Here is a 42,213-nt window from a genome sequence, read left to right on the forward strand (position 1 = left end):
CGACAACCGGCCGCTGACCTGGGAGGAGTTCGCCGACCGGATCGGGCAGACGGTGTACCTGTCGGCGACCCCCGGGCCGTACGAGCTGAGCCAGTCCGGCGGCGAGTTCGTCGAGCAGGTGATCCGTCCGACGGGGCTGGTGGATCCCAAGGTTCTGGTCAAGCCGACCAAGGGCCAGATCGACGACCTGATCGGGGAGATCCGCAAGCGCGCCGCCGCCGACGAGCGGGTGCTGGTGACGACGCTGACCAAGAAGATGGCCGAGGACCTCACCGACTACCTGCTGGAGATGGGCATCCGGGTGCGCTACCTGCACTCCGAGGTGGACACGCTGCGCCGGGTGGAGCTGCTGCGCCAGCTGCGCCTGGGCGACTACGACGTGCTGGTCGGCATCAACCTGTTGCGCGAGGGCCTCGACCTGCCGGAGGTGTCGCTGGTGGCGATCCTCGACGCCGACAAGGAAGGCTTCCTGCGCTCGACGCGCAGCCTGATCCAGACCATCGGCCGGGCCGCCCGCAACGTGTCCGGCGAGGTGCACCTGTACGCCGACACCATGACCGACTCCATGAAGGAGGCCATCGACGAGACCGAACGGCGACGCGCCAAGCAGACCGCCTACAACGAGGCCAACGGCATCGATCCGCAGCCGCTGCGCAAGAAGATCGCCGACATCCTCGACCGCGTCTACGCCGAAGCCGCGGATACTGACGCCAGCGAGTCGGTCCCGCTAGGCGGTTCCGGGCGCAGCATGTCACGCGGCCGGCGCGCCCAGGGCGAGCCCGGCCGCGCGGTCAGCGCCGGTGTCTTCGAGGGCCGCGACACGTCGAACATGCCGCGCGCCGAACTGGCCGACCTGATCAAGGACCTCACCGCACAGATGATGGCCGCCGCCCGTGACTTGCAATTCGAGCTGGCGGCCCGGTTCCGCGACGAGATCGCCGACCTCAAAAAGGAACTGCGCGGGATGGACGCCGCCGGCCTGAAGTGACGCACACCGGCACCATCGCCGGCAGCTGGCGCGAGCTGCTGGGCGCCAAGTACCTGGGAATATCGGTCGTGCTGGCCGGTGGCGTGGCGTTGTATGCCACCAACGAGTTCCTGACCATCAGCCTGCTGCCGAACACCGTCGCCGAGATCGGCGGCAGCCGCCTCTACGCGTGGGTGACCACCCTGTATCTGGTCGGGTCGGTGATCGCGGCGACCATGGTCAATCCGATGCTGGTGCGCGTCGGGGCCCGCCCGTCGTACCTGATGGGGCTGACCGTCTTCGGTGTCTCCAGCCTGGCGTGCGGTGCGGCCCCCAACATGGAGATCCTGATCGCGGCGCGTGCCCTGCAAGGCGTGGCCGGCGGCCTGCTGGCCGGCCTGGGCTATGCGGTCATCAACGCGGCGCTGCCCCGCTCGCTGTGGACTCGGGCGTCGGCGCTGGTGTCGGCGATGTGGGGGGTCGCGACAGTGGTCGGGCCCGCGACAGGCGGCCTGTTCGCACAGTTCGGGTTGTGGCGGTGGGCGTTCGTCGCGATGGCGGTTCTGACGGCGCTGATGGCCATGCTGGTGCCGATCGCGCTGCCCGCGGGCCGGGGCGGCCCGAGCGCCGAGACACCGGCGCTGCGGGTCCCGGTGTGGTCGCTGCTGCTGATCGGTGCGGCGGCCCTGGCGGTCAGCGTCGCCCAGATCCCGCACAACATCGTCGCGACCGCAGGGCTGCTCGCCGCCGCCGTCGCGCTGGTCGGGTTGTTCGCGATCGTCGACTGGCGGATGCATGCGGCGGTGTTGCCGCCCAGCGTGTTTGGGCCGGGACCCTTGAAATGGATCTACCTGGCCATGGGCCTGCTGATGGTCGGGGCGATGGTGGACACCTACGTGCCACTGTTCGGTCAGCGGTTGGCCCACCTGACGCCGCTGGCGGCCGGATTCCTGGGTGCGGCGCTGGCGGTCGGCTGGACGTTCTCCGAGATCGTCAGCGCCTCGCTGGAGAGCCCGAGGGCCATCGGGCGGGTGATCGCGGTGGCGCCGGTGGTGGTGGCGTCGGGCCTGGCGTTGGGTGCGCTCACCCAGCGCGACAACGCGTCCGCCGGGACCGTCGCCGCCTGGACGCTCGCGTTGCTCATCGCGGGGATCGGGATCGGGATGGCCTGGCCCCATTTGTCCGTGCGCGCAATGGATTCCGTCGACGACCCGGCCGAGGGCGTCGCGGCGGCCGCGGCGATCAACACGGTGCAGCTCATCTCGGGGGCGTTCGGCGCCGGGGTGGCCGGTGTCGTGGTCAACACGACCCAGGGCGGCGACGTGATGGCGGCCCGCTGGTTGTTCGCCGTGTTCGCCGCGTTGACCGGGGCCGGTGTCCTAGCTTCGTACCGCGCGGTCCGCGGCGATCGCTGAGCTGAGTCCGGTTCGTCGTCGGCGCTTTCACGCCCGCATCATCGCGTCGACTTGACGACCTGCGAGTAATGGAATTGCCAACGCTCGACGATGCGGAACCCGAGGTAGCTCGGGAATCGATACGCGGGGGCGCGCCCGAAGGCGGTTCCGGGCGGCAACGACTGTCCGGCTTGGTGATCGGGCAGTGACTTGTCCCGGTCGGTGATGGTCCAGATGGCCGGGCACTTGTTGATCTTGGCGGTCGTAAGCCACACGGCGACGTGGCCGTCCCACAGCCAGCCCACCCTGGGCCCGTAGGCGCCGCGTTCCACGTCGATCAGGGAGCGGAAGGCCGCCGGCCGGGTGGCCAACAGGGCCCGGATGGGCCCGGGCCGCCAGGGCACGGTGTTGTCGACCAGCACGCAGTCCCGGGGCGCGGCATGGGAGCTGATCAGGTCGGCCACCTGGCTGTAATCCCAGCCCTCCTTGGCGTACGGCCAGCGTTGGATGAACAGGTAATTCGGCAGCCCGGCCGCGACCAACGCCAGCACCACCGCCGCGATCGGCCACGGTTTGCGGGCGATCGTGACGATGCAGACCGCCATGACGACGGCCGCCGCCGGAGCGGTGAAGATCAGGTAGCGCGGGTAGTAGATCGGTTCGCCGATGGCCGAGTAGACGACCACGAGCGCGGTGGGGAGGACGACCCACGCCGCGCAGATGATCAACAGGCTGCGGGTGTCGCCCGCCGGGCCCCGCGCGCCCCTGAGCCGGGCCGCCACCGCCGCGACGACGAGGACGCCCGTAAGAACGGCGAACGGAACGCTGTGGTCGAAGTACTGCCGCAGGACGATGTCGAAGGCGTAATGCCAGCTGACCGGGTAAATCCAGTTGACCTGAAACACCTGGCCGCGGGCGAACACGAGGAACGGCGTCATGATCGCGACGGCGACGGCCGAGCTGACGGCCCACCGGATGACCGGAGACTTGCGGGAGCCTTTCGGCGCCAGCAGCGGCAGCATCGCGGCGTACACCAGCACCAGCAGGACGAGATTGAGATTCAGCAGAATCGAGAGCATCAACGCCAGCGCGTAGCACACCCACAAGCGCGGCCGGTTGCGCCGAACCGCTGCGACCAGCAACACCGTCAGCCAGATGGCCGCGGCGGCCGCGAAGGCGTACGAGCGCGCTTCCATCCCCGCCCAGGTGGTGCGCGGCAAGATGGCGAAGACGGCACCTGCGCACACCGCGGTGGCACGCCCCGGGACGAACCGCTTGGTGAACACCGTGACGCCGGCGGCGGCGGCCCCGATAGCCAGGGCGCTGGGCGCCCGCGACCAGAACTCCGTCGGCGGAAAGATCGCGAACCAACCGTGCATGAGCAGGTAATACAGCCCGTGAACGGCGTCGATGTGGCCCAGCAGCTTCCACAGCTCGGGCAAGGTCCGGCTGGCCGAAGCCGAAATCGTGGCGCCCTCGTCGAACCACAACGACGGCCTGCAGGCCCAGGCGCCGCTGATGACGGCGGCGAACGCCGCGATCGCCCACGGATCGAGCAACCTGCCGCGCGGGCGCGCGGACTCCGGCTGGTCAGCGACGTCGGAGGCGCGCCGCTCAACAGTGGACATGGCCATGATGCTTGTCACTGTAGGGGTCGTCATGTGAACCGGCTCGCCATTACTCCTGGTGACGCGCGCGGTTCAGGGCCGCATTTCCCCAAAATATTGGAAATGCAAGGCTTTTCGCGTTAGCCGTGGTCATTCGGTCGTTTCGGCATCGCGCAAATTGTTCGTTGGTGCAGCATGACCCCGCAATTGCAGGTCGCGCCACGCCGCGCTGAGCCGCTAATCTGATCCCTCTTTTTCCGGCAAACACGATACTGTCTTGGGTTGGCGTACAACCGAAACTGGGAGGGTAAATGAGTGCCTATCGGACCGTGGTTGTCGGGACGGACGGCTCGGATTCATCGTTTCGTGCGGTGGACAAGGCAGCGCAGATCGCCGGGGACGGCGCCAAGTTGATCATCGCGTCGGCCTACCTGCCGCAGCCTGAGGACACCCGGGCCGCCGACGCTCTGAGGGACGAAAGCTACAAAGTGTCGGGCACCGCCCCGATTTACGCGATTCTGCAGGACGCCAAGGAGCGGGCACACAAGGCGGGGGCCAAGAACGTGGAGGAGCGGTCGATCGTCGGGGCCCCGGTCGACGCGCTGGTCAAGCTGGCCGAGGACGAAAAGGCCGACCTGCTGGTGGTCGGCAACGTCGGCCTGAGCACGATCGCGGGACGGCTGCTGGGATCGGTGCCGGCCAACGTCTCACGTCGGGCCAAGGTCGACGTCTTGATCGTGCACACCACGAGCTAACCAGCCGGACGCGTCGCTTCCGGGGCCCAGAGGGCCATGGAGCGCATGAGCAAATCGCGCTCCATCGCCATCTCGGCGATCTGCCTGCGCAAATCGTTGATCTCCTCGCGCAGATTCTGGCTCAACCGGCCGTCGGCGGCTTGGGCACGCTGATCCGGCCACGTCGCCTGGCCACGGGCGCGCTGCGGCTGGCCCGCGTCGCAAGCAACCTGGGGTATCACGCTGGGAGGCGGGCCGTATCGGCTCCTTGCCCCGTCTGCGGGTTGCGCGGCCCCGGTGCCGGTGCCGTGGCCTTCTCCGAACGCGAGGCCATCGGAGCGCGCCGGCCACTCCGCGCGGCCTACCAGCCGCGCTCGCGCCATTCGCCCAGGTGCGGGCGTTCTTCGCCCAACACGGTGTCGTCGCCGTGGCCGGGGTAGATGACCGTGGAGTCGTCGTACACGTCGAACACCCGGGTGGTGACGTCGTCGAGCAGCTGGCCGAAATCGCCGGGCTGCCAGGTCTTCCCGACACCGCCCGGGAACAGGCAGTCGCCGGTGAACAGCTGCGTGACCCCGCTGGTCGCGGGCCCGTCGAGGGCCAGCGCGATCGAGCCGGGAGTGTGCCCCCGTAGGTGGATGACGTCGAAGCTCAGCTCGCCGACCTGGACGGTGTCGCCGCCCGCCAGCAAACGGTCCGGTTTGACCGGCAGCGGCTCGGAGTCGATCTCGTTGGCGGCGGTCGGGGCACCGGTGGCCTTCGCCACGGCCTCGAGCGCCTGCCAGTGATCGAAGTGCTGATGGCTGGTGACGATCAGCGACACCTTCGGCGCGTACCGGTGGACCAGGTCTATCAGGACGTCGGCGTCGTTGGCGGCGTCGATCAGCAGTGTTTCCCCGGTCGCGGAACACGTCACTAGATACGCGTTGTTGTCCATCGGTCCCACCGACGCCTTTAGAATCGTGGCGCCGGGTAGGGTCCGGCGGGCCGCGGTACCAGGTTCGACGTGTCCGGTGTAGTTGTCGCTTGGCTCTTCCACGACGGTCATAGCGGCCACGTTACTGGTCAAACGTTGCTTGTCGGTATGGGCACATAGCATGGAATGCGGCGTGCGCAATATCCGCTGCGGCACGCAGAAGTTGCCACATAGTTTGCGAGAGAGGGCAGCGTGGCTGACCGCCTGATCGTCAAGGGCGCCCGCGAGCACAACCTGCGCGGCGTCGACCTCGACCTGCCGCGCGATTCGTTGATCGTGTTCACGGGACTGTCCGGATCGGGCAAGTCGTCGCTGGCGTTCGACACGATTTTCGCCGAGGGCCAGCGCCGCTACGTGGAGTCGCTGTCGGCCTACGCCCGCCAGTTCCTGGGGCAGATGGACAAGCCGGACGTCGACTTCATCGAGGGGCTTTCCCCGGCAGTGTCGATCGACCAGAAATCGACCAACCGCAACCCGCGATCGACCGTCGGAACCATCACCGAGGTCTACGACTACCTGCGGCTGCTCTACGCTCGCGCCGGCGCGCCGCACTGCCCGGTTTGCGGTGAGCGGATCGCCCGGCAGACGCCCCAGCAAATCGTCGACCAGGTGCTGGTGATGCCGGAGGGCACCCGGTTCCAGGTGCTCGCTCCCGTGGTACGCACCCGCAAGGGCGAGTTCGCCGACCTGTTCGAGAAGCTCAACGCGCAGGGCTACAGCCGGGTGCGCGTCGACGGCGTCGTGCACTCGCTGACGGATCCGCCAAAGCTGAAGAAACAGGAAAAGCACGACATCGAGGTGGTGGTGGACCGCCTCACCGTCAAGGCCAGCGCCAAGCAGCGGCTCACCGATTCGGTGGAGACCGCGCTGAACCTGGCCGACGGCATCGTGGTGCTTGAATTCATCGACCACGAGCACGACGCCCACAACCGTGAGCAGCGCTTCTCGGAGAAGCTGGCCTGCCCCAACGGGCACGCGCTGGCGGTCGACGACCTGGAACCGCGGTCGTTCTCGTTCAACTCGCCCTACGGCGCCTGCCCCGAGTGCACCGGCCTGGGCATCCGCAAGGAGGTCGACCCCGACCTGGTGGTGCCCGATCCCGACCGCACGCTGGCCGAGGGCGCGGTGGCGCCCTGGTCCACGGGCCACACCGCGGAGTACTTCACCCGGATGATGGCAGGGCTCGGTGACGAGCTGGGATTCAATGTCGACACGCCATGGCGCAAGCTGCCCGCCAAGGCCCGCAAGGCCATCCTGGAGGGATCCGACCACCAGGTGCACGTGCGATACCGCAACCGGTACGGTCGCACCCGGTCCTACTACGCCGATTTCGAGGGCGTGCTGGCGTTCCTGCAGCGCAAGATGGCGCAGACCGAATCCGAGCAGATGAAGGAACGCTACGAAGGCTTCATGCGTGACGTGCCCTGCCCGGTGTGTGGGGGCACCCGGCTCAAGCCGGAAATCCTGGCCGTCACGCTGGCCGCGGGGCGGCACGGCAAAAAGTCCATCGCCGAAGTGTCCGAGCTGTCGATCTCGGATTGCTCAGATTTTCTGAACGGGCTCACCCTCGGGCCGCGCGAACAGGCGATCGCCGGGCAGGTGCTGAAGGAAATCCAGTCGCGGCTCGGGTTTTTGCTCGACGTCGGGCTGGACTATCTGTCGCTGTCGCGCGCGGCGGCCACGCTGTCCGGCGGTGAGGCCCAACGCATCCGGCTGGCGACCCAGATCGGGTCCGGGCTGGTGGGCGTGCTCTACGTGCTCGACGAACCATCCATCGGGCTGCACCAGCGCGACAACCGTCGGCTCATCGAGACCCTCACGCGCCTAAGGGATTTGGGTAACACGCTGATCGTCGTCGAACACGACCAGGACACCATCGCGCACGCCGACTGGATCGTCGACATCGGTCCGAGGGCCGGCGAGCACGGCGGCCAGATCGTGCACAGCGGAACCTACCGCGAGCTACTCGCCAACAAGGAATCGATCACCGGCGCTTACCTGTCGGGCAAGGAAAGCATCGAGATTCCTGCGATCCGGCGGCCCGTCGACCGGCGGCGTCGACTGACCGTCGTCGGCGCGCGCGAGCACAACCTGCGGGGCATCGACGTGTCCTTCCCGCTCGGTGTGCTCACCTCGGTGACCGGGGTATCCGGATCCGGCAAGTCGACGCTGGTCAACGACATTCTGGCCGCGGTGCTGGCCAACCGGCTCAACGGCGCGCGGCAAGTCCCGGGCCGCCATACCCGGGTCACCGGGCTGGACCACCTGGACAAGCTGGTGCGTGTCGACCAGTCGCCGATCGGCCGCACGCCGCGGTCCAACCCGGCGACCTACACCGGGGTGTTCGACAAGATCCGCACCCTGTTCGCGGCCACCACCGAGGCCAAAGTCCGTGGCTATCAACCGGGTCGATTCTCGTTCAACGTCAAGGGCGGTCGCTGCGAGGCGTGCACCGGCGACGGCACCATCAAGATCGAGATGAACTTCCTGCCCGACGTGTACGTGCCGTGCGAGGTCTGCCATGGCGCCCGGTACAACCGGGAAACCCTGGAAGTGCATTACAAGGGCAAGACCATCTCCGAAGTGCTGGACATGTCGATCGAGGAAGCGGCCGAGTTCTTCGAGCCGATCACCGGCATCCACCGGTATCTGCGCACGCTCGTCGACGTCGGGCTGGGCTATGTCCGGCTCGGCCAGCCCGCCCCGACGCTGTCCGGTGGTGAGGCGCAGCGCGTCAAGCTGGCCGCGGAATTGCAGAAGCGATCGACCGGTCGGACCATCTACATCCTCGACGAGCCCACCACCGGCCTGCATTTCGACGACATTCGCAAGCTGCTCAAGGTCATCAACGGCCTTGTCGACAAAGGCAATACGGTCATCGTCATCGAACACAACCTGGACGTGATCAAGACGTCCGACTGGGTCGTCGACATGGGGCCGGAGGGTGGCGCCGAGGGCGGAACCGTTGTCGCCGAAGGCACTCCGGAGGACATCGCCGCGGTGCCGGAAAGCTACACGGGCAAGTTCCTCGCCGACGTCGTCGACCCGTCGGGTGGTGCGCCGCGGCGGTCGAGCGGGCGCCGCAAGGCCACCGCCTGAGAGGCTTCCGTCGCGACACTGAAACGTCGCACACGACACGCCGGAAAACGCTGCCACCGTTTCAGTTTCGCGGCCAGATCAGCCCGACCTGACACCGGCTTTCGACAGCGGCGACGGGAACCGCGGGCTGATCCGCACGCCGTCCAGCCACGAGGTCAGCTCGTCGGCGCGTCGCTGCAGAGCACGCCGTCCGTCGGGACCCGGGTCTTCGAGGAGCTGCAGCCGGACGCGGGCGCCGCAGTCCTGATACCAGCCGCCCACCACGCGCCCGTTCCACCAGGCCGTGGGGCCGGCGTTGCCGTTGCCGTCGAAAACCTGGGCGCGATGCTCGCCGAGGTACCAATCGCGCTGAAACCAGCCCATTGTGGTGACGTCCAGGCCCGGCAGCAGCGCGCACCACGGCGGCACATCGGGTTCGGGATCGAGGTCGTCGGGCAGCGCCCAGCCGGGGCTGCCGTGCAGGTCGACTTCCACCGCGCCGACGTCGGCCAGGGCATGTCGGGCCGCCGTCAGCGTGGTGCCGAACCACCACTTGATATCGGCGACGGTCGCGGGCCCGAAGGCCGCCAGCCAGCGGCGGGTCAGGTCGGCCCGGGCTGGCCGGTCCGGTAGGGGGGCGCCCAGGTCGCCGAGCCAGTCCGCGGTGCTGGCCCAGCGCGGCCGCGACGTGGTCCAGCCGCCGTCGTTTGGGCCGCGCACGATCTCGCCTCGCGCCGACAGCACCGTCAGCACCCGCGGGCCCAGCGGAACCTGGCCGCCCCAACGCTTTCCGGGTGCCGGATCGTAGGTTCCGGCAAGCTCGGGCAGCGCGGCCCGCAGTTCGGTGCTGCTGGCGGGGCCGTTGTCAGCGAGGTGGCGCAACACCGCGGCACTGGCCAGGTCGAGCCAGCGGTCGCCGTCGGCGGCCACACCTGCCTTGCGTACATCGGCGGCCAGGCGGCGACGTTCGTTGTTGGCGACCCGGTCGCTGGCGGCCGCCTGAATGGTCGTCAGGTTCTCGCTCGTCACCACCCATAGTGTTCGTCGCATCGCCAGATGCCTGACCGCGGAGCGTTTCCGGTACAGCTGCAGCTCGAGGTCGGCGGTCGCGAAACCCGGCCACCGCGCCCACAGCGACAGGTAGGGCGTGGCGGGATCGGTCGCGTGCAGTCCGAGCAGCCCGGCGATGACCCGCGTTATCGGCGGTGAGTCGCCCGACGAAAGGAAATGTCTGCGCGCCAGGCGGTTACGCCGCTCGGCGATGGTGAACGAGCGCACCTCAACGCTCGTCGGAGCGCATCGACTCCCGGATCTGCGCCAGCCGCTCGGCCGCCGCGCGCTGGCGCTCGTCGTACTGCTCCTCGACGGAGCGGCCCTCGGCCGTGTCGGCGTCGAGTTCCGCCCCGCCGTCTGCCGTCGCGTACCGGGACTCGATTTTTTCGCGGACGGATTCGAAAGTCGGCACGCCGGCGCTGTCGTACCCTGGGTCGGGTTCGGGGGCGGAGGTGGTCGGTTCGTCGGGCATGCCGTCACGCTACTGCGGCTGGCGGTCCAAATAGCGCACCATCTGCTCCCAATACACCAGGGTCAGGGCCATCTGCATCGCGGTGGCGATCGCCGCCGGCCTCGCTCGATGGCGGCGGGCGGCGGCGACGGCGCCCAGCGCGGACACGGACGTCAGGGCGCTGACGAGCATGGCCGCGTCCCGGGGTCGACGGCTGATCCACAATTCCTCGCCCAGCATCGCCCGCGTTGACCAGGCACGTTCATGCGCCGGCTTGCCGAAGACGAACGGATTGACGGCGAACCACAGCGCGATCCACGCGGCGTGGCTCCATCGCCGCGTCCACGCGGGCACGAGCGTCAGCGGCGCGCTCGCCCAGCGCGTCCAGGCGCTCCACGGGTTGCAGTGCCGCGCAAATATCGCACGCCGGACGCGGGCACCGGTCGAGCCTGCATTCACGACGTCGAGTCTGGCTCATGGCCGGGGTTTTCGCGAAGAGTCAGCAACCACCGTTTGCCTCAAAGTGACCAGTTATCGAACATCGGCCGCAGAATTGCCTCGGCTCGGGAATTCGGAGTCTTCGCCGCCGCTATGCGTGCACCCCAAATCCCGGAACCCACGAAAGCCGGCGGAAAACGCACTCGATTCCCCGGGATGGCGGCAGCAAACCTTGGGCGCCCCGCGCGCCGCTGCGTGGGGAATCCAGAGGTAGAAGCCATCACGGCCGTCCGGTTGAATCATCTCCGTGACGAGGTGCCTGGTTGGGTTGAGCGAGGGTCATCGCAGCTCGCGGACTGACCCAGGTCGACCCGTAAAGCCATCGGCGACCGGGGCGGGGCTGGCGCCGCGGCTCCCGGGTCGGCCACCAAGGCTGCGCTACTTCCTCCGCGAGCGCAAACTTTCGGCTCGTTGCGGATTACTGATCGGTAACGCTAACGGTTTGGCCACGACAAACGACACTCAAGAGAAATAAATACTCCGGGTTATTTGTCGTGCGCGCATTATAGGAAATAATTCAAGACGCGTTACACAAATAGACCGGTCGGGACGGTTTAGAAGCGAAGGGATACCCATGGAAGCGGCTCAGCTCACCAGGGAGGCGATTGGCGGCCCGTGGTTGGAAGGCGGAGGGGGCTGGCGCGATCAGGCGACAGGATGTTGGATTGCCGCGTCTACGCCCGAGGCGGAACCCGTTCTATGGGATCAATACCTGGAAGGTGCCCTTCGCAGCTATCGCCGGCACGGGCTGGAATGGGTGCTCGACCTCGACGCGGTTCGGGACGGCGCCGACACGGCGATGTTCTTCGCCGCGGTCGATCCGGAGGGCCGGGTGGTTGGAGGGACCCGTGTCGTGGGGTCCCTGCGCACGCCGGAGGAGTCCCACGCGCTCGAGGAGTGGAACGGCAGCCCGGGGCGTGCCGTGCTGCGCCATATGATCGCCAACCGGCTCCCCTTCGGCGTCGTAGAGGTCAAAAGCGCGTGGACGGACTCCCGCGATTACGGCAGCCGGGCGCTGTCCCGGGTGCTGGCGCGCACCGCGCTGCCGATGATGACGCTGCTGGGTGTCCAGTTCGTGATGGCCACCGCGGCGGCTCACGTGTTGGAGCAGTGGCGATCCTCCGGCGGTATCGTGGCCTCCCGGATACCGGCGGCCGCGTTTCCCAACGAGGACTACCGCACCAAGGTGATGTGGTGGGACCGCCGCACCATCGCGACGCATGCCGAACCCGAACAATTCAAGCTGATGTGCGCCGAGAACTCCGAAATCCTCAGTCGTATTTCGGCTTAGGGCAATTGGGTGATGCGGAGAAGTACACCAACCGTCACCGCTGAGTGCGATCTCACTTGCGGCCTTTACCTTTTGGACAACGTCGGCGCGCGCGGTCGCCGTACCAGTCTTCTTGGCACTGAGCGGAATTCGACGCTTGCGCGAGCTCACCCGTCGAGTCTTGGCGACGCTTTGCACGCTGCCCTGTAGGGAAGGTCACAGTCCCGTTCGGCGCCTGTCAGCGGTCTAGGGTCGAGCCGTGTCCATCACCGAGCAGCCCATGCGTGACGTTGCCGTGTTGCCGTTAGCCCCGAAAAACCCGCTTCCGTATCGCGAATGCCTAAAAGCCATCAGGGAATTTCACACCGGCACGAACAAACACCAAGGAGCACCCATAAGTTCACGAAGGTGTTGAGCCAGAACGCGGAGGCCGCGGCGGCCATGTTGGGCTCCTTGAGCCAGCCGCAGCACCGCTATGGTGGCGACCACGACGGCTACGGCGCCGTTGAAGGCCAACAAATTTGGGGCTGTGGAAAAACGCTATGTAGCCGCCGGTGGACGGCCAGCGCGGTACACGCCAGGGTGGCACCGGCCGCGATGGTCTGCACCAGACCCCACGCGCCGACAAGTGACGCGCCCATCAGCAGGCCGGTCTACGACTGTCGACGCATGGGCCAGCGCGTCAGCCACAACACGGTCACGCCTACGATGAACGTGGCGCCGCCTGTGCCGGTGATCACCTCGAGGGCGCTCGGCTGACGTTGGCTCGGCAACACGGTCAGCGGCACTAGCGCCGACGATCCGGCGAGGATGGCCATAGTCATCCGTGCCGAACGCAGCATTCCGCGTACGCGCAGGAACGTACTGGCCCAGTCGTACTGGTTGGGCTGGCTCCACCACGCCTTCAGCCGTGACATCAGGCAGGGAACCTTTCTTCACGCGCTTTCCCGAGCCAGCCGCGGCGCCAATACTGTGACTGCGAACGCTACTCCCATGCAGGGGTTGCGATTACGGGGTCGGGGAGCGGCTCGTCGCCGCGAATGCCATCATTGCGGGTATGGCCTCTCGACACACCCGCTTTCGGATCTTCTACCGCATCGGCTTCACCCCGTGGGAGGGCCATCCGATCGGGCAGGGTTTACGAGATCTGGTCGAGGGAACCTCCGACACGCCCGTGCTGCCTATGGGATCGGCCCTAGATGTCGGATGCGGTACCGGAGACTGCGCGGTCTACCTCGCTCAACACGGCTGGAACGTCACCGGCGTCGACTACGTGGCTAAGCCGCTCGACAAGGCCCGTGCCAAGGCCGGCGCCGCTGATGTTTCGGTCAACTTTGTGCGTGCCGACGTCACGCAGTTGAGTCAGGCCGGGATCGGTACGGGCTTCCAGTTGATCGTCGACAACGCCTGCATCCACAACATGAGCGGCGGCGATCGTGAAGCCTACGTCCGGGAAGTCACTGCCGTGGCGGCGCCCGATGCGCGGCTCTACATTGCAGCGTTTCCTCCCGGCGGGAGGCTAGGCGTGCCGGGCATCGACCACGCCGAAATGACACGACGATTCACCCCGGTCTGGACGCTGGTTTCCACCGGCGACGAACGGGAGCTCGACGACAAGACCCCTACGTACTACTACCTGTTTCAACGCCGCCCGTAAGCGGGATCACAAGCTCGGCTTCACGCGGATCTGAACCACCTTCTCTCCAGCGGGCTCTTTATCCGGTGGCGGGGCCGGCCCGTCGGAGAAGTCCATCGGTATGACGCGTTGGGCGAGCAGCGTCTCCATTGCCGCGCTGTCTAGGGGGCGTGACAGCAGAAAACCTTGCGCCCGATGGCAACCCAGGTCGAGCAGCGTCTTGGCCGCCGCCACCGTTTCGACACCTTCCGCGACGGCGTTCAGCCCGAAGGCGTCGGCTAGTGCCATTATCGACCGCACGATAGCCAGATCACCGGCGTTGGTGTCGAGATTGCGGACAAACCCCTGGTCGATCTTGAGTGTGTCGACGGGAAGAGATTTCAGATATGTCAGCACACTGTAACCGGTGCCGAAGTCGTCGATGGCAATCTGTACTCCGATGTCCTTCAGTCCGAACAGCGTTTTGCGGGTGGCCTCGATATCTTGGACCACGACGCTTTCGGTGATCTCCAGACATACCGTGTTGGGGTCGAGGCCGAACTCGTCGAGAGTTGTCGCGACCGTGTCGACGATGCCATCGGTGACGAGCTGCACGGGCGATACATTGACCCGCAGCACGGCACCGTGTCCGATGTCGCGTGACTGCCAAAGCCCGAACTGCGCACACGCCGCACGCATTACGAGACGACCGAGTTTGGCGCCCAGGTTAATCGATTCGACCACTTGGATGAACGAATTGGGCATCAACAGTCCGAGAGTGGGGTGTTGCCAACGGATTAGCGCCTCGGTGCCGAGGATCTCACCGGTTCGCATGTCGAACTCCGGAAGGTAATGGAGCACCATGGCGCCGCTACCGCTGTCGATCATCCCTTCCAGGTGCAATTCGATGTCGTTGCGGATCATGTTGGTTCTCGACATCTCCGGGCTGAAAGTTGCGACCTTGTCGCCGCCGGAACTTTTCGCCGACCGGAGGGCCTGGTCGACCCGGCGCAGTAGGTCCGACGTGCTGTGCTGCCCCGGTAAACCCGATGCCACGCCGATACTGACCGTGCGAGTGAGCATCTCACCGTCGACCACAACCTGCTTGTGGACTCGATCCTGCAGCGACTGAGCGAACACTTCGGCGGCCTCGACGTCCATTGCTGCCGCGGGTACGACGACGAACTCATCACCGCCGAAGCGGGCGATGGCCGAGGGAATGTCCGTGGCCTCGCGCACCAGCCCGGCGAAGGCGTCGATGAACCGGTCGCCGGCGTTTTGACCAAGGTGATCGTTGATGACCTTGAAGCGGTCCAGGGCAAGGAACACTACCGACACCGGGCCGGGCTGGCCCTCGGCCAGCCGCTGGTCCAGGTACTCGATCAGCGCCCTGCGGTTGAGCAGGCCGGTGAGGTCATCGTGTTCGGCGAGATAGTGGAGTTGCTCTTCGGCGACGGTGCGGCCCTGCAGCTGAGCGAACAGCGCGGCGATCGCCTGCAGCGCGTTGAGTTCTTCTGGTAGCCATTCACGGTCTCCGAGCTTGCCGAAGGCCAGCGTGCCGGTGGTGACGTCGCCGGACAGCAGCGGAACGGCGGCCAGGGAGACGGCGGGAGCCCCGGTGCCCTCTTCGATATGCTGCTGATAGTCGGCGTTCTCCGGCTCGGGGCGCACCACATCGGGCACCTTGAGGTGTTCCGTCCGTGCGAAGATGGAGTCGGCGTCGGCGAAATACACCAAACCGATCGGGTCGGGGTCGGCGTTGCGTGGCGGGAATTCGGCGATGAGGACCGTCGCGCGGATGCTGTGATCGTTGTGGCGCAGGAAGCTGAAGTCCACACCCAGGTCGCGAACCAGGTTGCCGAGCACGCGTTGGCTGATCGCGGCAGAGTCAGCCGCGGTGGCCGCCATCAACTCGGCGGCGGCCGCGGTGACCAGATAGTCCAAGGTGCCCGACATTTGCCCTTACCGTAACTGTTACTGGTGCGCGGCGGCGGTATTGTCTACCGCGTCACGCGTCTGTGCGCGTAAATCGGACTGGAAATCGATCCCTGGCGCGTCGGGATCGATCCCGCTCAGCACGGCAGCCGGGCCCGGTCAAAGCTGCGGCGGTTCGGTACCGATGCTGGTGGCCCGACGGCGAACCGTAATACCAGCACGACGGATTCGTCGGCGGGTATCCCGGCCAGACTGCAGAATCGCGCTGCAATTTGGGCGGCACCGCAGCCAAGCTTGAGGCTGTGCTCGCAGGCAGCCAGGTGCCACATGACGTCAAGGAATACCCCCACGTCGGCCGCAGCTTCATGAACGACCACGCTGTGCCCGCCCCGATTCGTCTCGTCGCCGGGAAAGCCGGCTCCGAGCCCGAGGCCGAAGACGCGTGGCGACTCATCATCACATTCATCGAGGAATACCTCGCCGGGACTTCGAGGAATACCTCGCCGGAACCAACAGCGATCTCGACGCCGCCGGCCAAGCCTGATCTGACCGTCAACGGCCACACCGCAGCGTGACCTCGGGGACGGTCGAAGAATTCTGTGACCTCGCTTCGCTTCACCGTCTTTGGGTTCGACGCGGTCGAACGCGGGCATGGATCGGACCACCGGCAATCATGGTGAAGTGCAATGCAAGCGGAAATTCGTCATCGAGAGAGCGGATTTCGGCTCGGCGGATGAGCGTCGCTAAGGCGAGTGTGACTTCGAGCATGGCGAAATGGTCGCCAATGCACGAGCGCGGGCCGCCGCCGAATGGCACATATTGCCACCGATCGAGAGCCTTGAAGTTCTCCGGGCTGAACCGCTCGGGGTCGAATCGAAGTGGATCGTCCCAAAGTTGCGGGTCGCGTTGTACGGCCATTCTCCCGACAATGAGCATGGTGCCTTTCGGCACCAGGTAGCCGCCCACCTCAACGTCCCGACACGCCATACGTGTCCCCGTGGGCGCCGGGGGGCACAGGCGAAGCGATTCCCGTATCACCTGCACCGTATAGCCCAGCCGTGGCATGTCGTCGGACGTCAGCGGCCGATCCGGCAGGGCTGCCACTTCTGCAGCGACGCGGTCCTGGCAATCGGCGTGGTGTCCCAGAGACCACAGTGCATACGTCAACGCCGTCGCCGTGGTGTCGTGGCCAGCGAAGAGGAACATGACCAGCTCGTCGCAAATCTCCTCATCAGTTAACCGTTTTCCGGTCTCTGGGTCCTCGGCGGCGATGAGGGCGTGGACCAGTGGTGCGACCCGTGTCGGATCGGCGCGACAGTCCCGCAAAATCTCCTGCGTCAGAGCATGAAGTTTGGCGCTTGCCGTTCGCGCGCGCTGACGCCCCGGTGTGGGCAACCAGCGAGGGGCGCGTAGCGGGCTCGTCGCGCGCCTGACCGCGTAGGCCAACGCGACCCGCAGTGGCTCGACAACCTCGTCGGCCCGCTGTTCCAGGTCGAGCCCGAGCACCGATCGGCCAAGCGCGCGCAACGTGATCGTGCGGCATTCGGCGTCCAAATCGATCACCGCATCCTCACGCCACCCTTCGCTCACCGACTGTGCCGCCTGCTCCATGTGACCGCCGAACTCGCTCACACGCTGTTTGGTGAACACCGGCTGTAGGGTGCGCCGACGTGACTTCCACGGCTCGAAGGGAAGATCAGTAAGGCTGGCGCCGATGATGCGGCGCACCTGCTCGAAGACCGGGGTTGTCTTGTCCACGGAATCATCTTTGGTACTGAGGATGTCGCGAATAGCATCCGGAGACGTTGCCAACACCATCGGAGGCATCAGCCATCGCGGCCCTAACCTGAAAGAGGTCACCCGCCCGCCGGCATCACGCAGCCTCTCCGTCCCCGTGCTGAATTCCCTCACCGCCGCCAGGCGCTGACGAAAAGGCATCGGGTTCACCGGCGGCAGGGGTAAGGACTTGAGTCCGTCACTCGCAAGGGTCTCAACCACGCTTACCTCCCGCGGATAGCGCTGCCTACGCCGATCAAAGGACCGCGCAGGCCAAAGCTTACCGATCCTCGCTGACCGGGCAAGTCTTCCAACATCTATTTCGGGACGTCGAAAGTCAACGGGCGGCGACGGAAACTACTGAGTCAGGTTAATAATCATGTATGACAGTTTGGCTTGGTACCTAACTACCGCCAGAACCTAACTCGAAATCGATGACGCGGAGTCCATGAGAGGTTGAGGGTGAAGAGAATTCGGCCGCTATGGCGGGTACCTGGGATCGTTTTGCGCGAGCGGTCGCATCCAGCAGGGCGTGAGCGCATTCCTGAGCCGATGGTGGTGGACGATCCGGAGTCTGTTGCACAGTTTCACACCGGCGGCGCATCCAACCCAGGGATACGCGCGGTGTACGACTTGTGTGCTCGCGCGCTCGATGCGCTGCTGCCGCCCCGCGCTCACCTGCTGGATCTCGGCGTCGGCTCAGGCCGTGCGCTCAGCGCCGTCCTGCGCCGACGGCCCGATGTTCGGGCAACCGCTGTCGATCTGGCCCCCAACATGCTGTCCACGGCGCGAGAGCTATTCGACGCCGAAGGCCTGGGCGAACGCGTCGAACTGCTGCGGGCTGACATCACCGCGCTGCCAGAGCGGATTTCAACGGGTCCGTGGGACGCGATCTCCTGCATGTGGACCCTGCATCAGCTACCGGATTTCGACTCCTTGCGCGGCGCCCTCAGCCAGATCGCTGCCGTCCAACGCCGCAGCACGGCCGCGGTATGGATCTCCGATTTTCAGCGCCTGCGCGACCCGACAGCCGCCCCCAACATGCTGGTGATCGCCGACCCCGCCTCGCCAGCTGTCCTGCGCCAAGATGCAATTGCAAGCGAGGCGGCGGCGTTCACCATCGCGGAGCTATCGAAAGAGCTTGCCACAGCTGGACTGCAAGGAATGCACTCCGGTCATTCGGCACCCTTACCCTACCTGCAGGCGTACTGGATGTTCGGTGCGCGCGGCAAACCGAACGCTTTAAGCGGCACGCGTGACGCTCAGTTGCGCGGCCCGGCTCGCCGCGAGTCGGCTTTGTTGCGCTGGGGATTCACGGCAAAACCGTTCTGAGGTGGCTGCCCTAACGGCCTTCGCCGACGCGGCAGCGTCGCGTTAGAGGCGCTGGGAACGGACTCGGCTCAGACTGCGGCGACTCGGTACCGACGCTGGCGGTGCGATGGTGAACCGCATGACCAGCACGATAGATTCCTCGGGATCCGTCGCGGTGAGGCGCACGAAATCGCTTTGCAATTGTTCTAACTCGCCGACAAAGCCAGCCGATAACTCATTGAGATCGGCAGTATTTCGAGCATGCAAAAAGACCGGTGACAACGGCCGGACGGCGAGGCCTTCGCGCTGGGCGAGGATCCATACCGCCTCAACGGCTGACCCGCCACTGGCGTAGTCGCTAAGACGCTCTCCGGTCACGGTGATCACCGCCAGCGCGGAGCTGGCGAGGACTTGGTCGCGCATGCCGTCGCCCAGCGCACTGCCGGCGTTCCATTCCGCAAGGCAACCCATGACGTCGGGCCGGCGCACGATATCAAATAGTGCCAAGTCGCTGGCGTCGAGTTCGAGGCTGTGCACGTCGATACCGGTGTCGGGGTCGGGATCTCCGGGCCACCGCATTTCCGAGACCATCTCTTTGTGTAGCTGCGGTGTCAAGTACCGGATGCGGTCGGCCGCACCGAAAATCGTTGCGGCCCGCGAAAGGTCGTCTCGCTCGGTGAGTAGGCGCAGACGCGCGCCCTCGCGCTCGGCTGTGGCGGTGAGTAACTTGATCGTCTGGTCGTCGAGTGGTTGAAGCGTTCCGCGATGGCGGTTGGTCTCGCGCGCGAGCATCGGTTCATAGAGATCGGCGAGGGCGGGGTCGTTACCGTTTTCGAATTGCATCGTGGCCCGTAGCGGAAATCCGTCTACGTTTTCGGAGACGCTCACCGGCCCGAGTATTCCACGGGCGGCGGTGGCGATTCTGACGTTATACAGGGCTGCACCCAGTGCGACAGCGCTGCCGCGGAAGCCTACGTCCATCGTTGAAGTATGTTCTGTGGCAACGCTTATGGTGAGTTTGGTCGGTTCAGCGTCGATATACCATGGCTGGCTGTTTCCGCCCGAGGGGGCGCGCATAGCGGCAGCGACAATATTGTCGTTGAGTGTGGCACGGGCTGGGTTGCTTAAATGCTCGTTTTCGGGCGCAGGGCGATGCTGGGCCGTCTCGACTTCGTCGAGTTGATCGAGTGCCCAGCCAATGTCGATGCGGCAGCGACCGGATCTCAGGTTTTCGCCCAGTCCGATTCTGCGTACAGCTTCGGCCAATGCTGAAGCGCCCACGATGACATCGGATGCCAACTGAGGCCAGGTCGACAGCGATCGGTCGATCTCGATGAGTGATGCAGCAGTGCGGGGCGATACACGTTCGGCTTCGTCGTAACGCAGCATGTGAGGGATCTTTTCCCGGCTACTCATGCCCGGCAGCAGCTCGATGTCTAGCTCGCCAAGCAGTCCGTGCAGGATCGGACGTTCAGGTTCTTGATCGAAGCGTTCAACATCGACTCTTCCGCGGTCGCTGGTTGCCATCAACACTGGGATACGCCGGTCACGGGCTGCTATGCGCAGGGCAACCTTCATGTCGAGCGAATCACACTCTTCGACGACGATGTCAAGTTCATCCAGGAATGCGTCAACGGTGTCCGCAGTGATTCCGGCATCGAACACATCCACTGCCAGGTAGGGATCGAGCTCAGCGATCCTGCGGGCCGCCACATGCGCTTTGTTTAACCCAAGGTCGAGCACAGTGGCCGGCACCCGATTCAGATTCGATAGTTCCAAATGATCGAAATCCGCCAGCCGAAGACGGCCACACAATCCCTGTACCGCCAGGGTGTGAGCGATGACGTGGCCGACGCTAAGACCAGCGACGCCGATGGTCAGCGAGCTGAGCCGGGCCTGTTCTTGAGTGGTGATGTTGTTTCTGTTGCGATCAAGTCGTAGCGCCCGAAACCCACGCGGGCCCAACACCGCCACAACCGCCCGCCGCCATGGATAGTAGGCCCACCGGGTCCCTTCGCCGAGGAGCTCCGAATCCGGTGCCGGCCGAAGGCCGCGCAGATTGGCCAATTGCGCGTCGAGCCGGTCGAGGACCTCCACGGTGGGATCGGCTCGCAGCCGCTGCAATACGAGATCGTCGCCGGGCTCGTCGGGGTCGAGAATTTGTGCGGTGTACGCGGTAACCTCGAGCTCGTCCATGGTGTTTCGTGTATAGCACCTGACCGGCGAGCGGGCTGCTCAACCGCTGCGCTTGGCCGCTCACCAAGCGATGACGTGCCCGTCCGGGGGTTCGGTTTCCTCGAGGAATTGGCCTCGCCGTATCAGGCTGGTGACGGCGGCGTCCCAGCGTCGCAGCTGCGGCTCGGTGAAGAACGACTTGCCTAGGTAGAGCTCGATGTACGGGTGCAGAATGATGGCGCCGATGCGCAGGATGAGCGGGTTGAGTACCGCCCAATCGGGATCGAGGTCGGGTCGGAGGTTGCCCTGTTGCACGAACTGGTCGCGCTGGCCTGCACTGATACCCACCAGCCCCGTGAAGATGACCGAACCCAATGCGCCGCCCTCGGCGAGCGCGCGACCGAGATAGGTCATGAGGTCGGGACGTTCGACCATCAGTGCGGTCAGCCGACGCCCGGCTTCGTTGAGCAAGTCGGAGGGCGGCTCGGGCAGCGTTGTGGGTTCCAATGCCTCACCGACCACTTGCAGCACGTACTGATCGACGGCGGCGGTTAGCGCGGCCTTGGTGCGGAAGTGGTGCTGCACCAGCCCAATCGAAACCTCCGCGGTCTCGGCGACCGTGCGCAGCGACGTGGCAGCGACGCCGCGAACAGCAAAGCAGATCAGCGCGGCGTCGCGAATCCGCTCCTTGGCCGATGGCTCGGCCGGAGGGGGCGGGTCGTACGGAAACAGCCGGGTGGGTCCCACGGCCGGACAATACACCTGCATCGCGTATCACCATATGGGTGTATCGGATTACCATATTTGCGTATCGTCCCCGGCGTTTGCGTTCCGCCAGAGCGGGTGGTGGCCGAAACGATATCTGGGGGATACTGCGCAATGGCTGATATCACTTACCCGGGCGCCGAGGGTCACATGCCCGGCTACCTCGCCGTCCCCGAGGGGCAGGGCCCGTGGCCTGCTGTGGTGGTCGTCCAGGACGTTCTCGGCATGACTACGAACTTGCGGCATGTCTCGGAGCGCTTGGCTCACACCGGCTATCTGGCGCTGGCCCCGGCGCTCTACGGCGGCCGCGGTCCCAAGATCAGGTGCATGATGCGCACTCTGCGTGCGCATGCCGCCGGGCACGGCACCGCCTACGACGATCTGGTGGCTGCCCGCGATCACCTCGTTGCCGACGAGCGCTGCTCCGGCAAGGTCGGGCTGGTCGGGTTTTGCATGGGTGCGGGGTTCGTTCTTCAGCTGGCCCCCCGCGGCCTGTTCGACGCGACGGCGCCGAACTACGGCCTACTACCCAAGGACGGAGCGTTGCGCGAGTCGTGCCCTGTGGTGGCAAGTTTCGGCGCGAACGACCGCATCGTGCCTCGCGGCACCGCAGCCAGGCTTGAGGATGTATTGGCGGAGGGGGACGTACCACGTGACATCAAGGAATACCCCAACGTCGGCCACAGCTTCATGAACGACTACGGCGTGCCTACTCCCATTCGCATCATCGCGGGGCTCGCCGGGATGGCCTATTCCGAACCCGAGGCGGAGGACGCCTGGCGGCGGATCATCGCCTTCTTCAATGAGCACCTCAGGTAGCGGCAGCAGGGATTCAAGTGCGCCTCGCGGCTACCTGGAGGGGTTGGAACGCTGCGCCGGAACCACCACCTGAGCGGGCAGCGCGGACGGCGGGGAAACAGTGGGCACCGCGGGCAGGGCCGTCCGTGGAATCCCCGGGGTGCCCAGCCGGCCGGCCAGCCACGGCAGCGCGGCCGCGAAAGCCCGGTCCGCGAACGGCCAGTCGTGCTTGCCCGGTTGGGGGAGGACCGCGCAGTCGATGCCGTTGGCGCGGCCCAGTGCGCACAGCGAGTAGGCGGCCGCGGTCTGGTTACCCGGATTGGCCGCGGCGTCGCGACTCACGAGACGCATTGCGCCGGCATCGGTTACGGCCATGTCGCGGCGTGGTGCCGGCGGGCCATCCGACGAGATCGCGAACCAGCCGGCCACGTCGCGGTAGCGGCCGTGGCGGCTGATCACGGTGGTCGGGTCGAAAGCCGCCCAGGCGTCGGCGTTTCCGCCGAACAGCCGGGCGATGGTCTGGGCCTTGTTGCCGGCATTCGGGAAGAAGTCACCCGCCACGTCGACGAACGCGCTGAACATCTCGGGATGCATGACGGTCAGATCCACGGCGCAAGTCCCGCCCATCGACCAACCGGCGATGCCCCAGTTGGACCGGTCGGGGCTCACGCCGAACTTCGAAATCATATAGGGCACGACGTCTTTGGTCAGATGGTCGGCGGCGTTACCGCGAACCCCGTTGACGCATTCGGTGTCGTTGTTGAAGGCCCCTCCCGAGTCGACGAACACCAATACCGGTGCCTTGCCGTCGTGGCCGGCCGCGAAGTCGTCGATCGTCCTGACCGCGTTGCCCGCCCGCGTCCAGTCCGCGGGCGTGTTGAACTGTCCGCCGATCATCATCACCGTCGGCAGTGCCGGCGGCGGGCCGTCCCCCGCAAGCGGGTGGTGCCCCCAGGTAAACCATTCGGGCGGCAGGTAAACGAGTTCCCCGCGGTGCTTGAAATGCGATGCGTCCGTGGGGATCACCACCGGCACCACGCTGCCGTGCGGTGGTCGGGCCCGTTTGGCGGCCATCGCGGCGACGGTGGCGGGGTCGGTCTGGTCGGGCAGGGGGCCGAAGGTGAGCTGGTTCCACGCGGCCTGCACGGTCGGGAAGTAGCCAACCCACACGTTGAGCACCAGCGCCGCGCTGAGCAAGCACAAGGGCACCGCGAGCAGCGCCGCGCCGCGCCGCCACGGCCGCGCGCTGCGCCAGCCGACGATCAGCACCGCCGCGGCCGCGCCGGTCAACGCGATCCACAGCCACAGCGACGGCGGGGCCGGCTCGTCTCGGACAGGCCGCGGTCGACGACGTACCAGCGCGTCAGATAGGCCGCGGCGCCGCCGACCAGGCCGGCCAGCGGCAACCAGATCGTCCGCCACCGTCGCGAGCGCCAGCCGATGGCCAGCGTCAGCACGATCGCGGCGACGACCTGGATCGTGGTGGGCACCCAGCCGTGCATCAGCGAGGTGTGACTGCTTGCCAGCAGGTGCGCCGCGGCGAGAGGCGTAGGGGCGCTCACGTGAGTCATTGTGATCCATTGTTAACCGGCCCGGAACACAATCACCGGATGTTCGCTGTGCGTTCGCTGGGAGTGTCGGGCCGGTCTAATGCGGCTTGGCCAGCGGGAATGGCAGGGTTTCGCGGATGCTTCGGCCGGTTATGAGCATGACGAGCCGATCGATACCCATGCCGAGTCCGCCGGTTGGCGGCATCGCATACTCCATGGCTTGCAGGAAGTCTTCGTCGAGCTCCATCGCTTCGGGGTCTCCGCCGGCGGCCAACAGCGACTGCTCCTGCAGGCGGCGCCGCTGCTCCACCGGATCGGTCAGCTCGCTGTAGGCGGTCCCCAGCTCCACACCCCACGCCACCAGGTCCCACCGCTCGGCGACGCCGCGCCGGCTGCGGTGCGGGCGGGTCAGCGGCGACACCGAGGTGGGGAAGTCGATGTAGAACGTCGGTTGCTCGGTCTTGGCCTCCACCAGGTGCTCATAGAGCTCCAGCACCACCGCGCCGGAGTCCCAATGCGCCCGGTACGGAATGTGCGCGGCGTCGGACATCCTGCGCAGGGCGGCCAGGGAGGTATCGGGGTCGATGTGCTCGCCCAGTGCTTCCGATACCGCGTCGTACACGGTCTTCACGGCCCAGACGCCGGAGATGTCGACCGGTTCCAGGCGCCCGTCCGTGCCAGAGCCGGCGCGGGGGCGCAGCACGGTCTGCTCGCCGTTGGCGGCCTGCGCGGCGTTCTGGATGAGCTCGCGGCAGCCGTCGATCCACGTTTTGTAGTCGGCGTGCGCCTGATAGGCCTCGAGCAGGGTGAACTCCGGGTTGTGGCTGAAGTCGACGCCCTCGTTGCGGAAGGCCCGGCCCAGCTCGAACACCCGCTCCACGCCGCCGACGCACAGCCGCTTCAGGTAGAGCTCCGGCGCGATGCGCAGGAACAGGTCCATGTCATAGGTGTTGATGTGGGTGAGGAACGGCCGGGCGGTGGCTCCGCCGTGGATCTGCTGCAGGATCGGCGTCTCGACCTCGATGAACCCCTTGGCGAACAGCGTTTCCCGAACGGAGCGCAACACACTGCTGCGGGCCGTGATCAGCTCGCGGGACTCCGGATTGACCGCCAGGTCGACGTAGCGGGTCCGCACTCGCGCCTCCGGGTCGGTCAGCCCCTTCCACTTATTTGGCAACGGCCGCAGGCACTTACCGATCATCCGCCAGTCGCGCACGATCAACGAGCGGGTCCCGTTTTTGGAAAAGCCCATGTGCCCGGTCATCTCGACCAGGTCACCGAGATCGATGGCCGCGGTGAAATCGGCGGTGCGGCCCTGCCCCAGATGCGAATTGTCCAGCAGCACTTGCATTTCGCCCGACCAGTCACGCACCTGGGCAAACAGCACGCCGCCGAAATCGCGTATCCGCAGTATGCGACCCGACACCGATACATTTTCCTGGTCGTCGGCATCCAACGCGCCGGCGATCGAGTGGCTGGGCGGGGATCCCACCGGGTAGGCGTCAACACCGTTGCGCTGCAAGATCTTCAGCTTGGCCAAGCGCACCCGCACCTGCTCGGGAAGGCGCGATCTCGACTCCTCCGCCTCGGCGGCCCTGACCCCGCGCTGCAGGTCGCTCACGTCGGGCGTCGACCCGTCGGGGTGCAACAGCCCGGATTCCGCCAGCCTGGGCGGCACGGCGGGGTGGTGCCCGGTGTGCGTTTTGCGCCGGCTGAACGGGAACGCGAGGAACCCCTCGGCGAGGGCCGAGGCGACGCCGACGCGGGGAATCAGCCGGGCGTCCTCGTAGCAGGCGTAGCGGGGAACCCACTCGGGCTGGTACTTCACGTTCGAGCGGTACAACGTCTCCAGCTGCCACCACCGCGAGAAGAACAGCAGGAATCCGCGCCACAACCGGGCAACCGGGCCGGCGCCGAGCTGGGCGCCCTGCTCGAACGCGGACCGGAACATCGCAAAGTTCAGTGAAATACGAATGATGCCAAGGGTTTCGGCGGTAAGGGCGAGCTCGCTGACCATGAGTTCGATAGTGCCGTTGGGCGATTGCGGGGAACGACGCATGAGGTCCAGGGAGACGCCGGTGCTTCCCCACGGGACCAGCGACAGCATCGCGACCACGTGGCCTTCGCGGTCGATGGATTCGACCAGCAGGCAGTCGCCGTCGGCCGGATCGCCGAGCCGGCCCAGCGCCATCGAAAAACCGCGCTCGGTTTGGCTGTCGCGCCAGGCGTCGGCGCGCGAAACGGTGTCGGCCATCTCATCGGCGGAGATGTCGCGGTGTCGTCGGATGCGCACCGTCAGCCCGGCCCGGCGGGCTCGCGTCACCGCCTGGCGCACCCCGCGCATGTCGGGCCCGGACAGCTTGAAATCGGAGGCCCGCAGGATCGCCTCGTCGCCCAGCTCGAGGGCGTTGAGCCCGGCCTCCCGAAATGCCTGGGCCCCTTGCGAACTAGCGCCCATGACGCCGGGCGCCCAACCGTAGGTCTGGCACAAGCCCAACCACGCGTCGATCGCCTGCGGCCATGCCCTCGGGTCGCCGATCGGGTCGCCGCTGGCCAGGCAGACGCCCACCTCGACCCGGTAGGTGATGGCGGCGCGGCCGCTCGGGGCGAACACCACCGACTTGTCGCGGCGGGTGGCGAAGTAACCCAGGGAGTCCTGCTTGCCGTACAGCTCGAGCAGCCCGCGAATGGCGGACTCGTCCTCACCCGTGAGCGCGTTGTCGGCGCGCTGGGACTGGAAAAGCACGATCGTCGCCGCGATGAGCGCGAGCGCGCCGAACAGCCCGAAGATCGCGTTGAGCAGGACGTGCGGCCGGCCGGTGAACGCGTCGGGATCGACGATGGAGAATCCCACCACCCGGTTGACCACGTACCAAAAGCGGGAATCCGGCGCCAGGGTGCCCGGCCACATCTCGACCAGACCCCAGGACGCCAGGATTCCGATCACGAGCCCGGCCACCAGCACCGCGGCCGCTTTGAACAGCGCGGCCTTGCGCACCTTGGCCCAGAACTGCCGATAGGCCAGGACCAGGAGCACGATCGCGACGATGTGCACGGCGAAGCCCAGGTTCTCACCGAACGACTCGGCCGCGGTGTTGTCGCCCGCGGCGATATCGGCGGCGTTCAACGCGGCGGCGAGGACCATGTTGCCGAGCAGCAACACCCAGGCGATGCGTTTGCGCGCGGTGAGCGCCGCGGCCAGCAGAGCCAGCACGAACGACCACGCGATGCTGGTGTCAGGGAAGTTGAACAGGTAGTCGTTGATGAATTCCCGCGGGACCTTGATCAGCCACCGGATCAGCGGCGACACGCTGGCGATCAGGGACACGGTGGCGATGACGCCAACGGTCCAGCCGGCCGTTGCCGGTACCCAGCGATACCGGGAGTTCGGCCGGCTGCCCGAACGAGGGCCCGAGCGTGGCCCCGAAGCTGGAGAAGCGAGTGTCACAGACCGCGAGGATATGCCGTCAAGCCGTGAAAATCCTGGCGAAGCGCCAGGAGACGCGGGGAGCAGTTGGCCGGGTCTGTCGAACGGGAGTGACGCACGCCCGGCGCCGGTCCGGCCGCGGACGTGCTGGAAGACGCGTCATGGCTGCTAAACTATCGACTGCGACCATCCCGGTGAACGCCGGGGACAGTAAGTGGAGTCCCACTCCCACCGCTGGCCACGAAAATTTTTCAAGGTTGAGCGGTCCGGTCACGGGCATCGTGGATGCCTGTTCCGCGGGCAGCGCGGGCGGCTGGCATAGTTCCAAGCCGCGATCGGTCGGCATTGGGCCCTGCTTGTGCAGGGCTTTTTTGCTGTTGGTGTGGTTTTCCACCGCTGAGGCCGCGATTCGAGAACCACAGAAGCCCAACAAGGGAGGCCCCATCAGCACTGAGACCCGCGTCAACGAGCGCATCCGCGTACCTGAAGTCCGATTGATCGGCCCCGGGGGAGAGCAGGTAGGCATAGTGCGCATCGAGGACGCACTGCGCGTCGCCGCGGACGCCGATCTCGACCTCGTCGAAGTTGCCCCTAACGCCAGACCGCCGGTCTGCAAAATCATGGACTACGGCAAGTTCAAATACGAGGCGGCGCAAAAGGCGCGCGAATCCCGCCGGAACCAGCAGCAGACCGTCGTCAAAGAACAAAAGTTGCGACCAAAAATCGACGATCACGATTACGAGACCAAGAAGGGCCACGTAATCCGCTTCCTGGAGGCGGGATCGAAGGTCAAGGTCACCATCATGTTTCGCGGACGTGAGCAGTCGCGGCCCGAACTGGGCTACCGATTGCTGCAGCGCCTGGGTGCGGACGTCGCCGACTACGGATTCGTCGAAACGTCCGCCAAGCAGGACGGCCGCAACATGACGATGGTGCTGGCACCGCACCGCGGCGCGAAGACCCGCGCCAGGGCGCGCCACCCGGAAGGACCGGGGGGCGGCGCGGCGCCGGATTCCGATGCGGCCGCCGACACCAACCCTTCGCCCAACTGACCTGACACCAACGAGAACGAGCCAGTACCAGCCAGTACGCGAAAGTACTAGAAGTAGAGGAAACATGCCCAAGGCCAAGACCCACAGCGGGGCTTCGAAGCGGTTCCGGCGCACCGGTACCGGGAAGATCCTGCGCCAGAAAGCCAACCGCCGGCACCTGCTCGAGCACAAACCGTCCACGCGGACCCGGCGGCTGGAGGGCCGCACCACGGTGTCGGCCAACGACACCAAGCGCGTCAAGAAGCTGCTCAACGGCTGATCAGCCGGCACTAGACCTTTAGAACCATTTACTGCCTGAACGAGAGTAGGAACATCCATGGCACGCGTGAAGCGGGCGGTCAACGCCCACAAGAAGAGGCGCAGCGTCTTAAAGGCCTCGAAGGGCTATCGCGGCCAGCGGTCCCGGCTCTATCGCAAGGCCAAAGAGCAGCAGCTGCATTCGCTGAACTACGCCTACCGCGACCGCCGTGCGCGTAAGGGCGAGTTCCGCAAGTTGTGGATCTCGAGGATCAACGCGGCCGCGCGCGCCAACGACATCACCTACAACCGCCTGATCCAGGGCCTGAAGGCCGCCGGTGTCGAGGTGGACCGCAAGAATCTCGCCGACATCGCGATCACCGATCCGGCGGCGTTCACCGCGTTGGTCGACGTCGCCCGGGCGGCACTGCCCGAGGACGTCAACGCCCCCTCGGATTCCGGAGAGGCCGCTTAGCCCGCCGGCGATGCTCACCGAACGCTCGGCCAGCGTGGCCGCGGCGGTCAAACTGCATCGGCATGTCGGGCGCCGGCGGGCGGGACGATTCCTGGCCGAGGGTCCCAACCTGGTCGGTGCGGCATCCGCCCGCGGGTTGGTCCGCGAGGTGTTCGTCACCGAACTCGCCGCGCAGCGGCACGCGTCGTTGCTGGCCACCCTGCAGAGCCCGGTCCATCTGGTAACCGAGCGGGCCGCAAAAGCGCTCTCCGACACGGTCACCCCGACGGGGTTGGTGGCGGTTTGCGACATGCCGGCGACCAGCCTCGAGGAGGCGTTGGCCGGCCCGCCACGGCTGGTTGCGGTTCCCGTCGAGATCGGCGAGCCGGGAAACGCGGGCACGCTGATTCGCATCGCCGACGCCATGGGCGCGGGGGCGGTGGTCCTCGGCGGACATAGCGTAGACCCGTACAACGGCAAGTGTCTGCGCGCGTCGGCCGGCAGCATGTTCTCGATTCCCGTCGTCGCCGCGCCCGACGCCGCCGTCCCCGCGTTGCGCGCCGCGGGGCTGCAGGTGCTGGCCACCACGCTGGACGGCGAAATGCGCCTTGACGAGGCGGACCTGGCCGCGCCGACGGCCTGGCTGTTCGGGGCCGAATCACGCGGCCTGTCGGCCGAAGTCGCGGCGGCGGCGGACCACCGCGTGCGCATTCCGATGTCCGGCGGCGCCGAAAGCCTTAACGTGGCCGCCGCCGCGGCGATCTGCCTGTACCAGAGCGCTCGGGCGCTCGGCAGCTTGCGCTGACTAGCCTTCGGGGATTGGTCGTCTCATCTGCTACAGGACTATCTCCTCGGGAAGCGCTGCATTTCTGCCGCCTGCGAGCGACAACGTCCCCAGCAAACTGCACCTGACGCTATGTGGGTGTTGGTCGCAAAAGGTTTGAGAATACGGGCTCTCAGATGGGTTGCCGGCTGTTACGCTTTGCGTCTCGCCGCTGTTCGGCGGTCTTTGTGTGAATGGTTCGAGCACAGGAGGCAAGGCAATGTCATTGCTGAGCGTGGCGCCCGACATCGTGTCGGAGGCGAGCGGGAACTTGCAGAAATTGGGCTCTGCGCTGCGTAGCGCTACCGCCGCGGCCGCGAGTCAGACGACCGCGGTCGCGGCGCCGGCCGAAGATGAGGTGTCGGCGGCAATTACCGCGCTTCTCGGTTCGCACGCCCAGGAGTTTCAGACGATCAATGCGCAGGCGGCGGAATTTCACGACGAGTTCGTGAACCGGTTGAGTGGCGGGGCCGCGCAGTATGCGGGCGCCGAGCTCACTAATGCTCAGCAAACGTTGGCGAACACGCTGAATGGGCCAGCCGAGGCGCTGCTGGGCCATCCCGCGATTGGAACCGGTCCGGTGGCCGCCGCCAGCGGTTTCCCGGGGATTGCCCAGAATTTCAACTTTGGTCCCTTTGGCGTCTCGCTGAGCACGACGGCCGTTTCGTTTGGCACCGGCGGGCTGTTGGGCACCTCTACGGCAAGCATCACGCTCAACACCCCGTTCGGTGCCTTGCCGTTGTTGTCGGCTAACGGGACCCAGGCCATCGCCGCCGACGGGCAGTTCTTCTTATCCCTGGGTCAAACCGCTCCGTATTTCGCGTTTGGGGCATCGGTGAGCGGGGCCCTATTGCCCGCAATCCAAATCACCGGACTGACGGTCGGCCTCGACGGTTTGGTGGTCTCATTTCCCGGGACCTATCTCGGCGGCCTTCTTCCCAACGTTTCGTTTCGGTAGCTCCTCGCCCGTGCGCTGCTCTCCACGCTCAGGCGCCGGGAGTGCTCAAGCCGCCCTGGGCTTGCGGCCCCGGGCGGGCCGCAGACCGGCCAGCGACAGCGTGCTGTGCACCAGCGAGCCGGCGCGTTCCATGAGAGCTCGAGCGGGCTGGAGCGCGGGGTCGAAAGCGGTGCGCGGACCGCGGGGGACGTAGTGCATCGGCAGCCCGCGCCGGTCGCGCGGGGGTGCCATGAACGACGGTGCCTCGACCAACGGCGCGTCGTTGGGCAGCCGCCCTTCGGCGCGGCGATATGCGGCCAGCGCGCGCGGGTGCAGCCGGATCTCGTCGGGAACGGCCAGGAAGGCCATCTCGACGAGCTTGCCGAACACGCGCAGCAGCACCTCGTCGCCCGGCGTCCAGCGCATGCCCGCCTTCTCGCGAACCGCCGGCTCGAACAGTCCCGCCGCGATCCAGCGCTGACCGGCCACCAGCGGCTTGAACAACTGGTCCCAGAGCGGCGTCGGCATCAGGATGAACCTGGGTTTGGGAATCCGGATCTTGAAGATGTCCAGCGTCGCCTGGTTGATTTCCAGCTCTTCGCGGCACACCCGAGCCCAGTACTCCTGGAACTCCTCCCACGATTGAGGCACCGGCCGCATGCTCATGCCATACATGCGGTACCACTGCACGTGCTCGGCGAACAGCTGTCGCTTCTCGGCCTCGGTCAGGCCTCCGCAGAAGTACTCGGCCACCTTGATGATGAGCATGAAGAACGTGGCGTGCGCCCAGTAGAAGGTGTCGGGGTTGAGCGCGTGATAACGACGCCCCGCTCCGTCGACGCCCTTGATGGTGCGGTGATACCCCTTGATCTGCTGGCCGGTCTGGGCCGCACGCTCACCGTCGTAGACCACGCCCATGATCGGATACACCGACCGGGCCACTCGCTGCAGCGGCTCGCGCAGCAGGACGGAATGCTCTTCGACGCCCGCACCCAGCTCCGGATACATGTTCTGGATCGCGCCGATCCAGATACCCATCATTCCGGTGCGGAGGTCACCGAAATACTTCCAGGTGAGCGAGTCGGGCCCGAGCGGATCAGCGGATGTCTTTGCAATAGCAGTCATCTCGGCCCTCCTGTGCCTAACTGCGCTCACGATAAGCTCTGACAACGCACGTTGTCTACGATTTCGGCGGGCGCGTCGGTTGACGTTGTCGAGTCGCAACTATTGCGTGACGGCGCGTCGAGGCGCACTGAAGCCCGGGCGTTTTGCGGCAAATGCGACCGAGGGTATTTTTCCGGTTGATCGAGGCGGCCACCGCACTCGGTGAAAGCCATTGAAAAAGGTTTGAGAATGCGGTGTATTGATCGCTTGGTGGCGGTTACGCTTTTGTCGCTTGCCGCCAGTCCGGTGGAGGAACGCCAATGTCGTCGTTGAATGTATTGCCTGAAATCGTGTCCGCGGTGAGTGGGAATTTGCAGAATTTGGGCTCCGCACTGCGTAACGCGAATGCGGAGGCGGCGAGCCAAACCACCGCGATCGCGGCGCCGGCCGCTGACGAGGTCTCGTGGGCGATTTCGGCGGCCCTCCGGTGGACACGCGGGCCCAGGCCCTGCTGGGCCATCCCCCGGGGGGACCGGTCAGGGCGTCGCGGGCGCTGCCGCCAATTCGGCTGCCCGGTCCACAACAATCTCGGCGCTATTTATGTCAGCTATCCGTTCGGACCCTTTGGGTTGTCAATCAGCGAGGGCCCGACGTCCATCAGCGACGGCATGGGTGGGTTCTTGACTAACCGGGATTACCGGAAGTGGCGCCGTGACCCTAAACACTCCGTTTGCTTCCGGGCTTCACAGCTGACTGCGGGTTCTTGGGACACATACTTCAAACCTGGCCGCTTGGTGCATGGGTATCGGTCGACGCGACCGGGGTCTTTTTCCCATATCCCGTACCCACCAGATTGACCTACAACTTCGACGGTTTAGAGTTTTCAATTCCAGGAACCAGCTTGCTCGGCCGACTTGTTCCCAATGTCAGCTGGAATCCCACCCCTTGACATCCGGGCTCGGTCGCGACCGGGGCTGCCCGCGTCACTCGCACCGCCTACCCTTGCCACGTGGACGTTGGACATCGCGATTCGGAGTCCGGCGAATCCGAAGCGGCACGCACCGACCTGGCGTCGCCCGACGAGCGGCGACGATCCTTCGCGCAGCGGCTGCGCAGCACCAATCACAGCCCCGGCGTCGTCTCGCTCGTCCGGCGGGCGCGGCGGCTGTTGCCTGGAGACCCCGAGTTCGGCGACCCGCTGTCGACCGCCGGCGAGGGTGGCCCGCGCGCCGCGGCGCGAGCCGCCGACCGGCTACTGGGCGACCGGGACGCGGCGTCGCGTGAAGTCAGCCTCGGATTGCTCCAGGTGTGGCAGGCGCTGACCGAGGCGGTTTCCCGACGGCCGGCCAACCCGGAGGTGACCCTGGTATTCACCGACCTGGTCGGCTTCTCCACATGGTCGCTGGAAGTTGGTGACGAGGCCTCCCTCACCCTGCTAAGACACGTGGCGCGGGCCGTCGAGCCGCCGCTGCTGGACGCGGGTGGGCAGATCGTCAAACGCATGGGCGACGGGCTCATGGCCGTGTTCCGCGAGCCCACGGTCGCCTTGCGGGCGGTGCTGGCCGCCATGGAGGCGCTGCGATCGGTTGAGGTGGCGGGCTACACACCGCGGATGCGGGTCGGTATCCACACGGGCCGGCCGCAGCGAATGGCCGCGGACTGGCTCGGCGTCGACGTGAACGTCGCCGCTCGGGTTATGGAACGCGCCACCAAAGGTGGAATCATGGTGTCGAGCTCGACGTTGGATGAGATACCGCAAACCGAGCTGGACACGCTGGGCATCGTCGCTAAGCGTGCTCGCAGGCCCGTATTCGCGGGTAAAACCGCCGGCATCCCCTCCGACCTGGGGATATATCGGCTCAAGACTCTTAGGGAGTTGACAGCCTTTGATCACACTTCCGAAACAAATTAGTTCGCATAATGGATGTCGATGATTGGGGGCATCTTCTCCCGGCTGGCCCGGGTGCAATTCACTGTGGGGTACGTCGCAGTTCTGGTTGCGATCAGTTGCGCCATCCTCGCGCTGGGCCCGCACGCCCATGACGTGCTCGTTCAGCGGGCGAGCACCAACCTGCACAACCTGGCCCGCGGCCACGTGGGAACGCTGTTGGGCAGCGCGCTGGTCGTCGACGCCGGACCGCTGTACTTCTGGGTGCCCTTCCTGACCTGCCTGCTCGCGCTCGCGGAGCTGCACCTGCGGACCATCCGGCTGGTCGTGGCGTTCCTGGTCGGCCATATCGGCGCGACGCTGGTCGTGGCCGCCGCCCTGGCCGCGTCGGTCGAGTTCGGCTGGATGCCGGTGTCGATCACCCGGGCCAGCGATGTCGGGATGAGCTACGGCGCCCTTGCGGTGCTCGGAGCGATGACGGCGGTCATTCCCGCGCGCTGGCGCGCGGCCTGGGTCGGCTGGTGGGTAGCGGCGGGCCTGGCCTCGGCGATCATCGGCGGCGATTTCACCGATGCCGGTCACACGGTCGCCGTGATCTTGGGTGTGCTCGTGTCCGCCCGGTTCCGGCAGCCGATCCACTGGACGCCGGTGCGCCGCCTGATGCTGGCGGCGTCCTCCGGCTTCGGGTTCCTGGTGCTGGCTCACCACTGGGGGACGATGGCCGCCGCGCCGGCCTTCGGCATCCTGGGCGCGCTGACGGCCCACAAGATCTTTCAGTTCGTCACCGCACGCGGTGGGCGGCCGGTTTTGCCGGTGGTGGACGACGCGCTGACCGGTCCGCAGCCGGTCGTGACCGGCTAGTCCCTCGTCGGCCTGCTCCGCAGCAGGCGCCGAGCGCCGCGCACCGAATCCCTTATGATCGGCACTTGCGCTGGGCAAATCCCAACGCTTCCAACAGCCTCGTTAGCAAGGAGCGTGTCGCCGCGTGGGCGATCAACCCGTCGGCCTGTCGCCGGAAGCCTTGGCCAAGGCGGTCACCGCCGCGCGGCAGGCCATCGCGGACGCCGACGATCTGGACGCGCTGGCGCGGGTCAAGACCGAGCACCTGGGTGACCGCTCGCAGCTGGCAGTGGCGCGACAAGCGCTGGGCGGCGTCCCCAAGGACGCGCGCGCCGACGCCGGCAAGCGCGTCAACATCGCACGCGGCGAGGCCCAACGCAGCTACGACGAACGGCTGGCGACGCTGCGCGCCGAGCGCGACGCCGCGGTCCTGGTCGCCGAGGGCATCGACGTCACGTTGCCGTCGACCCGCCAGGCGCCAGGCGCCCGGCACCCGATCACGATATTGGCCGAGCACATCGCCGACACCTTCATCGCGATGGGATGGGAATTGGCGGAGGGGCCCGAGGTCGAAACCGAGCAGTTCAACTTCGATGCCCTCAACTTCCCCCCCGACCACCCCGCGCGCAGCGAGCAGGACACGTTCTACATCGCGCCGGAGGATTCCCGGCAGCTGCTGCGCACCCATACCTCACCGGTGCAGGTGCGCACGCTCTTGGAGCGCGACCTGCCCGTCTACATCATCTCGATCGGCCGCACGTTCCGCACCGACGAGCTCGACGCCACCCACACCCCCGTCTTCCACCAGGTCGAGGGCCTGGCAGTGGATCGCGGCCTGTCCATGGCGCATCTGCGCGGGACGCTGGACGCGTTCGCGCGCGCCGAGTTCGGGCCGACGGCGCGCACCCGGATCCGGCCGCACTTCTTCCCGTTCACCGAACCGTCCGCCGAGGTCGACGTGTGGTTTGCCAACAAGAAGGGCGGCGCCGACTGGGTAGAGTGGGGCGGCTGCGGGATGGTGCATCCAAACGTGTTGCGCGCCGCTGGAATTGACCCCGACGTCTACTCCGGCTTCGCGTTCGGCATGGGCCTGGAACGCACCCTGCAGTTCCGCAACGGGATCCCGGACATGCGGGACATGGTCGAGGGCGACGTCCGGTTTTCGCTGCCGTTCGGGGTGGGTGCCTGATGCGCGTTCCCTACAGCTGGCTGCGCGAGGTCTTGAACGTCGGAGTGGCTGGCGGCTTCGACGTCGCCCCCGGTGACATCGAGCAGACACTCGTGCGCATCGGTCACGAGGTCGAAGAGGTCATCACCCTCGGCCCGGTCGACGGCCCCCTGACAGTGGGTCGCGTCACCTCCATCGAAGAGCTCAGCGGATTCAAGAAGCCGATCCGCGGCTGCCTGGTGGACGTCGGCGAGGATAAGCCACGGGAGATCGTTTGCGGGGCAACCAACTTCGTGGTGGGGGATCTGGTTGTGGTGGCATTGCCCGGCACCACGCTGCCCGGCGGCTTTGCCATCACGGCCCGCAAGACCTACGGCCGTACCTCCGACGGCATGATCTGCTCGGCCGCCGAACTCGGTTTGGGCGCAGAGCATTCCGGGATCCTGGTGCTGCCGCCCGAAACCGCCGCGCCCGGAACCGAGGCCGCCGGGGTGCTCGGGCTGGACGACGTGATCTTCCACCTGGCAATCACCCCGGACCGCGGCTACTGCATGTCGGTGCGCGGCCTGGCCCGCGAGATCGCGTGCGCCTACGACCTCAACTTCGTCGATCCCGCCGACATCAAGCCGCTGCCGGTCGAGGGGGAGGCGTGGCCGCTGACGGTGCAGCCCGAAACGGGCGTGCGCCGGTTCGCGCTGCGCCCGGTCACCGGCATCGACCCCGCCGCCGTGTCGCCGTGGTGGCTGCAGCGCCGCCTGCTGCTGGCCGGCATCCGAGCGACGTCGCCGGCCGTGGACGTCACGAACTACGTGATGCTCGAGCTCGGCCACCCCATGCACGCGCACGACCGCAACCGCATCACAGGGGCGCTCGGCGTGCGGTTCGCCCGGCCCGGAGAAACCGTCGTCACGCTGGATGACGTCGAGCGCCGGCTCGATCCGGCCGATGTCCTCATCGTCGATGACAAGGCGACCGCGGCGATCGGCGGCGTCATGGGTGCCGCCACCACCGAGGTGCGCGACGATTCCACCGACGTGCTGCTGGAGGCGGCCGTGTGGGACCCGGCCGGGGTGTCGCGCACCCAGCGGAGGTTGCACCTGCCCAGCGAGGCGGCCCGCCGCTACGAGCGCGGGGTGGACCCGGCCATTTCGGTGGCCGCGCTGGACCGTTGCGCCGCGCTGCTGGCCGAGATTGCCGGGGGAACGGTGTCGCCGACGCTGACCGATTGGCGGGGCGAGCCGCCGCGCGATGACTGGTCGCCGCCGCCGATCCGGATCGCCGTCGACCTGCCCGACCGCGTCGCCGGCGTGGCCTACGCCCCGGGCACGACCGCCCGGCGCCTGACCCAGATCGGCGCCGCGGTGCTCGACGACGGAGACACCCTCACCGTGACCCCGCCGAGCTGGCGCCCCGACCTGTTGCAGCCCGCGGACCTCGTCGAGGAGGTCATGCGGCTGGAGGGGCTGGAGGTCATCCCGTCGGTGCTGCCGGCGGCTCCCGCGGGCCGGGGACTCACGGCGGCGCAAAAGCGTCGCCGCGCCATCGGCAGGTCGCTGGCCCAATCCGGCTACGTCGAGATCCTGCCGACGCCCTTCTTGCCCGCCGGCGTCTTCGACCTCTGGGGGCTGCCGGCCGACGACCCGCGGCGCGCGACGGCGCATGTGCTCAACCCGCTGGAAGCCGACCGTCCGGCGCTGGCCACCACGCTGCTGCCGGCACTGTTGGAAGCATTGGGGCGCAACGTATCCCGTGGCCTCGTCGACGCCGCGCTGTTCGCCCTGGCGCAGGTGGTTCAGCCGACCCACGAGACCCGTGGTGTCGAACTCATCCCGGTCCATCGCCGGCCCACGGATGACGAAATCGCCGCGCTGGACGCGTCCCTGCCGCGACAGCCGCAGCACGTCGCCGCGGTGCTGACGGGTCTGCGTGAACCGCGAGGCCCCTGGGGCCCCGGCCGCCGAGTCGAAGCCGCCGACGCGTTCGAGGCGGTACGAATCGTCGCGCGCGCCAGTGGGATTGACGTTCGTCTGCGGGCGGCCCAATACCTGCCCTGGCATCCGGGTCGGTGCGCCGAGGTGCTTGTGGGGGAGACCTGCGTCGGTCACGCGGGGGAGCTGCATCCCGCCGTGATCGAGCGCTCCGGCCTGCCCAAGGGCACCTGCGCGATGGAGCTGAACCTCGATGCGATCCCCATCGTCGACGTGCTGCCGGCGCCGCGGGTGTCGCCGTTTCCGGCTGTATTCCAGGACGTCAGCCTCGTGGTGTCCGCGCACGTGCCGGCGCAGGCCGTGGCGGACGCCGTTCGCGAGGGGGCCGGGGAACTGCTGGAAGACCTGCAGCTGTTCGACGTGTTCACCGGCCCGCAGATCGGCGGCGACCGCAAATCGCTGACGTTCGCGCTGCGCTTCCGGGCGCCGGATCGCACGCTGACCGAGGATGACGCCAGCGCGGCCCGCGATGCTGCCGTGCGGCGCGCCGCCGAAGTGGTCGGCGCCGAACTGCGCGCCTGACATTCGGGCATGCCTTCTCGAGCTGCGGGTTTGGCAAGCTTCGGGTCTCAACTCGCGGCGGCGATCACCCCTTGACGTAGTCATTGAGGACCGGGGCGTCGGTTTGCCCGGCGTCCCCGACCCACCGCTGCACCAAAGCGCTCATTTCGCCGCGCGTGTAACCGGCATGTGACTAGGCTCACATTGTCTCGATGGCCATCGGGCAACCGTCGTAATGAAGCGATGGGGGCTGCACATGTCGTTTGTCACCGTGGCGCCCGAAGAGCTGCAGGCGGCAGCCCGAAACTTGGCGGGTATCCGCTCCATGCTGGCCGAGTCCAGCGCGTCGGCGGCGGGGCCCACGGCCGGGATACTAGCGGCGGCCGAGGATCAGGTATCGGCCCAGGTGGCGGCCTTTTTTGGCGCCTTCGGGCAGGGCTATCAGGTCATCAGCGCCCAGGCGCAGGCGTTTCACGAGCAGTTCGTCAATTTGTTGGGCGCGGGCGCGGGCGCCTACCTGGGCACCGAGGTCGCCAACGCCGAGCAGAGCCTGCTCAATGCCGTGAACGGACCCGTTCAGGGATTGCTCGGACAGTCCGCCGGCGCGAGTGGCGGCGCCATGGCTGCTGCGGCGTCAGGCCTGGTCGCGGCGCGGATGGCCGGGCTCCCGCTGCTAGCCGGCGGTGTGGGTGCGATCGTCGGTATCGGGAAACCTCTGGGCCAGAGCATCAATGGCGCGGTGACGGCCATCCAAAACGGCAGCGCCTTCTCGCTGCTCTCCGGTCAGATCGGGGCGGTCTCGCCGACATTTCCTGGCGGCATCCCTGGTCTACCCGCTGCGCTGACCGGATTCGGGCAGGCTCTGGCGCCCGGCGCCCGCACCGGGCTCGCTTCCATCGCAGGCCCCTACCAAACGCTGTTCGCCCATACGGCCGCGAATCTGCAGGTGCTCGGCAACGGCGTGCTGGCGAACCCGGCGCCGTTCCTGCACCAGTTCGTCACCAACCAGATCGGCTACGCGCAGACGATCGCGGCGGGCGCCGAATACATAATCCAGAACTTCCCCGCCGTATTAGCCGGCTTGCCGGCGAACATCCAAGCGTTCGTCCAGGCGCTGTTGGCCTTCAATCCGGTCCCGTATGTGCAGCAATTCATCGCCAACCAGATGGTTTATGCGCAGATCATTGCGACGTCGCTGCAGAATGCGGCCCAGGACTTCGGCGCGGGACTGCAGGCGCTGCCGGCGGCGTTCCAATCCGCATTGCAGGCCGTCCAGATGGGCGATGTCACCGGCGCCGTGACGGACGTTGCGCAAGGTTTCCTGAACCTGTTCGTCACCGGGGTAGATGTCACGACCACAGGGAGTATCACGGTCGCGCCCGGGATTACCGCGTCAATCACCCCAGCCGGCGCTTTAGGAGATCTGTTACCCATCCTCACCATTCCGGGAATGGCGGCTCAGAACTTGACCAACCTCCTGCCGCCCGGCTCCATCCCCGCGCAGATCTCGCAAAACTTCACCAACGTGATCGACACGGTTACTGATACCTCCCTCGCGGCGCAGGCGTTCCTCAGAATTTTCCCTCCCAACTTCTCCGTCAACCTCAGCGCGGGGCTGCCCGTGGCGCTCACGCTGGATGCGCTGGGGGCGCCGTACAACGCGGCGGGCGCCTTTGGATCCAGCGCCACGGCGTTCGTCGGCCAGCTGCAAACGGGCGACTTTGGGGGGGCGATCGGCACTCTCATCGATGGTCCGGCCGTCGTCAGCGACGCCTTCCTGAACGGCCAGTCCACGCTGCCGATTGGTTTCGATTTAAGCGGCTTCCCCGTTACTGTGAACCTTCCCTTGAATGGAATTCTGGTCCCTCAAACTGTGTACACCGCGTCGATCACGGGGGTTCCCGTAGTCGGAACGATCACCGTCCCGGTCGGAGGCACCCCGATCAGTGGCCTCGCGACCGGACTGTTGATCTACGCGCCCGAGCAACTCGCGCTGGCAATTTCGCCCACCGGGTAGCCGTTGCGGGACACGGCGTCGAGGGGCGCCGTGTCCCGAGCCACCGCCGGTGCCGGGCCTGACGGCGGACATTCCCTTTTCCGGGCTTGTCGTTCCGGTGCCCCTCGCGACGGCGGCGGCACTGCTCGAATAAACCCCCATTACGATTCTTCCAATAACCGTCGGCGCCAATTTTGGGTTGCCATTGTCGCTCGCCATTTCGATCCTGGGTCCGCCGGTCTCAACGATGAACGGATTCGCAACGGGCGCGACGGTGTTTCGGGCAGCGCTGCAGTCCGGCAACGGTGTGGCGGCGGTTGGCGCGCTCGCCGATATGCCGGCCTACGTCTTGAATGGCTTCCTCAATGGGGAAACTATCGTCGACTTGTCCATGCCGGTGAGCGTCGAGCCTGTCACGGTGACGATGACGATGCACTTGCCCTTTGACGGAATTCTCGTTCCGACGCATCCCATTTCGGCGACGGTGGACCTCAGTCTGCCGGGCATTCGGCTCCCAATAACCCTCACGCTCGGAGGCACACCCTTTGCGGGCGCCGTTCCCGAGCTGCTGAACTATTTGCCCGAACAGCTCGCCGCAGCAACTACACCTAAGTAATCGACGGCCCCTGGGTCGATCCGGAACCGAGCCGCGGCGCGGCGCCGGTGACCGGATCTCGGCGCCGTGCCGGCGTGCGCTGTCGATGCACCACTTGCCTTCAGACCGTGTCGGGCTGAGGCTGCGCGGGCTGCGATAGCCTCCGGGTTTCTCCGAATCCGGCCGCCTATTAAACTACTGTTTACTTCGCGGTCTACGGGGTAGTCCCGCCGCTGAATCGAGGAGGTCGGGTATGTCGTTTGTAATCGCGGCGCCGGAGGCTTTCCAGGCGGCGGCCAACGACTTGGCGGGTATACGGGCGTCGCTCGCCGACGCCACGGCGTCGGCTGCAGCTTCCACGACCGGAGTGGTGCCGGCGGCCGCCGACGAGGTCTCGGCCGCAATGTCGGCGATGTTCGGCAACTTCGGGCGGGAATTTCAGTGGCTCAGCGCCCAAGCCCAAGCGTTTCACGCCGAGTTCGTCAGCTTGATGAACGCCGGCGCGGGGGCCTACGTCAGCACCGAGGTCGCCAACGCCGAGCAGGCCGTGGCGAACGCCATCAACGCACCTGCCGAGGCGATACTGGGCTCCCCATTGCTGCCGGGTGGGGTAGGGGCGAGTGCCGCCCAGAGTGTCAGCGCCGCCAGTGGCCTTCTCGGTGGGATTCTCGGCGGCGGCACGTCCGGCAGCACCAGCGGGCTGCTGGGCGGTCTCACCGGTGGCACCAGCGGTGTCACCGGGCTGTTGGGTGGATTGACGGGTGGCACAAGCGGACTCGGCGGGTTGCTCGGCGGTTTGACCGGTGGTACGAGCGGTCTGAGCGGGCTGCTGGGTGGTTTGACCGGTGGTGCGAGCGGTCTGAGCGGGCTGCTGGGCGGTTTAACCGGTGGCACGGGCGGTCTTCTTGGTGGTCTGGGTTCGCTCGGCAGTGGCCTCAATTCGCTCCTCTCGGGTGCTCTGCCCGGCTTGCCCAATATTTTGACGGGCCTTGAGAATTCCCTCACGGGAGTCGTCAATTCGCTGCTGCCTGGGCTCGTCAACGTGCAACTTGGCGCGGGCCCCTACTTCACCGGTATCGCCGGTCCGTACGAAGCGCTCGTCTACAACACGTGGAACAACCTAAACAGCCTCACGGCCGGCTGGCTGGCTGACCCGTTCCCGTTCCTGCGGCAGTTCGTCGCCAACCAAATCGGCTACGGCCAGATCATCGCGACGGCCTTGCAAACCGGGAATGTCGCGCCGGTCTCCG

At 66.6% G+C, this 42,213-nt stretch carries 35 protein-coding genes and 1 pseudogene; 22 read left to right on the top strand and 14 right to left on the bottom strand.

Translation table 11 applies throughout. The features are described 5' to 3' along the window. Positions 1 to 988 (top strand): helicase-related protein (locus JWP83_RS14575; RefSeq protein WP_297731052.1); only part of this gene is annotated, 988 nt, incomplete at its 5' end. Further along, a complete protein-coding gene (locus JWP83_RS14580; RefSeq protein ID WP_297731054.1) occupies positions 985 to 2,382 on the top strand; it encodes an MFS transporter in 1,398 nt (465 codons plus the stop codon). The genes JWP83_RS14575 and JWP83_RS14580, both read left to right, overlap by 4 nt. A 38-nt stretch (positions 2,383 to 2,420) precedes the next feature. Here the strand turns inward: JWP83_RS14580 and JWP83_RS14585 are convergent, their stop codons facing one another. After that, complete coding sequence (locus JWP83_RS14585; RefSeq protein ID WP_297731056.1) at positions 2,421 to 4,022, bottom strand: hypothetical protein; 1,602 nt, start codon at positions 4,020 to 4,022, stop codon at positions 2,421 to 2,423. Positions 4,023 to 4,279: 257 nt separating this feature from the next. Here JWP83_RS14585 and JWP83_RS14590 point away from each other — a divergent pair, with 257 nt between their 5' ends. Continuing rightward, complete coding sequence (locus JWP83_RS14590) at positions 4,280 to 4,723, top strand: universal stress protein (RefSeq protein ID WP_297731059.1); 444 nt, start codon at positions 4,280 to 4,282, stop codon at positions 4,721 to 4,723. Here JWP83_RS14590 and JWP83_RS14595 read toward each other — a convergent pair. Both JWP83_RS14595 and JWP83_RS14600 read right to left on the bottom strand, forming a co-directional pair. Then, positions 4,720 to 5,085, bottom strand: coding sequence for a hypothetical protein (locus JWP83_RS14595; RefSeq protein ID WP_297731061.1), 366 nt, complete (start codon positions 5,083 to 5,085; stop codon positions 4,720 to 4,722). The two genes, JWP83_RS14590 and JWP83_RS14595, sit on opposite strands and share 4 nt — an antisense overlap. Continuing rightward, positions 5,064 to 5,750 carry an MBL fold metallo-hydrolase gene (locus JWP83_RS14600; RefSeq protein WP_297731062.1) on the bottom strand — a complete coding sequence of 229 codons (687 nt, stop codon included), beginning with the start codon at positions 5,748 to 5,750 and terminating at the stop codon, positions 5,064 to 5,066. Before JWP83_RS14600 ends, JWP83_RS14595 begins: the two co-directional genes overlap by 22 nt. Positions 5,751 to 5,870: 120 nt before the next feature. Here JWP83_RS14600 and uvrA point away from each other — a divergent pair, with 120 nt between their 5' ends. Next, complete coding sequence (gene uvrA / locus JWP83_RS14605) at positions 5,871 to 8,777, top strand: excinuclease ABC subunit UvrA (RefSeq protein ID WP_297731064.1); 2,907 nt, start codon at positions 5,871 to 5,873, stop codon at positions 8,775 to 8,777. Positions 8,778 to 8,855: 78 nt separating this feature from the next. Here the strand turns inward: uvrA and JWP83_RS14610 are convergent, their stop codons facing one another. The 3 genes from JWP83_RS14610 to JWP83_RS14620 are packed head-to-tail and all read right to left on the bottom strand — an operon-like array spanning position 8,856 to position 10,719. Beyond that, positions 8,856 to 10,034 carry a winged helix DNA-binding domain-containing protein gene (locus tag JWP83_RS14610; protein ID WP_297731066.1) on the bottom strand — a complete coding sequence of 393 codons (1,179 nt, stop codon included), beginning with the start codon at positions 10,032 to 10,034 and terminating at the stop codon, positions 8,856 to 8,858. Between the two features lies 1 nt (position 10,035). Continuing rightward, entirely contained in the window at positions 10,036 to 10,281 is a 246-nt protein-coding gene (locus JWP83_RS14615) for a hypothetical protein (protein ID WP_297731068.1), read from the bottom strand. Between the two features lie 9 nt (positions 10,282 to 10,290). Then, positions 10,291 to 10,719, bottom strand: a complete 429-nt coding sequence (locus JWP83_RS14620; protein ID WP_297731070.1) for a DUF6653 family protein — start codon at positions 10,717 to 10,719, stop codon at positions 10,291 to 10,293. 613 nt (positions 10,720 to 11,332) lie between these two features. Between JWP83_RS14620 and JWP83_RS14625 the strand changes: the two genes are divergently transcribed. Continuing rightward, a complete protein-coding gene (locus JWP83_RS14625) occupies positions 11,333 to 12,049 on the top strand; it encodes a hypothetical protein (RefSeq protein WP_297731073.1) in 717 nt (238 codons plus the stop codon). A 632-nt stretch (positions 12,050 to 12,681) separates the two neighbouring features. Here JWP83_RS14625 and JWP83_RS14630 read toward each other — a convergent pair. After that, entirely contained in the window at positions 12,682 to 12,945 is a 264-nt protein-coding gene (locus tag JWP83_RS14630; protein ID WP_297731076.1) for a hypothetical protein, read from the bottom strand. 140 nt (positions 12,946 to 13,085) lie between these two features. On the opposite strand from JWP83_RS14630, the gene JWP83_RS14635 reads away from it, so the two are divergent. Continuing rightward, positions 13,086 to 13,685: a bifunctional 2-polyprenyl-6-hydroxyphenol methylase/3-demethylubiquinol 3-O-methyltransferase UbiG gene (locus JWP83_RS14635; protein WP_297731078.1), complete on the top strand. Its 600-nt coding sequence runs from the start codon at positions 13,086 to 13,088 to the stop codon at positions 13,683 to 13,685. Positions 13,686 to 13,691: 6 nt separating this feature from the next. Here the strand turns inward: JWP83_RS14635 and JWP83_RS14640 are convergent, their stop codons facing one another. Further along, positions 13,692 to 15,599 carry an EAL domain-containing protein gene (locus JWP83_RS14640; protein WP_297731080.1) on the bottom strand — a complete coding sequence of 636 codons (1,908 nt, stop codon included), beginning with the start codon at positions 15,597 to 15,599 and terminating at the stop codon, positions 13,692 to 13,694. A gap of 281 nt (positions 15,600 to 15,880) precedes the next feature. Here JWP83_RS14640 and JWP83_RS14645 point away from each other — a divergent pair, with 281 nt between their 5' ends. Continuing rightward, positions 15,881 to 16,153 carry a hypothetical protein gene (locus tag JWP83_RS14645; protein ID WP_297731082.1) on the top strand — a complete coding sequence of 91 codons (273 nt, stop codon included), beginning with the start codon at positions 15,881 to 15,883 and terminating at the stop codon, positions 16,151 to 16,153. A gap of 40 nt (positions 16,154 to 16,193) precedes the next feature. Here JWP83_RS14645 and JWP83_RS14650 read toward each other — a convergent pair whose 3' ends face one another. Continuing rightward, the gene (locus JWP83_RS14650; protein WP_297731084.1) at positions 16,194 to 17,576 is read right to left on the bottom strand and encodes a cytochrome P450; all 1,383 of its coding nucleotides are present in this window, start codon (positions 17,574 to 17,576) and stop codon (positions 16,194 to 16,196) included. A gap of 330 nt (positions 17,577 to 17,906) precedes the next feature. On the opposite strand from JWP83_RS14650, the gene JWP83_RS14655 reads away from it, so the two are divergent. Then, complete coding sequence (locus JWP83_RS14655) at positions 17,907 to 18,686, top strand: class I SAM-dependent methyltransferase (RefSeq protein ID WP_297731086.1); 780 nt, start codon at positions 17,907 to 17,909, stop codon at positions 18,684 to 18,686. Positions 18,687 to 18,728: 42 nt separating this feature from the next. Here JWP83_RS14655 and JWP83_RS14660 read toward each other — a convergent pair whose 3' ends face one another. Beyond that, a complete protein-coding gene (locus JWP83_RS14660; protein ID WP_297731088.1) occupies positions 18,729 to 20,861 on the bottom strand; it encodes an Rv1355c family protein in 2,133 nt (710 codons plus the stop codon). A gap of 60 nt (positions 20,862 to 20,921) precedes the next feature. Continuing rightward, complete coding sequence (locus JWP83_RS14665) at positions 20,922 to 21,587, bottom strand: TetR/AcrR family transcriptional regulator (RefSeq protein ID WP_297731091.1); 666 nt, start codon at positions 21,585 to 21,587, stop codon at positions 20,922 to 20,924. 132 nt (positions 21,588 to 21,719) lie between these two features. Here JWP83_RS14665 and JWP83_RS14670 point away from each other — a divergent pair, with 132 nt between their 5' ends. Continuing rightward, complete coding sequence (locus JWP83_RS14670) at positions 21,720 to 22,424, top strand: dienelactone hydrolase family protein (RefSeq protein ID WP_297731093.1); 705 nt, start codon at positions 21,720 to 21,722, stop codon at positions 22,422 to 22,424. A gap of 30 nt (positions 22,425 to 22,454) precedes the next feature. Here the strand turns inward: JWP83_RS14670 and JWP83_RS14675 are convergent. Together JWP83_RS14675 and lysX are read right to left on the bottom strand one after the other, a co-directional pair. After that, positions 22,455 to 23,974, bottom strand: a pseudogene (locus JWP83_RS14675) (alpha/beta hydrolase-fold protein). A 76-nt stretch (positions 23,975 to 24,050) separates the two neighbouring features. Then, positions 24,051 to 27,401 carry a bifunctional lysylphosphatidylglycerol synthetase/lysine--tRNA ligase LysX gene (lysX, locus tag JWP83_RS14680; RefSeq protein WP_297731095.1) on the bottom strand — a complete coding sequence of 1,117 codons (3,351 nt, stop codon included), beginning with the start codon at positions 27,399 to 27,401 and terminating at the stop codon, positions 24,051 to 24,053. Between the two features lie 422 nt (positions 27,402 to 27,823). On the opposite strand from lysX, the gene infC reads away from it, so the two are divergent. The 5 genes from infC (at position 27,824) to JWP83_RS14705 (ending at position 30,904) form a co-directional block, all read left to right on the top strand. Next, positions 27,824 to 28,432, top strand: coding sequence for a translation initiation factor IF-3 (gene infC, locus JWP83_RS14685; RefSeq protein WP_297731120.1), 609 nt, complete (start codon positions 27,824 to 27,826; stop codon positions 28,430 to 28,432). Between the two features lie 64 nt (positions 28,433 to 28,496). Then, on the top strand, positions 28,497 to 28,691 hold the full coding sequence (gene rpmI / locus JWP83_RS14690; protein WP_297731097.1) for a 50S ribosomal protein L35: 195 nt from the start codon (positions 28,497 to 28,499) through the stop codon (positions 28,689 to 28,691). A gap of 57 nt (positions 28,692 to 28,748) precedes the next feature. After that, entirely contained in the window at positions 28,749 to 29,144 is a 396-nt protein-coding gene (rplT, locus tag JWP83_RS14695) for a 50S ribosomal protein L20 (RefSeq protein ID WP_067012100.1), read from the top strand. 10 nt (positions 29,145 to 29,154) lie between these two features. Then, positions 29,155 to 29,928, top strand: a complete 774-nt coding sequence (locus JWP83_RS14700) for an RNA methyltransferase (protein WP_297731102.1) — start codon at positions 29,155 to 29,157, stop codon at positions 29,926 to 29,928. Between the two features lie 238 nt (positions 29,929 to 30,166). After that, on the top strand, positions 30,167 to 30,904 hold the full coding sequence (locus JWP83_RS14705) for a PE family protein (protein WP_297731104.1): 738 nt from the start codon (positions 30,167 to 30,169) through the stop codon (positions 30,902 to 30,904). A gap of 45 nt (positions 30,905 to 30,949) precedes the next feature. On the opposite strand, the gene JWP83_RS14710 is transcribed toward JWP83_RS14705, so the two are convergent. Next, entirely contained in the window at positions 30,950 to 32,008 is a 1,059-nt protein-coding gene (locus tag JWP83_RS14710; RefSeq protein ID WP_297731106.1) for an oxygenase MpaB family protein, read from the bottom strand. Positions 32,009 to 32,307: 299 nt separating this feature from the next. Here JWP83_RS14710 and JWP83_RS31260 point away from each other — a divergent pair, with 299 nt between their 5' ends. From JWP83_RS31260 to JWP83_RS14745, 8 genes are all read left to right on the top strand, one after another. Further along, the gene (locus tag JWP83_RS31260) at positions 32,308 to 32,844 is read left to right on the top strand and encodes a PE family protein (RefSeq protein ID WP_367185641.1); all 537 of its coding nucleotides are present in this window, start codon (positions 32,308 to 32,310) and stop codon (positions 32,842 to 32,844) included. 251 nt (positions 32,845 to 33,095) lie between these two features. Next, a complete protein-coding gene (locus JWP83_RS14715) occupies positions 33,096 to 33,899 on the top strand; it encodes an adenylate/guanylate cyclase domain-containing protein (RefSeq protein WP_297731122.1) in 804 nt (267 codons plus the stop codon). Between the two features lie 18 nt (positions 33,900 to 33,917). Beyond that, complete coding sequence (locus JWP83_RS14720) at positions 33,918 to 34,736, top strand: rhomboid-like protein (protein ID WP_297731108.1); 819 nt, start codon at positions 33,918 to 33,920, stop codon at positions 34,734 to 34,736. Between the two features lie 124 nt (positions 34,737 to 34,860). Beyond that, on the top strand, positions 34,861 to 35,904 hold the full coding sequence (pheS, locus tag JWP83_RS14725; RefSeq protein WP_297731110.1) for a phenylalanine--tRNA ligase subunit alpha: 1,044 nt from the start codon (positions 34,861 to 34,863) through the stop codon (positions 35,902 to 35,904). Then, positions 35,904 to 38,393, top strand: coding sequence for a phenylalanine--tRNA ligase subunit beta (pheT, locus tag JWP83_RS14730; RefSeq protein WP_297731112.1), 2,490 nt, complete (start codon positions 35,904 to 35,906; stop codon positions 38,391 to 38,393). Before pheS ends, pheT begins: the two co-directional genes overlap by 1 nt. A gap of 235 nt (positions 38,394 to 38,628) precedes the next feature. Then, positions 38,629 to 40,389 (top strand): PE family protein, encoded by a 1,761-nt coding sequence (locus JWP83_RS14735; protein ID WP_297731115.1) that lies wholly within the window; start codon positions 38,629 to 38,631, stop codon positions 40,387 to 40,389. A gap of 184 nt (positions 40,390 to 40,573) precedes the next feature. Continuing rightward, entirely contained in the window at positions 40,574 to 40,984 is a 411-nt protein-coding gene (locus tag JWP83_RS14740) for a hypothetical protein (protein WP_297731117.1), read from the top strand. A gap of 232 nt (positions 40,985 to 41,216) precedes the next feature. Then, positions 41,217 to 42,213, top strand: a 997-nt coding sequence (locus tag JWP83_RS14745) for a PE family protein (protein WP_297731118.1), incomplete at its 3' end; no start/stop codon positions are given.

It is taken from the genome of Mycobacterium sp. (assembly GCF_025965855.1).
Lineage (GTDB): Bacteria > Actinomycetota > Actinomycetes > Mycobacteriales > Mycobacteriaceae > Mycobacterium.

What these genes read in the sequence shown, in the direction of transcription:
- JWP83_RS14585 (WP_297731056.1), bottom strand. Translation starts at nt 4,022, where the DNA reads ATGACGACCCCTACAGTGACAAGCATCATGGCCATGTCCACTGTTGAG.
- JWP83_RS14590 (WP_297731059.1), top strand. Translation starts at nt 4,280, where the DNA reads ATGAGTGCCTATCGGACCGTGGTTGTCGGGACGGACGGCTCGGATTCA.
- JWP83_RS14595 (WP_297731061.1), bottom strand. Translation starts at nt 5,085, where the DNA reads ATGGCGCGAGCGCGGCTGGTAGGCCGCGCGGAGTGGCCGGCGCGCTCC.
- JWP83_RS14600 (WP_297731062.1), bottom strand. Translation starts at nt 5,750, where the DNA reads ATGACCGTCGTGGAAGAGCCAAGCGACAACTACACCGGACACGTCGAA.
- JWP83_RS14615 (WP_297731068.1), bottom strand. Translation starts at nt 10,281, where the DNA reads ATGCCCGACGAACCGACCACCTCCGCCCCCGAACCCGACCCAGGGTAC.
- JWP83_RS14625 (WP_297731073.1), top strand. Translation starts at nt 11,333, where the DNA reads ATGGAAGCGGCTCAGCTCACCAGGGAGGCGATTGGCGGCCCGTGGTTG.
- JWP83_RS14630 (WP_297731076.1), bottom strand. Translation starts at nt 12,945, where the DNA reads ATGTCACGGCTGAAGGCGTGGTGGAGCCAGCCCAACCAGTACGACTGG.
- JWP83_RS14635 (WP_297731078.1), top strand. Translation starts at nt 13,086, where the DNA reads ATGGCCTCTCGACACACCCGCTTTCGGATCTTCTACCGCATCGGCTTC.
- JWP83_RS14640 (WP_297731080.1), bottom strand. Translation starts at nt 15,599, where the DNA reads ATGTCGGGCACCTTGGACTATCTGGTCACCGCGGCCGCCGCCGAGTTG.
- JWP83_RS14655 (WP_297731086.1), top strand. Translation starts at nt 17,907, where the DNA reads ATGGTGGTGGACGATCCGGAGTCTGTTGCACAGTTTCACACCGGCGGC.
- JWP83_RS14660 (WP_297731088.1), bottom strand. Translation starts at nt 20,861, where the DNA reads ATGGACGAGCTCGAGGTTACCGCGTACACCGCACAAATTCTCGACCCC.
- JWP83_RS14670 (WP_297731093.1), top strand. Translation starts at nt 21,720, where the DNA reads ATGGCTGATATCACTTACCCGGGCGCCGAGGGTCACATGCCCGGCTAC.
- rpmI (WP_297731097.1), top strand. Translation starts at nt 28,497, where the DNA reads ATGCCCAAGGCCAAGACCCACAGCGGGGCTTCGAAGCGGTTCCGGCGC.
- rplT (WP_067012100.1), top strand. Translation starts at nt 28,749, where the DNA reads ATGGCACGCGTGAAGCGGGCGGTCAACGCCCACAAGAAGAGGCGCAGC.
- JWP83_RS14700 (WP_297731102.1), top strand. Translation starts at nt 29,155, where the DNA reads ATGCTCACCGAACGCTCGGCCAGCGTGGCCGCGGCGGTCAAACTGCAT.
- JWP83_RS14705 (WP_297731104.1), top strand. Translation starts at nt 30,167, where the DNA reads ATGTCATTGCTGAGCGTGGCGCCCGACATCGTGTCGGAGGCGAGCGGG.
- JWP83_RS14710 (WP_297731106.1), bottom strand. Translation starts at nt 32,008, where the DNA reads ATGACTGCTATTGCAAAGACATCCGCTGATCCGCTCGGGCCCGACTCG.
- JWP83_RS31260 (WP_367185641.1), top strand. Translation starts at nt 32,308, where the DNA reads ATGTCGTCGTTGAATGTATTGCCTGAAATCGTGTCCGCGGTGAGTGGG.
- JWP83_RS14720 (WP_297731108.1), top strand. Translation starts at nt 33,918, where the DNA reads ATGATTGGGGGCATCTTCTCCCGGCTGGCCCGGGTGCAATTCACTGTG.
- pheT (WP_297731112.1), top strand. Translation starts at nt 35,904, where the DNA reads ATGCGCGTTCCCTACAGCTGGCTGCGCGAGGTCTTGAACGTCGGAGTG.
- JWP83_RS14735 (WP_297731115.1), top strand. Translation starts at nt 38,629, where the DNA reads ATGTCGTTTGTCACCGTGGCGCCCGAAGAGCTGCAGGCGGCAGCCCGA.